Annotated in this window: 50 protein-coding genes and 1 riboswitch (2 of these 51 only partly in view); of the genes, 30 read left to right on the top strand and 20 right to left on the bottom strand. The window is 73.6% G+C overall.

Annotated elements, in window-relative coordinates; translation table 11 throughout:
- Both pta and AC3RJ8_RS13210 read right to left on the bottom strand, forming a co-directional pair.
- Positions 1-1,205, bottom strand: partial view of a phosphate acetyltransferase gene (pta, locus tag AC3RJ8_RS13215; RefSeq protein WP_489713065.1) — the 5' portion only. 919 nt of this gene lie to the left of the window's left edge; 1,205 of the gene's 2,124 nt are visible here — the first part of the coding sequence; it begins with the start codon at positions 1,203-1,205; the stop codon falls past the left edge of the window.
- 102 nt (positions 1,206-1,307) lie between these two features.
- A complete protein-coding gene (locus tag AC3RJ8_RS13210) occupies positions 1,308-3,803 on the bottom strand; it encodes a phosphoketolase family protein (protein ID WP_489713064.1) in 2,496 nt (831 codons plus the stop codon).
- Positions 3,804-3,961: 158 nt separating this feature from the next.
- On the opposite strand from AC3RJ8_RS13210, the gene AC3RJ8_RS13205 reads away from it, so the two are divergent.
- Complete coding sequence (locus AC3RJ8_RS13205) at positions 3,962-4,879, top strand: SURF1 family protein (protein ID WP_489713063.1); 918 nt, start codon at positions 3,962-3,964, stop codon at positions 4,877-4,879.
- 9 nt (positions 4,880-4,888) lie between these two features.
- Here the strand turns inward: AC3RJ8_RS13205 and AC3RJ8_RS13200 are convergent, their stop codons facing one another.
- Positions 4,889-5,464, bottom strand: a complete 576-nt coding sequence (locus tag AC3RJ8_RS13200) for a TetR/AcrR family transcriptional regulator (protein WP_489713062.1) — start codon at positions 5,462-5,464, stop codon at positions 4,889-4,891.
- Positions 5,465-5,552: 88 nt separating this feature from the next.
- Here AC3RJ8_RS13200 and AC3RJ8_RS13195 point away from each other — a divergent pair, with 88 nt between their 5' ends.
- Both AC3RJ8_RS13195 and AC3RJ8_RS13190 read left to right on the top strand, forming a co-directional pair.
- Positions 5,553-7,187 (top strand): glutaredoxin domain-containing protein, encoded by a 1,635-nt coding sequence (locus tag AC3RJ8_RS13195; protein ID WP_489713061.1) that lies wholly within the window; start codon positions 5,553-5,555, stop codon positions 7,185-7,187.
- Positions 7,188-7,192: 5 nt separating this feature from the next.
- Positions 7,193-7,666 (top strand): hypothetical protein, encoded by a 474-nt coding sequence (locus AC3RJ8_RS13190; RefSeq protein WP_489713060.1) that lies wholly within the window; start codon positions 7,193-7,195, stop codon positions 7,664-7,666.
- A gap of 88 nt (positions 7,667-7,754) precedes the next feature.
- Here AC3RJ8_RS13190 and AC3RJ8_RS13185 read toward each other — a convergent pair whose 3' ends face one another.
- Both AC3RJ8_RS13185 and AC3RJ8_RS13180 read right to left on the bottom strand, forming a co-directional pair.
- Positions 7,755-9,533 (bottom strand): ABC transporter ATP-binding protein, encoded by a 1,779-nt coding sequence (locus tag AC3RJ8_RS13185; protein WP_489713059.1) that lies wholly within the window; start codon positions 9,531-9,533, stop codon positions 7,755-7,757.
- Entirely contained in the window at positions 9,530-11,326 is a 1,797-nt protein-coding gene (locus AC3RJ8_RS13180) for an ABC transporter transmembrane domain-containing protein (RefSeq protein WP_489713058.1), read from the bottom strand. Before AC3RJ8_RS13180 ends, AC3RJ8_RS13185 begins: the two co-directional genes overlap by 4 nt.
- 66 nt (positions 11,327-11,392) lie before the next feature.
- On the opposite strand from AC3RJ8_RS13180, the gene AC3RJ8_RS13175 reads away from it, so the two are divergent.
- The gene (locus AC3RJ8_RS13175) at positions 11,393-11,788 is read left to right on the top strand and encodes a DUF3817 domain-containing protein (RefSeq protein ID WP_489713057.1); all 396 of its coding nucleotides are present in this window, start codon (positions 11,393-11,395) and stop codon (positions 11,786-11,788) included.
- Entirely contained in the window at positions 11,785-12,993 is a 1,209-nt protein-coding gene (gene moeB, locus AC3RJ8_RS13170) for a molybdopterin-synthase adenylyltransferase MoeB (protein ID WP_489713056.1), read from the top strand. Before AC3RJ8_RS13175 ends, moeB begins: the two co-directional genes overlap by 4 nt.
- 21 nt (positions 12,994-13,014) lie before the next feature.
- Here moeB and AC3RJ8_RS13165 read toward each other — a convergent pair whose 3' ends face one another.
- From AC3RJ8_RS13165 to thiO, 3 genes are all read right to left on the bottom strand, one after another.
- Positions 13,015-13,824, bottom strand: a complete 810-nt coding sequence (locus AC3RJ8_RS13165) for a thiazole synthase (RefSeq protein ID WP_489713055.1) — start codon at positions 13,822-13,824, stop codon at positions 13,015-13,017.
- An 8-nt stretch (positions 13,825-13,832) separates the two neighbouring features.
- On the bottom strand, positions 13,833-14,090 hold the full coding sequence (gene thiS / locus AC3RJ8_RS13160) for a sulfur carrier protein ThiS (protein ID WP_489713054.1): 258 nt from the start codon (positions 14,088-14,090) through the stop codon (positions 13,833-13,835).
- Positions 14,087-15,334 (bottom strand): glycine oxidase ThiO, encoded by a 1,248-nt coding sequence (gene thiO / locus AC3RJ8_RS13155; RefSeq protein WP_489713053.1) that lies wholly within the window; start codon positions 15,332-15,334, stop codon positions 14,087-14,089. The genes thiS and thiO overlap by 4 nt, the downstream gene beginning before the upstream one ends.
- A riboswitch (TPP riboswitch) is annotated at positions 15,326-15,430 on the bottom strand. Its footprint overlaps the gene before it by 9 nt.
- 42 nt (positions 15,431-15,472) lie before the next feature.
- On the opposite strand from thiO, the gene thiE reads away from it, so the two are divergent.
- The 5 genes from thiE (at position 15,473) to AC3RJ8_RS13130 (ending at position 19,822) form a co-directional block, all read left to right on the top strand.
- Entirely contained in the window at positions 15,473-16,120 is a 648-nt protein-coding gene (thiE, locus tag AC3RJ8_RS13150; protein WP_489713052.1) for a thiamine phosphate synthase, read from the top strand.
- Between the two features lie 78 nt (positions 16,121-16,198).
- Positions 16,199-16,837: a hypothetical protein gene (locus AC3RJ8_RS13145; RefSeq protein WP_489713051.1), complete on the top strand. Its 639-nt coding sequence runs from the start codon at positions 16,199-16,201 to the stop codon at positions 16,835-16,837.
- Positions 16,834-17,481, top strand: coding sequence for an OmpA family protein (locus tag AC3RJ8_RS13140; protein ID WP_489713050.1), 648 nt, complete (start codon positions 16,834-16,836; stop codon positions 17,479-17,481). The genes AC3RJ8_RS13145 and AC3RJ8_RS13140 overlap by 4 nt, the downstream gene beginning before the upstream one ends.
- Positions 17,482-17,530: 49 nt before the next feature.
- Positions 17,531-19,120, top strand: coding sequence for a glutamine-hydrolyzing GMP synthase (gene guaA / locus AC3RJ8_RS13135; RefSeq protein ID WP_489713049.1), 1,590 nt, complete (start codon positions 17,531-17,533; stop codon positions 19,118-19,120).
- A 108-nt stretch (positions 19,121-19,228) separates the two neighbouring features.
- Positions 19,229-19,822 (top strand): aromatic ring-opening dioxygenase LigA, encoded by a 594-nt coding sequence (locus AC3RJ8_RS13130; protein WP_489713048.1) that lies wholly within the window; start codon positions 19,229-19,231, stop codon positions 19,820-19,822.
- 87 nt (positions 19,823-19,909) lie between these two features.
- Here AC3RJ8_RS13130 and AC3RJ8_RS13125 read toward each other — a convergent pair whose 3' ends face one another.
- Together AC3RJ8_RS13125 and AC3RJ8_RS13120 are read right to left on the bottom strand one after the other, a co-directional pair.
- The gene (locus tag AC3RJ8_RS13125; RefSeq protein ID WP_489713047.1) at positions 19,910-20,407 is read right to left on the bottom strand and encodes a hypothetical protein; all 498 of its coding nucleotides are present in this window, start codon (positions 20,405-20,407) and stop codon (positions 19,910-19,912) included.
- Positions 20,404-22,002 carry a PspC domain-containing protein gene (locus AC3RJ8_RS13120; RefSeq protein ID WP_489713046.1) on the bottom strand — a complete coding sequence of 533 codons (1,599 nt, stop codon included), beginning with the start codon at positions 22,000-22,002 and terminating at the stop codon, positions 20,404-20,406. Before AC3RJ8_RS13120 ends, AC3RJ8_RS13125 begins: the two co-directional genes overlap by 4 nt.
- A 124-nt stretch (positions 22,003-22,126) precedes the next feature.
- Between AC3RJ8_RS13120 and AC3RJ8_RS13115 the strand changes: the two genes are divergently transcribed.
- Together AC3RJ8_RS13115 and AC3RJ8_RS13110 are read left to right on the top strand one after the other, a co-directional pair.
- Complete coding sequence (locus tag AC3RJ8_RS13115; RefSeq protein WP_489713045.1) at positions 22,127-23,500, top strand: ATP-binding protein; 1,374 nt, start codon at positions 22,127-22,129, stop codon at positions 23,498-23,500.
- Positions 23,497-24,156, top strand: a complete 660-nt coding sequence (locus AC3RJ8_RS13110; RefSeq protein WP_489713044.1) for a LuxR C-terminal-related transcriptional regulator — start codon at positions 23,497-23,499, stop codon at positions 24,154-24,156. Before AC3RJ8_RS13115 ends, AC3RJ8_RS13110 begins: the two co-directional genes overlap by 4 nt.
- A 49-nt stretch (positions 24,157-24,205) precedes the next feature.
- On the opposite strand, the gene AC3RJ8_RS13105 is transcribed toward AC3RJ8_RS13110, so the two are convergent.
- The 6 genes from AC3RJ8_RS13105 to AC3RJ8_RS13080 are packed head-to-tail and all read right to left on the bottom strand — an operon-like array spanning position 24,206 to position 29,501.
- Positions 24,206-24,595 (bottom strand): type II toxin-antitoxin system VapC family toxin, encoded by a 390-nt coding sequence (locus tag AC3RJ8_RS13105; protein ID WP_489713043.1) that lies wholly within the window; start codon positions 24,593-24,595, stop codon positions 24,206-24,208.
- Complete coding sequence (locus AC3RJ8_RS13100) at positions 24,592-24,816, bottom strand: type II toxin-antitoxin system Phd/YefM family antitoxin (protein ID WP_489713042.1); 225 nt, start codon at positions 24,814-24,816, stop codon at positions 24,592-24,594. The genes AC3RJ8_RS13105 and AC3RJ8_RS13100 overlap by 4 nt, the downstream gene beginning before the upstream one ends.
- A 51-nt stretch (positions 24,817-24,867) precedes the next feature.
- A complete protein-coding gene (locus AC3RJ8_RS13095; protein WP_489713041.1) occupies positions 24,868-25,581 on the bottom strand; it encodes a sirohydrochlorin chelatase in 714 nt (237 codons plus the stop codon).
- 56 nt (positions 25,582-25,637) lie between these two features.
- Entirely contained in the window at positions 25,638-26,879 is a 1,242-nt protein-coding gene (gene cobA, locus AC3RJ8_RS13090; protein WP_489715638.1) for a uroporphyrinogen-III C-methyltransferase, read from the bottom strand.
- A gap of 16 nt (positions 26,880-26,895) precedes the next feature.
- Positions 26,896-27,771, bottom strand: coding sequence for a phosphoadenylyl-sulfate reductase (locus AC3RJ8_RS13085; RefSeq protein WP_489713040.1), 876 nt, complete (start codon positions 27,769-27,771; stop codon positions 26,896-26,898).
- Positions 27,768-29,501, bottom strand: a complete 1,734-nt coding sequence (locus tag AC3RJ8_RS13080; protein WP_489713039.1) for a nitrite/sulfite reductase — start codon at positions 29,499-29,501, stop codon at positions 27,768-27,770. Before AC3RJ8_RS13080 ends, AC3RJ8_RS13085 begins: the two co-directional genes overlap by 4 nt.
- Before the next feature lie 352 nt (positions 29,502-29,853).
- Between AC3RJ8_RS13080 and AC3RJ8_RS13075 the strand changes: the two genes are divergently transcribed.
- The 3 genes from AC3RJ8_RS13075 to AC3RJ8_RS13065 all read left to right on the top strand — a co-directional run bounded on the left by AC3RJ8_RS13075 (position 29,854) and on the right by AC3RJ8_RS13065 (position 31,288).
- Entirely contained in the window at positions 29,854-30,225 is a 372-nt protein-coding gene (locus AC3RJ8_RS13075) for a hypothetical protein (protein ID WP_489713038.1), read from the top strand.
- A gap of 43 nt (positions 30,226-30,268) precedes the next feature.
- Positions 30,269-30,751: a DUF456 domain-containing protein gene (locus AC3RJ8_RS13070; RefSeq protein ID WP_489713037.1), complete on the top strand. Its 483-nt coding sequence runs from the start codon at positions 30,269-30,271 to the stop codon at positions 30,749-30,751.
- Between the two features lie 96 nt (positions 30,752-30,847).
- Positions 30,848-31,288: a GNAT family N-acetyltransferase gene (locus AC3RJ8_RS13065; protein ID WP_489713036.1), complete on the top strand. Its 441-nt coding sequence runs from the start codon at positions 30,848-30,850 to the stop codon at positions 31,286-31,288.
- 57 nt (positions 31,289-31,345) lie between these two features.
- Here the strand turns inward: AC3RJ8_RS13065 and AC3RJ8_RS13060 are convergent, their stop codons facing one another.
- Entirely contained in the window at positions 31,346-32,953 is a 1,608-nt protein-coding gene (locus tag AC3RJ8_RS13060; RefSeq protein WP_489713035.1) for a DUF389 domain-containing protein, read from the bottom strand.
- A gap of 94 nt (positions 32,954-33,047) precedes the next feature.
- Between AC3RJ8_RS13060 and AC3RJ8_RS13055 the strand changes: the two genes are divergently transcribed.
- The 7 genes from AC3RJ8_RS13055 (at position 33,048) to purN (ending at position 40,805) form a co-directional block, all read left to right on the top strand.
- Positions 33,048-35,738: a UvrD-helicase domain-containing protein gene (locus AC3RJ8_RS13055; protein ID WP_489713034.1), complete on the top strand. Its 2,691-nt coding sequence runs from the start codon at positions 33,048-33,050 to the stop codon at positions 35,736-35,738.
- A gap of 86 nt (positions 35,739-35,824) precedes the next feature.
- Positions 35,825-36,082, top strand: a complete 258-nt coding sequence (locus AC3RJ8_RS13050) for a type II toxin-antitoxin system Phd/YefM family antitoxin (protein WP_489713033.1) — start codon at positions 35,825-35,827, stop codon at positions 36,080-36,082.
- Positions 36,082-36,336 carry a Txe/YoeB family addiction module toxin gene (locus tag AC3RJ8_RS13045; RefSeq protein ID WP_489713032.1) on the top strand — a complete coding sequence of 85 codons (255 nt, stop codon included), beginning with the start codon at positions 36,082-36,084 and terminating at the stop codon, positions 36,334-36,336. The genes AC3RJ8_RS13050 and AC3RJ8_RS13045 overlap by 1 nt, the downstream gene beginning before the upstream one ends.
- 314 nt (positions 36,337-36,650) lie before the next feature.
- Entirely contained in the window at positions 36,651-37,820 is a 1,170-nt protein-coding gene (gene sucC, locus AC3RJ8_RS13040; RefSeq protein ID WP_489713031.1) for an ADP-forming succinate--CoA ligase subunit beta, read from the top strand.
- A 37-nt stretch (positions 37,821-37,857) separates the two neighbouring features.
- Complete coding sequence (gene sucD, locus AC3RJ8_RS13035) at positions 37,858-38,754, top strand: succinate--CoA ligase subunit alpha (protein ID WP_489713030.1); 897 nt, start codon at positions 37,858-37,860, stop codon at positions 38,752-38,754.
- A 133-nt stretch (positions 38,755-38,887) separates the two neighbouring features.
- Entirely contained in the window at positions 38,888-40,153 is a 1,266-nt protein-coding gene (locus tag AC3RJ8_RS13030) for a cell division protein PerM (RefSeq protein WP_489713029.1), read from the top strand.
- A 10-nt stretch (positions 40,154-40,163) separates the two neighbouring features.
- A complete protein-coding gene (gene purN / locus AC3RJ8_RS13025) occupies positions 40,164-40,805 on the top strand; it encodes a phosphoribosylglycinamide formyltransferase (protein WP_489713028.1) in 642 nt (213 codons plus the stop codon).
- Between the two features lie 20 nt (positions 40,806-40,825).
- Here the strand turns inward: purN and AC3RJ8_RS13020 are convergent, their stop codons facing one another.
- Entirely contained in the window at positions 40,826-41,224 is a 399-nt protein-coding gene (locus AC3RJ8_RS13020; protein WP_489713027.1) for a hypothetical protein, read from the bottom strand.
- Positions 41,225-41,577: 353 nt separating this feature from the next.
- On the opposite strand from AC3RJ8_RS13020, the gene AC3RJ8_RS13015 reads away from it, so the two are divergent.
- The 4 genes from AC3RJ8_RS13015 (at position 41,578) to purH (ending at position 46,623) form a co-directional block, all read left to right on the top strand.
- The gene (locus AC3RJ8_RS13015; protein WP_489713026.1) at positions 41,578-42,861 is read left to right on the top strand and encodes an extracellular solute-binding protein; all 1,284 of its coding nucleotides are present in this window, start codon (positions 41,578-41,580) and stop codon (positions 42,859-42,861) included.
- A 62-nt stretch (positions 42,862-42,923) separates the two neighbouring features.
- On the top strand, positions 42,924-43,880 hold the full coding sequence (locus AC3RJ8_RS13010) for a carbohydrate ABC transporter permease (protein ID WP_489713025.1): 957 nt from the start codon (positions 42,924-42,926) through the stop codon (positions 43,878-43,880).
- Positions 43,877-44,794, top strand: a complete 918-nt coding sequence (locus AC3RJ8_RS13005) for a carbohydrate ABC transporter permease (RefSeq protein ID WP_489713024.1) — start codon at positions 43,877-43,879, stop codon at positions 44,792-44,794. The genes AC3RJ8_RS13010 and AC3RJ8_RS13005 overlap by 4 nt, the downstream gene beginning before the upstream one ends.
- 185 nt (positions 44,795-44,979) lie before the next feature.
- Entirely contained in the window at positions 44,980-46,623 is a 1,644-nt protein-coding gene (gene purH, locus AC3RJ8_RS13000) for a bifunctional phosphoribosylaminoimidazolecarboxamide formyltransferase/IMP cyclohydrolase (RefSeq protein WP_489713023.1), read from the top strand.
- Between the two features lie 17 nt (positions 46,624-46,640).
- On the opposite strand, the gene AC3RJ8_RS12995 is transcribed toward purH, so the two are convergent.
- A complete protein-coding gene (locus tag AC3RJ8_RS12995; protein WP_489715637.1) occupies positions 46,641-47,957 on the bottom strand; it encodes an NAD(P)/FAD-dependent oxidoreductase in 1,317 nt (438 codons plus the stop codon).
- A 73-nt stretch (positions 47,958-48,030) separates the two neighbouring features.
- On the opposite strand from AC3RJ8_RS12995, the gene AC3RJ8_RS12990 reads away from it, so the two are divergent.
- Positions 48,031-48,363 (top strand): DUF3017 domain-containing protein, encoded by a 333-nt coding sequence (locus tag AC3RJ8_RS12990; protein WP_489713022.1) that lies wholly within the window; start codon positions 48,031-48,033, stop codon positions 48,361-48,363.
- 177 nt (positions 48,364-48,540) lie between these two features.
- On the opposite strand, the gene AC3RJ8_RS12985 is transcribed toward AC3RJ8_RS12990, so the two are convergent.
- Positions 48,541-49,647 (bottom strand): aquaporin, encoded by a 1,107-nt coding sequence (locus tag AC3RJ8_RS12985; RefSeq protein ID WP_489713021.1) that lies wholly within the window; start codon positions 49,645-49,647, stop codon positions 48,541-48,543.
- Positions 49,648-49,885: 238 nt separating this feature from the next.
- Between AC3RJ8_RS12985 and AC3RJ8_RS12980 the strand changes: the two genes are divergently transcribed.
- The 3 genes from AC3RJ8_RS12980 to pulA all read left to right on the top strand — a co-directional run.
- Positions 49,886-50,872, top strand: coding sequence for a malate dehydrogenase (locus tag AC3RJ8_RS12980; RefSeq protein WP_489713020.1), 987 nt, complete (start codon positions 49,886-49,888; stop codon positions 50,870-50,872).
- 72 nt (positions 50,873-50,944) lie between these two features.
- Positions 50,945-54,538 carry an ATP-binding cassette domain-containing protein gene (locus AC3RJ8_RS12975; RefSeq protein WP_489713019.1) on the top strand — a complete coding sequence of 1,198 codons (3,594 nt, stop codon included), beginning with the start codon at positions 50,945-50,947 and terminating at the stop codon, positions 54,536-54,538.
- Positions 54,539-54,630: 92 nt separating this feature from the next.
- Positions 54,631-57,127, top strand: partial view of a pullulanase-type alpha-1,6-glucosidase gene (gene pulA, locus AC3RJ8_RS12970; protein ID WP_489713018.1) — the 5' end (the start) only. Its footprint extends 3,338 nt past the window's final position; 2,497 of the gene's 5,835 nt are visible here — the first part of the coding sequence; its start codon is at positions 54,631-54,633; the stop codon falls past the right edge of the window.

Genomic DNA, 57,127 nt, shown 5'->3' with positions numbered 1-57,127 from the left:
ATGCGGTCGTCGTCGCCCTCGGGCAGCACTACGCGCCGCCGGTCGCCGCGGGCGCGTTCGACGAGCTCGTGCTCGAACATCAGCGGGGTCACCACGGGGGTGCGCTCGACGGCGAGCCGGGCCAGGAGTTCCGCGCCGTCGACCCGCTGCTCGAACATGGCCCGGGCGACGTCGTGCTTGCGCTGCGCCGTCGCCGTCATGGCGCCCCGCGTGCGCGCCGCGACGCCGGCCACCTCGTAGGTGTCCATGGTGGTGGCGATGATGGGCACGTGCGGCTCCAGGGCGGCCGCGAGCTGCCCGGACCGGCCCGACGGGCGGTACCCGCCGGTGAGCACGAGCCCGGCGAGCGACGGGAAACGCTGCGCGGCCTGCACCGACAGCAGCCCGAGCAGGACGTCCGTGCGGTCGCCCGGGGTGATGACGACGGTGCCGTCCGCGAGGTGTCCGAGCATGTGCTCGAACGTCATGGCACCCACGATCACGTCGAGCGCCTCGCGGGCGAGCAGGTCCCGGTCGCCGAGAAGGAGGGTGCCGTCGACGGCGTCGGCGAGCTGGGCGACGGTGGGCGCCCCGAGGAACGGCTCCTCCGGGATGACCCAGGTGGGCAGGTCCTCGCCGCTGATACCTGCCCGCACGGCCGCGGGTGCGTCCGTCACGGCGTCCTCGGCCCGGTTGACCACCACGGCGATCGGCTGCGCGTGGCCCGCACGCAGCTCCGCCACGCTGAGCCGGGTCAGGGTCGAGACGTCGTCGACCCCGCGTCCGCGCCCCGAGACGACGAGCAGCACGGGAGCGTCGAGGTTGGCGGCCACGCGCGCGTTGAACGCCAGCTCGGTCGCGCCCGACACGTCCGTGTAGTCGGTGCCGAGCACGACGACGGCGTCGCACCGGGCGGCGACGTCGTGGTAGCGCGACACGATCCTCGCCAGCGCGGCCTCCGGGTCGGCGTGGACGTCCTCGTAGGTGACGCCCACCGCGTCGGCGTACTCCAGGTCCACGCCGTCGTGCGCGAGCATCATCTCCAGGACGTGGTCCCGGACACCCGTACCGCCGTCGGCCGCGGGGCGCTCCGGGACCCGGGAGACCGCTCGGAAGACCCCGACCCGCTGGACCTGGCGGACCAGCAGGTCGAGGACCCCGAGCGCGACCGTGGACTTGCCGGTGTCCCCCTCGGGGGACGCGATGTAGATGCTGCGTGTGCTCACTGGCCGCCTGTTCGCTCGCGTCGGACGTCACGCCCATTCCATCGCATCGCGGCGGGCGGCGCACCGGATCACGGGGTCGGTTTGGTCACTCCCGGCGGCGGCTCACTCGTTGTCCCCGCCGGTGGCGGTGGCGGCGTCGTACATCGGGCCGGCCGCGTCGGTGGCCGTCTGGCCGGCGTCCGGCCACACCCAGTCGCGCACCTCGGGGATGTCCTCACCGTGCTCGCGGGTGTACTGGCGGGCCGCGAGGCGTGCGTCGACCATCCGCTGGCGCAGACCCGCCACCTTCGAGCCCAGGCCCGGCACCCGGTCGATGACGTCCAGCACCAGGTGGTACCGGTCGATGTCGTTGAGCATCGCCATGTCGAAGGGCGTCGTGGTGGTGCCCTCCTCCTTGTACCCGCGCACGTGGATGTTGGGGTGGTTGCGCCGGCGGTAGGTGAGCCGGTGGATCAGCCAGGGATAGCCGTGGTAGTTGAAGATCACCGGCCGGTCGGGGGTGAACAGCCCGTCGAAGTCCTTGTCCGACAACCCGTGCGGGTGCTCGCGCTCGTCCTGCAGGCGCATGAGGTCCACGACGTTGATGACTCGCACCTTGAGGTCGGGCAGCTCACGGCGCAGGATGTCCGCGGCCGCGAGGGTCTCGAGCGTCGGGACGTCGCCCGCGCAGCCCAGGACCACGTCCGGGTCCTCGCCGGAGACCTCGGTGCCGGCCCAGTCCCAGATGCCGAGTCCTCGCGTGCAGTGCGCGATCGCCGCGTCCATCGACAGGAACTGGGGCCCGGGCTGCTTGCCGGCCACCACCACGTTGACGTACTGGCGGCTGCGCAGGCAGTGGTCGTATGTGCTGAGGAGGGTGTTGGCGTCCGGCGGCAGGTAGACCCGGACGATCTCCGCCTTCTTGTTGACCACGTGGTCGATAAACCCCGGGTCCTGGTGGGAGAACCCGTTGTGGTCCTGGCGCCACACGTGGCTGGACAGCAGGTAGTTGAGCGACGCGATCGGCCGGCGCCAGGGGATGTGGTTGGTGACCTTGAGCCACTTGGCGTGCTGGTTGAACATCGAGTCGACGATGTGGATGAAGGCCTCGTAGCTGGTGAACAGCCCGTGCCGTCCGGTCAGCAGGTAGCCCTCGAGCCAGCCCTGGCACTGGTGCTCGCTGAGCATCTCCATGACGCGGCCCGCCCGCGCGAGGTGTTCGTCGACGTCGGGATCGAGATACTCCGCGTTCCACTGCTTGTCCGTGACGTCGTAGACGGCCTGCAGGCGGTTCGACGCCGTCTCGTCCGGGCCGAAGATCCGGAAGCTGTCCGGGTTGCGACGGATGACCTCGGTGAGCCAGGTCCCCAGCACCCGGGTGGACTCCGCCATCGCGCCGCCGGGCTGCGGCACGTCGACGGCGAAGTCGCGGAAGTCGGGCAGCCGCAGATCCTTGAGCAGCAGCCCGCCGTTGGCGTGCGGGTTGGCGCCCATGCGCAGCTCGCCCTCCGGGGCCAGCGCGGCGATCTCGTCGCGCAGCCGGCCGCCGTCGTCGAACAGCTCGTGCGGCCGGTACGACTGGAGCCAGCCGCGCAGGACGTCCAGGTGCTCGGGGGTGTCGCGGGCGCTCGCCAGCGGCACCTGGTGGGCGCGCCAGGAGCCCTCGGTCTTGTGGCCGTCGATCTCGGGCGGGCAGGTCCAGCCCTTGGGGGTGCGGAAGACGATCATCGGCCACGCCGGACGCACCTGGTCGTCCACCGTCGCGTCCTGGGCCTCGGCCTTGATCTGCGCGATGTGGTCCAGCACCTCGTCGAGCAGCTGTGCGAACCGGCGGTGCACGCTGGCGTGGTCCTCGCCGTCGAACCCGCCGGTGAAGAAGTACGGGGTGTGCCCGTAGCCGACCATGAGGTCGCGCAGCTCGTCGTCGCTGATGCGGGCGAGCACCGTGGGGTTGGCGATCTTGTACCCGTTCAGGTGCAGGATCGGTAGGACGACGCCGTCGGTGCGGGGGTTGACGAACTTGTTCGAGTGCCAGCTGGTGGCCAGCGGCCCGGTCTCGGCCTCGCCGTCGCCGACGACGGCCGCCACGAGCAGGTCCGGGTTGTCGAACGCGGCGCCGTAGGCGTGCGACAGCGCGTACCCGAGCTCGCCGCCCTCGTGGATCGACCCGGGTGTCTCCGGGGCCACGTGCGACGGGATGCCGCCCGGGAACGAGAACTGCTTGAACAGCCGTTGCAGCCCCTCGTCGTCCTGGGTGATGTCGGTGTAGATCTCGGAGTACGTGCCCTCGAGGTAGGTGTTCGCCACGAGACCGGGACCGCCGTGTCCCGGACCGGCGACGTAGACCGTCGACTGCCGGCGCTCGCGGATCACCCGGTTGAGGTGTGCGTAGAGGAAGTTGAGGCCCGGCGTCGTCCCCCAGTGGCCGAGCAGCCGCGGCTTGACGTCGTCGCGCTCCAGCGTGCGGCGCAGCATCGGGTTGTCGAGCAGGTAGATCTGGCCGATCGAGAGGTAGTTGGCGGCGCGCCACCACTGGTCGATCCGGTCGACGTCGGTGTCGGTCAGGTCGGTGACGCCGGTGGCGGGCCAGGTCGGGGAGTCGGGGGCCGAGTTGCTCATCTGACGCTCCTGCGGGAGAGGGGACGATGGTGCTCGCTGATCATTCCACCGCACGGGCGTTCCCGGCGCAGCGTGGGAGCGGGGGCGGGTGGCCGGTCGACGAGTGAGGTTGCCCACGGGATTCCTGGCGGTGGACGGTGCGCCGCTACCGTGGTCCCGTGCCCGACGCCTCGCCTGTCCGCCGCCCGTTCTGGGCGGTCGCCCGCCAGCCCCGCATGGTCGCGGTCCTGCTGGTCCTCCTCGCGGCGGCGGCGGTGTGCGGACGGCTCGGGGTGTGGCAGATCGACCGGGCCTACGAGCGCGCCAATCTCGCGTCCGAGCAGGCGGCGGCCGAGGCGGTGGCCGCCGCCCCGGTGGCGATCGGTGAGCTCCTGGCGCCCCAGTCCTCGTTCCCCGGCGAGCTCGTCGGCCGCGAGGTCGCCGTCACCGGGACCTACGAGCCGGACGGGCAGCTGCTCGTGGCCGGACGCTCCCTCGACGGTGTCGACGGCTACCTGGTGCTCACCCCCCTGCGGGTGTCCGACGACGGCACGGGCGGGGAGAGCTGGGCGTCGCTGTCCGGCGCGCCCGTCCTCCCCGTGGTGCGCGGATGGGTCGACTCGCCGACGCCGGATGCCGCCGCCCTGGAGGTGCCCGTGGGGGAGGTGTCGCTGCACGGCTGGCTGCAGGCCTCCGAGTCCACGGCGCGCACCGGTACCGTCCCGGACAACCCAGGCGGTCCTGCGCTGACCCGGGACATCGCGTCCAGCGCGCTGGCCAACACGTGGTCGGGCCCGATCTACACCGCCTACGCGGTCCTCACCGACTCGACGCCCCCGCAGGCCTCCGCCGCCGAGGGCGGCCCTGCGCTCCTGCCGCGACCGGAGCTGGAGGGTGGTTCCGACGTCGACCTGCAGAACTTCTTCTACGCCCTGCAGTGGTGGGTGTTCGGGCTGTTCGCGGTCGCTCTGTGGGTCCGCCTGGTGCGTGACGAGATGGCCGGTGGCGTGCGGGAGCGGCGGACCCGCCGCGGTCGTGGGGACCGCGACGGCCGCGACGACCCGGTCGGCCGGGGCATCGCCGGGCTGCCCTCCTGACCTGCCCGGTCAGGTGTGCCGGGCGAGGAAGGCGTCGATCGTGCGCTCGGCGAACTCCGGGTCGATCTCCCGTCCGAGGATCACGCGCTCGAACAGCAGCGGGCCGAGCAAGGTGGAGGTCGCCTCGTCGATGTCGAGCGGCGGGAGCTCGCCGGCGGCGACGGCATCGGTCAGCACCGTGACCAGCGGTGCCTGCTGCGTGCGCACGAAGTCCTCGTGCAGGCCGGCCAGCTCGGGGTCGCGGGCCGCCTCACCGAGCAGGCTCGAGACGAGCGGGACGTAGCGGGCGCCGTTCATCTCCGCGACGCGGGGTGACATGACGGCGCGGAGGCGTGCGGCGAGCGCCCCGTCCGCGGGCGGAGGGGTCGCCGGGGGCAGCAGGTGGGCGAACGCCGCCGCGACGACGTCGGAGCGGGTCGGCCAGTGCCGGTAGATGGTCGAACGGGCGACGCCGGAGCGCGCCACCACCGCCTCGATGGTCACGGCCCGCACGCCGCCCGTCAGCAGCAGCTCGGCGGCGGTGGCGGTCACCGCCGTCCTGGTGCGTTCGATGCGAGGGTCCGGTCGCCGTCCGTCGTGTGCCACGCGTCCATTGTCCTCTCTTGACTCTGAAACAGAACAGTACTGTACTGAAGAGGCAGGGTTCGCTGCACCACCGACGTCAGGAGAGACCATGACCGACCCGACCGTGCACCTCTTCAGCAAGCCCGACTGCGTCTACTGCCGCACGACCAAGCGCGCCCTCGACCAGGCAGGGATCCCCTACGACCAGCACGACGTCACCGCGGCCGCACGCACCGCCGACACCGCCGCCTACCACTCCGGGCAGCACACCGTGCCGCAGGTGTTCGTCGGCAGCACCTGGATCGACGCCCCCGGCGACGTCACGGCGCTCGCCGACGCCGGGCGCCTCACCGCGCTGGTCGACGCCGTGACCACCCCCGTCCCGTGGGACGGGCTGCCGCACGACGACGCCACCGCCGACCGGCTCGCCCGGGGCGCCGAGGACGTCCCGCTGCACGCGAGCATCGAGCCCAGCGACGGAACCCACGACGGGGACCCGGAGTCGTGGCCGATCCTGCGCTTCTACCGCGAGTTCTTCGGGTTCTGGCCGAACACGTTCGCCTACCTGCACCGCTGGCCCACCGCCTACAAGCTGTTCGTCTACTGCCAGAACCTCGCCTCCGTCCGCGGTGCCGTCGACGTCGTCGGTCACGGCGGCATGGCCGCCATCGGCTACGCCACCTCGGCCGCCCAGGGCTGCACCTACTGCATGACACACGCCGTCGCCTACGCCGGTACCGACCTCGACGTCCCGGCCGCGCTGTCCGACGCCCGCCGCCACGGCGGCGCCGACGGAGCGCCCATCGGACCGTTCGAGGCCGCGCTCGCGGACCTCGCGGCCCGCGCCACCCGCCACGCGGTCACGACCTCGAGCCTCGACGCCGTGCGGAGGACGGCACCGCAGACACGCGTCGGCGCCGTCGACCCCGACGCCGCGATCGAGGCCGCCACGCAGATCGCCGCCTCCTTCGGGTTCCTCAACGTCTTCAACGATCTCGGCGGGCTGGAGATCGAGGGCGACTGGGCCGGCACCGCGGCCGCCCGCGGCGTCGACGCCGGCCGCCACGGCGTCGAGTCCGCCAACCCGGACAACCTGTCGCACGACCTGCCGCAGGGCGGGCCGGGACTGGAGGACATGCTCGCCGACTACGCCGCACGGGTCGGCGGTCCCGAGGACTACGCCCGGCGGCACCTCGGCCTGACCCCGGCGTGGGTCCGGCGCTGGCCCGAGGCCTCCCGGCGTCACCACGTGTACCTGTACACCCAGCTGATGGGCGACGGCGACGGTTCCCGCGTCCCCGCCGAGCTCAAGCACCTCATGGCTCGGGTCTCGGCGGTCACCCGCGACCACGCGTACCTCGCGGCCGTCGAGGGCTACCTCGCCACCCGCGCGCCTGGTGCGACGGACAGCTCGGTCGAGAGGGTCCGGCGGGCGTACGACGCGGCTCTCGGCCGGGACGACGGCGGGACGTTCGACGATGCCGAGCGAGCGGCGCTGCGCCTGGCCTGGCTGTCGGCCCGGACGCCGCTGACGACGCCGCGCCGGTTCGTCGAGGCGGTGACCGAGCGCTTCGACCAGGACCAGGTGGTCGAGCTCATGGTCGCCTGTGCGGTCGCTTCCCTGGTGCAGCGGTTCGTCGCCGTCGTGGGGCCGACCACGGAACCCGAGGTGGCGACGTTCCTCGGCGAGCACGCCCTGGCGGCGGAACCGCTCGACGTCCGCCATCCCGTGGCCGGCGAGTGAGCGTCGTGGAACCTCTCGTCACCGCCGCCGCCACGGCGTGCTTCGCCCTGGCGACAGGCATCTTCACGGTCCTGGCGTTCCTGGAGCGACCGGTGCGGGCCACGATGCGTCGCGCGACCCGGGCCTCGGTGCCCGACGCCGACATCCGGGAGGTGCACGCCGTGCTGCGCCGCCTCATCCACCAGCTGCCGCCGACCATGATGTCGGTCATGGGCGGCGGCACCCTCCTCGTCGTCGCCCAGGCGTGGCAGCGCGGGTTCGACGCCACGTCGACGGCCGTGCTCGTCGGCCTGGTGGTCGGGCTGGGCTATCTGCTCTCGCAGCTGCGGGAGCGGGTGGCCGCGGTCGCGCTGACCCCGTCCGACGGCCCGCTCGACGACGTGCGCACCGGCCTGGGACGGCTGGTGGCTCTGCACCACGTCGGGCTCGCGACGGCCGTGGTGCTCACGGCCCTCCAGCTCGTGGTCGCGGCACGGTAGGGCGCCGCCCGCCCTCGCTGTGGGTGCACGACACGCCGCCAGGCGGAGCCGACCAACGGCGTGTCGTGCACCCACAGCGTTGGGATGGCTACTCGTGCTGCCAGGACCGCCACAGGCGCGCGTACTCGCCGTCGGCCGCCACGAGGTCGGCGTGCGGTCCGATCTCGGTGATCCGCCCGCCGTCCACGACGGCGACCCGGTCGGCGTCGTGGGCGGTGTGCAGCCGGTGCGCGATCGCCACGACCGTGCGACCGGTGAGCACCGCGTTGAGCGAGCGCTCCAGGTGCCGGGCCGCCCGCGGGTCGAGCAGGGAGGTCGCCTCGTCCAGCACCAGGGTGTGCGGGTCGAGCAGCACCAGCCGGGCGAGCGCCACCTGCTGGGCCTGGGCGGGGGTCAGCGCGTGGCCGCCCGATCCCACCTCGGTGGCCAGGCCGGACGGCAGCGACGTCGCCCATCCTCGGGCGTCCACGGCCTCCAGCGCCTGCCACAGGTCCTCGTCGGTGGCCGAGGTGTCCGCCAGCATCAGGTTCTCCGCCAGCGTCCCGACGAACACGTGGTGCTCCTGGGTCACCAGCGCCACCTGCCCGCGCAGGTCCTCCAGGGGCAGGTCCACCAGCGGGACCCCGCCCACGGTCACCGACCCGCCCGTGGGCGGGTGGATCCCGGCCAGCATCCGGCCGAGCGTCGACTTGCCCGCTCCGGACGGCCCGACGACGGCGAGCCGCTCACCGGGCCGCAGGTCCACCGACACGCCGTGCAGCACGTCGTGACCCTCGCGGTAGGCGTACCGGACCTCGTGGGCACGGACGTCGTCCGACGCCGGCACCTCGCCGGAGGCCGTCCGGTCCGGCCCGACGAGGCCCACGCCGACCACGCGCGCGAGGGCGACCGCGGCGACCTGCAGCTCGTCGAGCCAGAACACCAGGTCGAACACCGGTCCGCCCATCTGGTAGGCGTAGAGCGCGATCGTCGCGACGGCGCCCACGGTCGTGAGGTCCTGCGAGACCAGCCACGCGCCCCAGGCGATCACCGCGACCGGCGCGATCGCCACGGCGGTGTCGAGCGCCGGGATGAGCCGCAGCCGCAGCCCGAGTGTGTACCGCTCGGCGGCGAACGCCTCGGCCAGGTCTCCGCGCAGGCGGCGTCGCAGCCGCGGCCCGAGCCACAGCGCGTCGGTGGTGCGCGCACCCTCGACGGACTCCGTGATGGTCCCGTTGATCGTCGCGTACGCCGCCGACTCGCGCAGATACCCGGGCGTGGCCCGCCGCAGGTACCAGCGTGTGGCGACGACGATGATCGGCACGCCGACGAGCAGGCCCACCGCGACCAGCGGGTCGGCGAGGAACGAGGCGACCAACGTCAGGCCGATCGTGACGACGCACACCAGCACCCGGGGCACGCCGAACCGCACGGCGTGCTGCAGCTTGTTGACGTCGTTGGTGGTCCGGGCGACCAGGTCGCCGGTGCCGGCCTTCTCGACCGTGGACAGCGGGAGCCGGGTGGCGGTGCCCATGAACTCCTCGCGCAGCTCGGCGAAGACCTGCTCGCCGAACACCATGGACAGCCGCTGGGCGTACCGCGTCACCACGGCCTGCACGACGACGGCGGCCACCAGCACCAGCGCGAGCTGGTTCACCCGGGTCAGCGTGGTCCCGGCCGACACCTCGTCGATGAACCGGCCCAGCAGGAACGGCCCGGCAAGCCCGGCGACCGCTGCGAGCGCGTGCAGCACCGCGACGCCCCCGAGGCGGGCCCGGTGGCGGCGGAACAGACGGCCGACGGTGCGCCGGACCTCGTGCCGGTCGGCGATCGGCAGCTGGTTCGGCTGCGCCGCCGCCGGTGACGGCGGGGCGGTGGCGGCGCTCATCGGACGGATCCTTCCAGGGACAGGTCGCCCGACGTCGCCGCGCCCGGCGCGGCCATGCTGCGGCCCACGACCGCGCGGTAGCGGGCGCCGGCGTCGTCGGTCCGGGCGAGCAGCTCGCCGTGTCTGCCGCGGGGCCCCACACGCCCGTCGGGGCTCAGCAGCTGCACCTCGTCGACGTGGTCGAGCACCAGCGGGCTGGCGGTGACGACCAGCGTGGTCCGCCCGGCGCGGACCTCGGCCACCCGCTCGGCGATGCGCGCCTCGGTGTGGGCGTCCACGGCGCTGGTCGGTTCGACCAGCACGAGGATCTCGGGGTCGGTGAGCAGCGCCCGGGCCAGGGCGACACGCTGCCGCTGCCCGCCGGAGAGCGACCGGCCCTTCTCGGGCAGCTCGCCGGTCAGGCCGCCGGGCAGGGAGTCGAGCACGTCGCGGGCGTCGGCCGCGAGGATCGCCGCGGTCAGGTCGGTCTCGGTGGCGCGCCCCCGGGCGTCCAGCTCCTCGCCCAGGACGCCGGAGAACAGGTGCGGTGTCGCCTCGGAGACCACGACGCGGTGCCGCAGCGCCTCCTTGTCCAGGTCGGCGAGGCGCACCCCGCCGAGCGTCACGGGGGTGGCGGCCTCGGCGTCGTCGTCGAATCGACCGAGCCGGGTCGCCACGGCGGCCGACACGTCCGGGTCGGCGCACACGAGGGCCACGACGCGTCCCGGGTGCAGCACCAGCCCGGAGGCGTGGTCGACGAGGTCGCTGCCGGCCGGTGGGGCGTCGGCGGGCGCGGCGGCCGGGGGCGTCGCCTCGTCCACCCGCAGCACCCCGAGGATCTTGCGTGCCGACACGTGGGCGTTGGTGGTCATCTGCAGCATCTGGGTGGCCATCTGCACGGGCCACGACAGGAAGGCGGCGTAGCCGTAGAACGTCACCAGCTCGCCGGGCGTGAGATCACCGCGCACCACGGCCCGCGCCCCCAGCCAGAGCACGAGGGCCACGAGGAGCCCGGGCAGCAGCACCTGCAGACCGTCGAGCACGGACTGCACGCCGGCCACCCGCACACCGCGCCGGCGCACCTCCTGCGACTGGCGGGCGTAGCGGGCCGCGAACACGTCCTCGCCGCCGATGCCGCGCAGGATCCGCAGCCCGGCCACCGTGTCGGAACCCAGGGCGGTCAGCCGCCCGACCGACTCGCGGTGCGTGCGCTGGCGGCGCTGCAACGGTTGCACGAGCAGGGCCAGCACGGCCGCCACCACGGGCACGCCGAGCGCGACGACCAGCCCCAGCACCACGTCCTGGGACAGCAGGTAGCCGGCGGCGACGACATAGGCGAGCACGCCACCGATGAACCGCCCGGACATGGCGAACATGTCCCCGGCGCGCAGGGCGTCGTTGGCCACCGCGGCGACGACCTCGCCCGTGGGCAGCTTCTTCGTCACGGCGTGACCGGCACGGGTGGCCTTGTCCCCGACGAGCTCCGTGAACGAGAACGAGGCCCGCAGCCAGTTCTCGACGTCGTAGGTGTGGCTGAGCACCCCCGAGACGACGATCGCCGCCGCGGCGACCAGCATCGCGGTGCACCAGAGCAGCAGCTCGCCGCCCGGGCCCGACCCGGACGTGCTGCCGAGACCCGAGTCGACCGCGCCGCCGAGCAGCAGGGGAGCGGCCGAGGCAGCCAGCAGGGAGACGCTGCCCGCGACCGCGGCCTTGAGCATCACGTCGCGCTGGCGCCACGCCTGCCAGGTGAGCAGGCGGGCCGCCGACGTCAGCGGAGGGGTGCCCGGGTCGGGCAGTGGGAGGGGGCGCACGGTCGTCCAGCGTAGGCGGCCCCACCCACGTCCGGCACCGCATTTTCCCGGCCTATCCTGGGTGGCGTGAGCACCGAGCAGAACACCTCCGCCGTCAGCACCGAGCAGGCCGCGACCGCCATCCGCAAGGCCCGCGCGGCCCTGACCCGTTACCGGGTGATGGCACTGATCACCGGCGCGATGCTGCTCGTGCTGTGCGTCGAGATGTTCTTCAAGTACGTCGTGCCGGTCGACGCGGTCATCGACTACATGGGCTGGGTGCCGTTCGCGCACGGCTGGATCTACGTGGTCTACCTCGTCACCGTGCTGGACCTGTGGGCCAAGATGCGCTGGGGCTACGGGCGCCTCGCCACGATGGTGTTCGCCGGCGTCGTCCCGGTGATGTCCTTCATCCTCGAGAAGCGGGTGCACGCCGACGCCGACGCCAAGCTCGTGGCGCTCGCGGAACGGTACGGGGCATGACGCTCCGCGACGGCGTCGCGGGCGGCGGGCGGTACCGGCTCGCGCCGCTGGTCGCTCCTGGCCGTGATCTGACCGACGCCGAGCTCGACCGGTACGCGCGGCACCTGGCGCTGCCCGGCGTCGGCCTCGAGGGCCAGCGCCGCCTGGCGGCGGCCCGCGTGCTCGTCGTCGGGGCCGGTGGTCTCGGCAGCCCCGTCCTGCTCTACCTCGCCGCGGCCGGCGTCGGGACGCTGGGCGTGGTGGACGACGACGCCGTGGACGTGACCAACCTGCAGCGTCAGGTGCTGCACGGGCAGTCGGACCTCGGCCGGGCCAAGGTCGCCTCGGCGCGAGACGCGGTGGCGGAGGTCAACCCGCACGTCGAGGTGGTGGAGCACCCCGTGCGGCTCGACCCCGACAACGTCCTGGAGGTGCTCGCCGGCTACGACCTGGTGGTCGACGGGGCCGACAACTTCCCGACGCGGTACCTCGTCTCCGACGCCGCCGAGATCCTCGGGCTGCCCGTCGTGTGGGGGTCCATCGACCGGTTCGACGGACAGGTCAGCGTCTTCTGGGGGGCCCCGGCGGGCGCGGAGCGCGGCCCCACCTACCGCGACGTCTTCCCTGTCCCGCCCCCACCGGGCACCGTGCCGGACTGCGCCACCGGCGGCGTGCTCGGCGTGCTGTGCGGCGCGGTCGGCTCGGCGATGGCCACCGAGGCGGTCAAGCTGGTCGCCGGGCTCGGCACCTCGTTGCTGGGCCGGCTCGCGGTGTACGACGCCCTCGCGCTCGACTGGCGTGAGCTCACGGTGCGCCCCGACCCGACCCGTGAACCGGTGACGGCCCTGCTGGCCGGCGACGACGCCTACGCCGCGTTCTGCGGGCTCGCGCCGCTGCCGGGCGGACCGGAGATTGCTGCGGCCGACGCCCGGGAGCTGCTCACGGCCGACCCTCCCGCGGTGCTCGTCGACGTGCGCGAGGAGTGGGAGGCGTCGGTGCGGCCGGTCGAGGGCGCCCGGCTGGTGCCGAGCGGCCGGTTCCTGGGCAGCGCCGGTGCCGGACCGGACCACGTGGCCCGCGAGGCGCTGGCCACGCTGCCCACCGACCGGCCGGTGCTGCTCGTGTGCGCGGCCGGGCCCCGGTCGACGGCGGTGGCACAGGTCGCGCGGGCCGAGGGGCTCGACGCGCGCTCCGTCGTCGGCGGCGTGCCCGCCCTGCTCGGCTGACGCCGCGCCGAGCAGGAGCGGTCAGAGGGACAGGTCGAGCCGACCCTCCGGGGTCGAGCTCGCCAGCGCCCGCTCGCGGCGGGGGATGCGCCCGGCCCCCGCGGCGAGCCGGCCCGACTCGACGGCGAGCCGCATCGCGTGGGCCATCCGTACCGGGTCCTCGGCGCGGGTGACGGCCGTCGCGAGGAGCACGCCGTCGCAGCCGAGCTCCATCGCCAGCGCGGCGTCGGAGGCCGTGCCGATGCCGGCGTCCAGGATCACCGGGACCCGGGCGGCGTCCGCGATCGCCTCGATGTTGCGGGGGTTGAGGATACCCAGCCCGGAACCGATCGGTGCGCCCAGCGGCATCACCGCCGCGCAGCCGACGTCCTCGAGGCGCCGGGCCAGGATCGGGTCGTCGTTGGTGTAGGGCAGCACGACGAACCCGTCGCGCACCAGCTCCTCGGCCGCCTCCACCAGACCCACCGGGTCCGGGAGCAGGGTGACGTCGTCGGCGATGACCTCGAGCTTGACCCAGCTCGTGCCGCAGGCCTCGCGGGCGAGCCGGGCGGTCAGCAGCGCCTCGCGCACGGAGAAGCACCCCGCGGTGTTGGGCAGCGCGCGGATCCCGAGCCGCTCCAGCAGCCCCCAGATCCCCGCGTCGCGGGACGCCTCGCCGCCGGCGCGCGGGGCGACGCGGCGCATCGCGACGGTGGTCAGCCCCGTCCCGGAGGCCACCAGGGCCTCCTCGAGGGTGAGCAGGTTGGCCGCGCCACCCGTGCCCATCACCAGGGGCGAACCCACGGCGGTGCCCGCGATGACCAGGGGGTGCTGCACGTCGGTGCGTGTCATGTTCCTCCTCAGCCGCCCTGGACGGCGGTGACGATCTCGACGCGGTCCCCGGCCCGGACCACGGTGGACTCCCAGGTACCGCGGGGGACGACGACGTCGTCGATCGCGACGGCGAGGCCGCGGGGCGCGCCGTCGGCGACGTGACCGGGCATGAGCTCTGCCACCAGCTCGGTGACGGGGACCGCGCCGGTCGGGCCGAGGTCGTGCTCCGCGCCGTTGACCCGGGCGGTCGCCGGGGCGGCGGTGCGCTGGTCGTGTCTCGTCACGGTGCTCCTTGGGTCGGGGGATTGGTGGGGGAGAAGCGCCGCGGGTCGGTCGCGCGCAGGGCCGCGAGCATGGCCGACGGGTCGGCGCTCCGGACGTCGACGTCGAACCACGAGCCCGTCAGCCCCGCCACGACGACGTCGGCGGTCAGCGGCGCCAGCAGGATGCCGTTGCGGTGGTGCCCGGTGGCGAGGTGGAGACCGGGCACGTGCGTCGGGCCGAGGAGCGGCATGTTGTCGGGGGTGGAGGGGCGGGCGCGGGGTGTCGCCTCGACGAGGGCCGCCTCGTCGACCGCGGGCAGCAGCACCCGGGCGTCGCGCAGCAGGGCGAACACACCGCCCGCCGTGGCACGGCGGTCGTCCGGGTTCTCCTCGGTGGTCGCCCCGATGACGAGCTCACAGTGCCCCTTCCACGGGCCCTCGGTGGCCGGGGCACGGGAGACCACGTACACGGGGCGGCCCTGGACGAGGCCGCGGACCACGTGCCGGGGCGCGAGCTCCGGGTCGGCCTGCAGCCGCAGGGTCTGCCCCTTGACCGGGCGGACGGGGACCGCGACACCGGGAAGGTCCGTGAGCAGCGACGCGGACGCCCAGCCCGCCGCCACGACGGTCGCGCCGGCGCGGTGCAGGTGCCGGGTCTCGTCCACCGCGCCGACGACCCGGTCGTCCTCCATCTCGAGCCGGACGACCGCCCGGGCGGCCACGGTGCCGCGCGGGTGGGCGTCGACCGCCCGCCACAGCGCGGTGTGGGTGGCACGCGGGTCGACGGCGTGGTCGCCGGGAACCCAGGCCGCCTCGGTGAGGCGCTGGCCCAGCAAGGGCTCGCGCCGCCGGGCCTCGGAGATCGCCAGCCGCTCCGAGGCGACGGCGTGGCGGGTGTGCAGCGCCAGGATCCGGCGCAGCAGTGCGGCGTCGGTGTCGTCGTAGGCGAGGGTCAGCGTGCCGGACTCCCGCAGCCCGACCCCGAGGCCGGACGCGGACTCCAGGTCGGCGGCGAACGACAGCCAGCGGGAGGCGCCGGTCAGGTGCAGGTGCAGCGCCGTGTCCTCGGTGAACTCCGCCTCGGTGGCGGGGGCGATCATCCCGGCGGCGGCGCGGGTGGAGCCGTCGCCGGGGTCGGGGTCCAGGACGGTCACGCTGAGGCCCGCCTCGAGGGCGCGCCACGCCACGGCGAGGCCGATGATGCCGGCGCCGACCACGACGAGGTCGCGCGTGCCGGCGGGCGGTGCGGGCAGACGTCGGTCCAACTCGGTGCTCCCTTCGCTGGCATGATCCAGATCAGGTGGGACGGTCGGCGCCGCTGCGCCCTCTCAGCCCCGACCGGGGCTCCCGTGCTCACCGCAGCCTACCCGGGCACGCCGGTGGCGGCTCCTAGACTGCGTTGCGTGACATCCGACACCGTCCGTGGCCGGCTCGCCGACGCCCGCCTGTACCTGTGCACCGACGCCCGCGAGGACCGCGGCGACCTGGAACGGTTCCTGCACGCGGCGCTCGCCGGCGGCGTCGACGTCGTCCAGCTGCGGGACAAGACGATCGACGCGGCGCGCGAGCTGGAGCTGCAGTCGCTCGTCGCCCGCGTCGCGGCCGAGCACGGGGCCCTGTGGGCGGTGAACGACCGGGCAGATGTCGCGTCGCTCACCGGAGCGCCGGTGGTGCACATGGGGCAGGGCGACCTGCCGGTGCCCGCGGTCCGCTCGTTGCTCGGCCCGGGACCCGTGCTGGGCCGGTCCACGCACTCGGCCGCGCAGGCGGCCGCGGCGGAGGCCGACGCGGACGTCGACTACTTCTGCGTCGGCCCGATCTGGTCGACGCCCACCAAGCCGGGCCGCGCCGCCGTGGGGCTGGACCTCCTGCGCGAGGTCGCCGCCACGATCCCGACGACGCCGTGGTTCGCCATCGGGGGGATCGACGCCGAGCGGTTGGACGACGTGCTCGACGTCGGCGCCCGGCGGGTCGTCGTCGTCCGAGCGATCACCGAGGCGCCGGACCCGGAGCGGGCGGCGCGCGAGCTGCGCGAGCGGCTCGCCGGATAGCCCCCCGAGACCTGTCTCCCGGTCAGGAGACGTGGCACCATCACACCGCTACACCCGCCGACGCTGTTGGAGTCACCCATGAACGTCCGTCCTCGCCTTGTGGCCGCGCTGGCCGCGGCCCTCTTGCTGACCGGATGTACCGGGAGCGGCGACGAGGATTCCTCGGCCGACGCCACCTCGACCGCGGACGAGCCGGCGCCGGGCGCTTCCGGGAGCGCGGACGCGGCCGTCGGCACCGCCGAGGCGCCGGGGCCCGACGTGGTGATGGCCGAGCAGACGATCGACACCCCGGGCGAAGCGGGCGGCACGATCACCGTCACGCTGCGGACGCTCGAGGTACGGGACGACGTCACGACCGTGCGGTACGCGCTCCGTTGGGAGAACGACGGCGCGGCCGACGACGAGACGGCCAGCCACAGCGACCTCGGTGTCGACTGGATCCCCACCGTCACGGACACCGCCGCGCTGGTCCAGTACCGGCCCTTCTGCACGAGGGGATCGTGGCAGGAGGGCGCCATCTCTCAGCAGCAGTGCGGGTACAGCGCCACTGCCTCGCCCAAGTACCCGTTCGACGGGTTCGTCAACCACGCGACGAACGAGGGCTGGGCCATGCTGCCGGCGCCGGACGGCGAGCCCGGGACGCTCGACGTCGCGCTCGGCCAGGGGCTGCCCGTGTTCACCGGTGCCACCGTGACCTCCGCGGGCGATCCGGCATGAGGACCTGGTCGGCCGTCGCGCGAGGAGCGGGAGGCGTCGTGGTGCTGTCCGCGACGACGCTCGCCGGGCCGGCGCACGCGACGTCGTCCCCGAGCCCCCACCCGCACGGCGCGGCCGTGGCCGAGGTGGCCGAGGAGCTGGCGGCCGAGCGTGCCGAGCTCGAGTCCGTGGAGATCACGGCCGAGATGGCCGCGGACGCGACGCTTGCCCTCGATCCCGCCGACCCGACGTTCGCCCTCGACCCGGCGGACGCCACCACGACCCTCGAGCGCACCGTCGAGGAGGCGGACGACACCGTCGTGACGTTGACCTCGGACCTCCTGTTCGACTTCGGATCGGCCGACCTCACCGACCGGGCTGCCGAAGCGGTCGCGGAGCTGGCCGAGCGGATCCCGCAGGACGCCGCCGTGCGGGTGGACGGGCACACGGACGCGGTGGGTTCCGCGGCCGACAACCAGGCCCTGTCCGAGGAACGGGCGCAGGCGGTCGCCGACGTCCTCGGGGAAGCGCGCGGCGACCTGGACCTGCAGGTCAGCGGGCACGGTGAGAGCGAACCTGTCGCGGACAACACGACGGGTGGGGAGGACAACCCGGCCGGCCGGGCGCTGAACCGCCGTGTCGAGGTGACCTACCCGACGTCCTGAGTGCTGGTCCGGCGCCCGCCGGCCTCCACCGGACCTCTATCCTGGCCCCGTGACGTCTCCCGCCACCGCCCCTGCCCCCACCCCGCGCCCCGTCCTCGTGGTCGACTTCGGCGCCCAGTACGCCCAGCTCATCGCGCGACGCGTGCGCGAGGCCAGGGTCTACTCCGAGATCGTGCCCCACACGTGGACACCGGAGCAGATGCTCGCCAAGAACCCGGCGGCGATCATCCTCTCGGGCGGCCCGTCGTCGGTGTACGCCACCGGTGCGCCGTTCGTCGACGCCGCGCTGTTCGAGGCGGGCGTGCCCGTCCTCGGCATCTGCTACGGCTTCCAGGCGATGGCGCAGGCGCTCGGCGGGAAGGTCGCCCAGACGGGCACCCGCGAGTACGGCGGCACGGAGGTCGAGGTCTGCTCCGCCGGCGTGCTCCTCGCGGACACCCCGGCGACGCAGACCACCTGGATGAGCCACGGCGACTCGGTGCACGCCGCCCCCGAGGGCTTCGACGTCCTGGCGACGTCGTCCGGCTCGCCGGTCGCCGCGTTCGAGGACCCCGCACGCCGCCTCTACGGCGTGCAGTGGCACCCGGAGGTCAAGCACTCCGCGCACGGGCAGCAGGTCCTCGAGCACTTCCTGTACTCCGGCGCCGGGCTGCGGCCCGACTGGACGCCGGACAACGTCATTGCCGACCAGGTCGCGGCCATCCGCGCCCAGGTGGGCGACGCCCGGGTGATCTGCGGGCTGTCCGGCGGCGTGGACTCCTCCGTCGCCGCGGCGCTCGTGCAGCGCGCCGTGGGGGACCAGCTCACGTGCGTGTTCGTCGACCACGGGCTCCTGCGCGAGGGAGAGGTCGAGCAGGTCGAGCGCGACTTCGTCGCCGCCACCGGCGTGAACCTCGTGGTGCGCGACGAGCGCAAGCGGTTCCTCGACGCCCTCGAGGGGCACAGCGACCCGGAGACCAAGCGCAAGATCATCGGCCGCGAGTTCATCCGCGTCTTCGAGGACGCGGCGCGCGACATCGTCGCCGACGCCGGTGAGCACGGGGAGCAGGTCGAGTACCTGGTGCAGGGCACCCTGTACCCCGACGTCGTGGAGTCCGGCGGCGGCGAGGGCGCGGCCAACATCAAGAGCCACCACAACGTGGGCGGGCTCCCCGACGACCTGCAGTTCGACCTCGTCGAACCGTTGCGGACGCTGTTCAAGGACGAGGTGCGTGCGGTGGGTCGCGAGCTCGGCGTCCCCGAGCCGATCGTCGCCCGTCAGCCCTTCCCGGGACCCGGTCTGGGCATCCGCATCATCGGCGAGGTCACCGCGGAGCGCCTCGAGATCCTGCGCCGGGCGGACGCGATCGCCCGCGAGGAGCTGACCGGCGCCGGCCTCGACGGCGAGATCTGGCAGTGCCCGGTCGTGCTCCTCGCCGACGTGCGGTCGGTGGGCGTGCAGGGCGACGGGCGCACCTACGGTCACCCGATCGTTCTTCGCCCCGTCTCCAGCGAGGACGCCATGACGGCGGACTGGACGCGGATGCCGTACGACGTGCTGTCGGTGATCTCGACCCGCATCACCAACGAGGTGCCCGAGGTCAACCGGGTGGTCCTCGACGTGACGAGCAAGCCGCCGGGGACCATCGAGTGGGAGTGACCCGGGGCCGACGGCGGCGGTGACCTGAGCCTTCGCCGTGCTGTCCGGTGCCGACGGCGCTACTTTGGCGGTGTCCTCACACGAGCGTCACCGTCGGAAGGCACCGTCATGTCGAGCACCGTCACCGTCCGGCCCGCCAGGGGAGTTCGCGGGATCGGGATGCTGTCCATCATCGCCGGCATCATCCTCGTCCTGGCCGGCGTCGCCGTCTGGATCGTGGTCTCGATGACCCTCTCCGACGAGAAGATCATCGTCTCCGAGGATGCCAACATGTTCGCCGGGCAGCAGGTCGCCGGACCGTTCACCGCTTACGCGCAGGCCGAGGTGATCGACAAGCATGCGCTCGAGGCGTCCGGCGGCGCGACCTACGCCGAGCTCGAGCAGGACGACCCGACCCGGGACACCGTCATGAACGCCTCGTTCCTGCGGGCGTCGCTGTTCACCTCGGTCGTGGCGTTCGGCGTCTGCGCCCTCGTCATCGGGCTCGGGCTGATGTTCATCCTGATCGGCGCCGCGCTGCGGCGCCTCGCCGGGGGACCGGCGGTCGCCGTGGAGACGCCGGGGACCACGTCGCAGGGCGACCTGTCCGCGGCACCCCGGCACAGCGCGTCACCCCCGCCCGACGCCGCCGCTCCGCCGGCGCGTCCGTCGACCCGACCGGCCGACCCGCCGTCGGGACGGTCCGACACGCCACCGGCCTGACGGGCCGGACGGCCCCGAGCGCGACCGTGGCCCCCACCGGCAGGGTGGGGGCCACGGTCGTCTCGGGTGCAGCGTGTGCAGCGCTGGTCAGCTGGCGGAGGCCCGCCGACGGCGGCGCATCGATCCCGCCACGGAGCCGACGACCAGCAGGAGCCCGGCGACACCGAGCAGCAGGATCGCGGCGAGCTCGAGGTCGATCGTCGCGCCCGCGGTGGTCGCCAGCAGGCCGATCCCGATCGCGACGACGATCAGGCCCCAGACGATCGTCGTGGTGCGGGGGCCCGACCGGACCAACGGTGCGGCCGGTGCGGCGGTGCCGGAGGCAGACGGCTCGGGCCGGGCCGCGGTGGCCGGCTCGGGTGCGGAACCGGCGGACCGGACGGGCTCGTCGAAGACGGCGAGCGGATCCGTGGACCGTGGGTCCGTGGACCCGGCGGCCTGCAGGCCCGGGGAGGTCGGCAGGGCGGCCGTGGCAGGTACCTCGCCCGAGGGGAGCTGCTGGGTGGGCGGCACGGCAGGGCTGTCCGCCGTGGACTGCCCGGCGGTCTCCGGCGCGTCAGGGCGCTCCGGGTGGTCGTTGTTCATCGTTCCTCCTGGATGACGATCTCTCCGGCACGGGCGTCGATGTCGAGCTCGAGCACGGCACCGCCGAGCTCGGCGACCTCGTCGGTCTGATACGTGGACGGGCCGCCGGTGAAGCCGGACGCGACCGACCGCTCGTCGTCGATGTCGACGACGAGGTTGCCCGCGTTCACCTCCGCGGAGATCTCCACGGCGGTGTCCTCCGGGATCTCCACGACCGTGCGCCCCGCGGTCATCTCGATCGGCACCCGGACCGGTTCGCCGGGAGTCACGTCGGACAGGTCGAGCTCGGTGAGGTCCACCGTGGCGTCGCCGAACTGGACGCGGACCCCGTCCTCGGCCGCCTCGATCGACCGCGGTGCGACGGTGCCCTCGCTGATCACGGTGCCGGACATCGTGGTGACCTGCGGCCCCTCGTCCCAGGGCCACGGGTCGTCCTGCGTGGCGTACGGCCAGGCCATCGCCGCCGTGAGGATGCCGCCCCAGGCGAACGCGGTGAGCCAGCCGCCGCGCAGGCCGCGCAGGCCGCCGACGACGATGCCGACGCCGATCACGACGACCGCGGTGCCCACCCACGCGGGCCAGACCGGCACGCTGGTGCCCAGGACGATGTCCGCGGCGAGCAGGGCGGCGCCGGCGAGCAGCGCGAGCCCGACGACGACGCCGACGGTGCTTCCTCCGACCCTGCGGCGAGGCGCCGGCGTCGGCGGCACCGGCGGGACGGGCGGTCCCGGCGGAGGGCCGTACCCGCCGCCGGACGGGGGCGTGGGCGGTGCCGGCACGGCACCGGCAGGCGCCGGGCCGGTGGTCGCCGGGCCGACGGGCGCCGCGCTGGTGGTGGCGTAGCCCGTGGGTCCGGAGCCGGCAGGGGCCGCCGAGGCCACGTACGGGGCGGGCGGCGCCGGGGTGAACGACGAGTCGGGTCGCGGCTCGGACGGGTGCACGGGGGCCTCGCTGCGATAGGGGGTCGGGTACGTCGGGTCGGACGCGGGGTGCTGCGGGTACGTCCCGGGCGTCGGGCCCCCGCCCGGGGCGTACGGCGTGCCGTACGGCGGGGCTGCCGTCGTGCCCTCGGGGCGCCGGCGGGAACGGACGAGCTTGACGATCAGCCACACGACGGCGACCCAGAACGCGACCCACAGCAGGGCGGCGACCCACTCGGCAGGTCCGATCCACCACGGCCAGAACCCGCCGCCCCAGATCAGGCCCAGCAGCACGGCGAGGCCGGCACCGAGCATGGCGACGTCGAAGGTGCCCCGGATCGCCTCCTGCAGGTGGATCCGACCGTCGGACCGCTCGGGCAGGAGCGCCCAGGCGATGCCGTACAGCACGAGACCCGCACCCGCGACGAAGAAGCTGAGGATCAGCAGCCCGCGCACGAGGAGCGGGTCGACGCGGAACCGGTCGGCGAGCCCGGCGGCGACGCCACCGACCCACCGGTCGTCGGACCGGGTGATGCCGATGCGGCGCACCGAGTCGAAGAAGCCCTCGCCGGCCGGGCGACGAGGAGGGGGAGGCGGCGCGGAGCCGCCGTCGGTGCCACCGGCTCCGGCGGCACCACCGGGGGTGTCCGGCGCAGGGGTGTCGTTCGTGGTCATGACTCCATGCTGGTCCCTGCCGGGTCGACGAACCATCGGTTGATCCCCTGAACCGACCCTGATCCCCTCGCCAGGAACCCCGGATTCCGCACCGGCGGGCCCCCTGACGTGCCACGATCAGAGGGTGACGACGATCGAGGCCCCCGCGCGCCTGCCGCTGCGCCGCCCCCGGCAGGGGCGGTGGCTCGGTGGCGTGTGCGCGGGTGTCGCGGTGCACCTCGGTGCGTCGGTGCGGCTCGTCCGCCTAGTGATGGTCGTGCTCGCCATGATCGGTGGCATCGGCCTGGCGCTCTACGTCTTCTGGTGGCTCACCGTGCCCGCGGGCGATCCGCACGACGCCGCGCAGGAGACCCGCCCCGCGACGCTGGCCCGCCTCGCCCCGAGGCTCCGTCGCAGCGGACCGGTCGCCGGGCTGTCGCGGCGCGACGTCGGGATCGGCGTCACGCTGCTGGTGGTCGCCGCGCTCCTGGTCGCGTTGCGCTCCGGGTGGGACCTGCCCACCATGTGGCTGCCGCTGCTCGTCGTCGCGGGCGGCGCGGGCCTGGCCTGGAGCCAGCTCGACGCGGTGCAGCGGTCCCGGGAGACCGGTGCGGCGCCGTCGCGCTCCAGCACCCTGCTGCGGCTGATCGGCGGGCTGGTGCTCGTCACGGCGGGCGTGCTGCTGCTGTTCGTGCGGGGCACGCCGGCCACCGAGCTGCTGACCGTCACGCTGGCGTCGCTCGCCGTGCTGGTGGGTGTCGCGCTGGTGCTGGCACCCTGGTGGCTGCGGCTCGTGCGTGAGCTGGGCGACGAGCGTGCGGCCCGCGAGCGCGAGGCCGAGCGGGCGGACATCGCCGCCCACCTGCACGACTCGGTGCTGCAGACGCTGGCGCTGATCCGGGCCCGCGCCCACGACGCCGACGAGGTCGCCCGCATGGCTCGCGCCCAGGAGCGTGAGCTGCGGGAGTGGCTCTACGACGACCGGCAGGAGCCCGGGACATCGTTGTCCACCGAGCTGCGCGACCTGGTCGGTGAGGTGGAGGACGGCCGGTCGGCCGAGATCGAGCTCGTCGCCGTCGGGGACTGCCCGCCCACGTCGACGACCACCGCCCTGCTGCAGGCCACCCGCGAGGCGCTGGTCAACGCCGTCGTGCACGGGGCGCCCCCCGTGACCGTCTACCTGGAGGTCAGGGACGGCGCCGCCGAGGTGTTCGTCCGTGACCGCGGCGACGGCTTCGACCTGGACGACATCGCCTCGGACCGGTTCGGGGTGCGCGAGTCCATCCTCGGCCGGGTCCGACGGCGTGGCGGTACCGCCGAGGTGGTCAGCCGGCCCGGCTGGGGGACCGAGGTGCGGCTGTCCGTGCCGCGCGACGCCGACCAGGAGAACGGCGCTGCCTCGCCGTCGAGCCCGCCTGAGCCGGCCGAGCGACCTGAGCCACCGGAGCCGGCCGGGCCGTCTGGGCCGGCCGCTCTCACCGACCCGCCGCCCACCCGCGACGAAGGAGCCCACCCGTGAGCGCGTCCCCCGTCCCCGTCGTCCTCGTGGACGACCACCACATGTTCCGCACCGGCGTGCGGGCCAGCCTCGACGGGCGGGTCCGCGTCGTCGGGGAGGCGGCCGACGTCGACGAGGCGGTCGCCGTCGTCCACGCCGAGAAGCCGCCCGTCGTCCTGCTCGACGTCCACCTGCCCGGCGGCAACGGCGGGGGAGGTGCCGAGGTGGTGCGCCGGTGCGCCGACCTGCTGGGCGGGACGCGGTTCCTCGCGCTGTCGGTCTCCGACGCCGCCGAGGACGTCGTCTCGGTCATCCGCGCGGGGGCGCGGGGCTACGTCACGAAGAACATCTCGGCCGCGGACCTCTCGGGCGCCGTGGTACGGGTGGCGGGCGGCGACGCGGTCTTCTCGCCCCGGCTGGCGGGCTTCGTGCTGGACGCGTTCGGCACGGCCGCCGGCGACGTCGCGGTCGCCGACGACGAGCTCGACCGGCTCTCCAAGCGGGAGCAGGAGGTCATGCGGCTCATCGCCCGCGGGTACACCTACCGGGAGGTCGCCGGGGACCTGTTCATCTCGGTCAAGACCGTCGAGACCCACGTGTCCGCGGTGCTGCGCAAGCTGCAGCTGTCCAACCGCAACGAGCTCACCCGCTGGGCGGCGGCACGCCGGCTGCTCTGAACGGACCCACCAGGCCCGGCCGGCGGCCCGACGGGCGAGCGACTGCCCCCTACCAGACGGTCCGCAAGGCCCTGAGGTTTCGGAAGGCCGGGTCAGCCGTGACCAGCGTGATGTTCTCGACCATGGCCTGAGCGGCCAGGAGCCGGTCGAAGGGGTCACGGTGAGGCCAGGCCATGGAGCCTGCGTAGAGCGCGTGCGCCGTGGTCAGGTCCAGCGGATCGGCGTCGATATCGTCCACCCGGCGATCCCACGCGCCGACCAGCGACGCCGCCTCGTCGAACTTTCCGAGCCGGACCTTCGTGGCGACCTCCATCGCGGAGACCGACGAGACCAGGAGTCTGTTCGAGGTCGAGGTGAGATTCTTCAGGACGGCATCGGACAGCCGTGCGGGTGTGCCGAGGAGCCAGACGAACGCGTGGGTGTCGAGCAGGTACGTCACTCCCACGCGGCCAGCTCCTCGTCGTCGATCGGCGCGAAGAAGAAGTCGTCGGGCAGCGAGATCGGGACGGTGCCGAACTGGCGGGCCGCAACCGGTTCCACGGCGGTGAGACGGACAGCGGGTCTGCCCGAGCGTGCGACGACGATCTCTTCCCCGTGCTGCGCACGCGCGATCAGCCGGGAGAGGTGTGTCTTCGCTTCCTGGACGTTCACGACGGTCATGTGATTCATGATCCGCGCCGGACCTGGTCTGGTCAAGATGACCAGACCAGGCTAGCCACGGCAGGCCGTGCGGTAGCGGTCGAGGACGATGTCGACCAGCTCGCCGGGCGCCTCGGCGTCCGGCAGCAGCAGGGGACCGGTGGTCACGTCGCCGCCGGCCTTCTCGGCCAGTGTCTGGAAGTAGCCGGGGGCGATGAGGTAGCTGGCGGTGACCACGCGCGCACCCGGGTGCTCCGCCCGCACCGACGTGACGACGTCGGGCACCCGAGGGGTGGCGTTGGCGATGTAGCCGACGCTCACCGGGTGTCCGGTGCGATCGGCGAGCAGCGTGCCGGTGCGTTCGCAGTCGGCCACGGCGCGAGGGTCGGACGACCCGGCGGCGGCGAGCACGACGACGTCACCGGCGGCCAGGCCGGCCTCGGTCAGGCGACGTTCCAGCAGGTCGACGAGGCGCGTGTCCGGGCCGAGGGCACCGGCGAGCCGCACGTCGATGCCCGCGGCGACGGCGTCGTCGATCTCGTGGCGCAGGTCGACGTGCACGTGGAAGCCCGCCGAGAGCAGCAGCGGGACGATCACCGAACGGGTCTCGCGGAGCCCGTCCAGGCACGTCGCGACGTCGGGCTGCTGCACGTCCACGAACCCGGCGTGCACGGGCACCTCGTCCGCGAGCCGGGCCGCCACGGCGTCGACCAGCGTGGCGACGGCCCCGGCCCCGACGGGTGACGAGGTGCCGTGCGAGATCGCGAGGAGGGTCGGTGCGGTCATGCCCGCCACGCTACGCGCCGGATCGAACGCGGGGGTGACGTCCGCATGACCGTGTGTCACGGCGCGCTCACAGCCGGGTCCGGGGCGACGTGAGGGCCCCAGTCGGGGCAGAGCCGCACGACGTCGCCCACGACCGTCACGGCCGGTGGGCGCACACTGGCGGCCGCGGCACGCTCGGCGATGTCAGCGAGCGTGCCGAGGGTCGCGCGCTGGCGGGGGCCGTACCCGTCCTCGACCACCGCCACCGGGGTGTCGGCCGGACGCCCGGCCGCGACGAGGGCCTCGGCCGTCCGTGCGAGCCGCGTGACACCCATGAGCAGCACGAGCGTGTGGTCCGTGCCGCGCGGGACGTCGCCGACCGCCTCGTGGGCGGTCAGCACGCTGAACCCGGCGGCCACACCGCGGTGCGTCACGGGGATGCCGACGGCGGCGGGCACCGAGACGGCCGACGTCACGCCCGGCACCACCTCCACGTCGATCCCGGCGGCCCGGCAGGCCGCCAGCTCCTCACCGCCGCGACCGAACACGTACGGGTCGCCGCCCTTGAGTCGCACGACGTCGCGCCCGGCCCGGGCGTGCTCCACGAGCAGCTCGTTGATGCGCTCCTGCGGGACGGGGTGGTTGCCTGCGGTCTTGCCGACGTCGATCACCTCGACGTCGTCCGCCAGGGTCGGGAGCAACGACCGGGGGCCGAGACGGTCCACGACGACGACGTCGGCGCTCGCCAGGAGTCGCCGACCGCGGCCGGTGACCAGGCCCGGTGCGCCGGGCCCCCCGCCGACCAGGGAGACGCGACCCGCCCCGTCGGCCTCGGCCGGCGGGCGCACCCGGCGCAGCGGCAGCTCGCCGGCCTCCAGGGCCGCGGCGACGCCGTCGCGGAGCCGTACGGCGCGACGCGGGTCGCGGCCCGCGTGGACCGCGACGGTGACGTCGTCCGACCGGGTGACGGCGGGGACCCAGGCCGAGGCCCGGTCGGCGTCCGAGGCCACGACGCAGAAGGTGCGGGAGACCTCCGCGTCGTCGGCCACGCCGGAGTCCACGGCCGGGACGCCGGTCGCCGTGTGCACGAGCCAGGCGCCGTCGAGGTCGCCGGGCGCGTACTCGCGCGCACGATGTTCGACGGCGCCGTCCGCCACGAGCGCGGCGAGATCCGTGCCCAGCGCCGGGGCCACGACGCGCACCCGGGCCCCGGCCGCGACCAGGCCGCGCACCCGGCGCGCGGCGACCGGCCCGCCGCCGACGACGACGACGAGCCGGCCGCGCACGCGCAGGCCCAGGGGGTAGAGATCGTTCACGATGCTGATCCTCGCAGGCTCAGATGTGCAGGCCGCACTCGGACTTGTCGACGCCGGACCACCGTCCGGCGCGCGCGTCCTCGCCCGGTGCGACGCGACGGGTGCAGGGCTCGCACCCGATCGACGGGTAGCCGTCGTTGAGCAAAGGGTTGACGGTGAGCCCGTTGGCGAGCGCATAGCCGACGAGCTCGTCGTCGGACCAGGCGGCGATGGGGTTGATCTTCACCAGGTTGTTCGACGCGTCCCAGGAGACGAGCTCGGCGGAGGCGCGGGAGCCGGAGTCCGCACGTCGGACGCCGGTGGCCCAGGCCTCGTAGCCGGCGAGCAGGTCTCGCATGGGCTCGACCTTGCGCATGCGGCAGCAGGCCTCGGGGTCCCGGGCGAACAGGTCCGGCCCGTACGCCTCGTCCTGCTGCGCGACGCTCAGCCGGGGCCGCACGTCGACGACGGTGACGTCGAGCGAGTGCGCGACGGCGTCCCGGGTGCCCAGCGTCTCGGCGAAGTGGTAGCCGGTCTCGCCGAACAGCACGTCGACCCACGGGAGCTGCTCGCTGACCAGGGCGGCCAGCACCGAGTCCGTCATCGAGGACGCGACCGCGAGGGAGTCGCCGAACTGCTCCACCGCCCACGCGATGACCTCGTGCGCCGAGGCCTCGTCCGCCGAGCCGATCCCGGACCCGCCCAGCTCGCGCCGCCCACGGGCGGCGATCTGCGACAGCTCGGCGTCCGAGCGCCGGCGCCGCTCGCGCCCGTCGACGCGGGCCCGGTGTCGGGCCCGCGACTGCTCGCGCTCGGCGGCGCGGCGCCTGGCCGCCGCCGCGGCACCGGCCAGGGAGGAGGCGGGAGCGCTCGACGCGTTGGGGCCCACGCCGAGGCTGACGGAGACGGCCGTCACTGGAGGGCCTCCTCGTCGGCCCGGTGCGCCCACTGGGCGAACGTCTCCGTGCCGTCGCGGTCGGCCTCGTAGCGGCGCACGACGCGCTCCACGTAGTCGGCCACGTCGGTCGCCGGCACCTTCAGCCCGCGCACCGTGCGGCCGAGCTCGCCCGCGTCGCGGCCCTGGTCGACGAGCCCGCCGCCCAGGTGCACCTGGAAGCCGGGGACCTGCTCGCCGTCGACGGTGATGATCTGGCCCTTGAGACCGACGTCCGCGGTCTGGATGCGGGCGCAGGAGTTGGGGCAGCCGTTGACGTTGAGCTCGATGGGCTTGCCGAGGCGCTCCTCGATGTCGCCGAGCCGCTCCTCCAGCTCACCGATGACGCGCGCGGCGGTGTCCTTGGTGTCGACGATCGCCAGCTTGCAGTACTCGATGCCGGTGCAGGCGATGGTCGAGCGGCGGAACAGGCTGGGCCGCGCCGTCAGGCCGAGCGGCTCCAGGCCCGCGACCAGATCGTCCACCCGGTCCGCGGGCACACCGAGGACGACGACCTTCTGGTGGGCGGTGAGCCGGGCGGACTCGGCGCCCACCGACTCGATGAGGTCGGCGAGCCCGGTGAGGGTCCCGCCGCCCACGCGCCCGACGACCGGCGCCGCGCCGACGTAGAACCGGCCGTCCTTCTGCTCGTGCACGCCCACGTGGTCGCCGGGCCGCGTCGCCGGGGCGGGCGGCGGGCCGTCGGGGAGCGCGTAGCCGAGGTACTCGTCCTCGAGGACGTCGCGGAACTTCTGGGTGCCCCAGTCCTTGAGGAGGAACTTCAGGCGGGCCTTGTTCCGCAGACGGCGGTAGCCGTAGTCCCGGAAGATGCGGATGACGCCGTGCCAGACGTCGGGAGCCTGCTCGGCGGTGACGAACACCCCGAGGCGCTCGCCGAGGCGCGGGTTGGTGGACAGCCCGCCGCCGACCCACAGGTCGTAGCCGGCACCGAGCTCGGGGTGGCGCACGCCGACGAGCGAGATGTCGTTGATCTCGTGGACGACGTCGAGGCTCGGGTGGCCGGTGATCGCGGTCTTGAACTTGCGGGGGAGGTTCGCCAGTTCCGGATCGCCGATGTAGCGCGTCTTGATCTCGTGGATCACCGGGGTGGGGTCGATGATCTCGTCCGCGGCGACACCGGCGACCGGGCTGCCGAGGAACGCGCGGGGCGAGTCGCCGCACGCCGTCGTCGTCTCCAGGCCCACCGTGTCGAGCCGGCGCCAGATGTCCGGCATGCTCTCGACCTCGATCCAGTGGTACTGGATGTTCTGCCGGTCGGTGATGTCGGCGCTGCCGCGGCCGTAGTCGGCCGAGATGCCGCCCAGCACGCGCAGCGCGGCGGGGTCGAGGGCCTGGCCGTCGGTGCGCACGCGGAGCATGAAGTAGCGGTCCTCGAGCTCGTGCGGCTCGAGCGTGGCGGTGCGGCCGCCGTCGATCCCGGGCTTGCGCTGGGTGTACAGGCCCCACCAGCGGAAACGGCCGTGCAGGTCGTCGTCGGCGATGGAGTCGAAGCCTTCGCGCGAGTAGATGTTCTCGATCCGCTCGCGCACACCCAGGGGGGCGGCCTCCTGCTTGAACTCCTCGTTGTGGTTCAGCGGCGTCGTGCCGTCGATCTTCCACTGGCCGTTCGGGCGCGGAGCCCGGGCGGGGCGGGCGGGGGGTGCCGGGGCGTCGGCGGGGTTCTGCGAGGCGGGGGTGGTCTGCGTCGTCATCCTGGGGGGGGTCCTCGGGTCCTCGGGGGGCGGGACGCGCGACGACGACGGCTCAGCAGGGGTGGGCCGAGACCGACGGCGCGCGCCGATGCTCAGGTCCGCAGGTGCGGTGGGGGCTGAGGTGGGGCGCGATCAGCGACAGCAGCACTGACAGCTGCACATGCGCGTACGCAGGCAGGGGCGCGCCGACATCTCACGACGGGTGGTCGTGAGCAGGCGGGGCGCGGCCGTGGTCATGCCGAGGAATCTAACCCGGGATGCCCACCTCGCGAAACCCCGGGTCCGCATGCTGGGACGTGGGTCACCAGGTGAGACGGTGCTGGTGCCGTCCGCCCGCCGATAGGCTGTCGCCATGGAGTTCCTCTACAACGTCTTCACCGTGCTGCACTTCGTCGGCTGGGCCATCGTGCTGGGTGGGTACCTCGCCTCGCTGCGCAGCCCGGGCCTGTACCGCGGGGTGTTCCACGGCGCGCTCACCGCGCTGGTCGCCGGCGTCCTCATGGTCGGGGTCGCGGAGATGGGTGACCTGTGGACGGACGGCGGGCCTTCCATGGCGAAGATCGGCGTCAAGCTGTCCGTCGCCCTCGTCATCGCGGTCCTCGCCTTCGTCGCCAAGCGGCAGGGCAGCAAGGCGGACAACGGCACGGGCGCCGTCGCCCCGGCCCTCAAGCACACGATCGGCGCGCTCGTCCTGGTCAACATCGTCGTCGCCGTCTTCTGGTGACCTGCGGCACGACGCCGTCGCCCGCCGGTCGTGAGCGTCGGCGATGAGCGTCCTCGGCGAGGTCCTCGTCGGCGTGGCGATCGCCGTCGGGCTGGTCGGCATCATCGTCCAGGTTCTGCCCGGCAACGCCCTCGTGCTCGGCTCCGTGCTCGTGTGGGCGTGGGTCACGGGCGGCCCGGCGGCCTGGGTCTGCTTCGTGCTCGCCGCGCTGGTGATCGCGGCGGCGGAGACGTGCCAGTGGCTCCTGGCCGGCCTGCACATGCGCCGCGCCGAGGTGCCCTGGTCGACCCTCGCCGTCGCCGGCGTGGCCGCGGTGGTGGGGTTCTTCGTGGTCCCCGTGGTCGGGCTGTTCCTGTTCTTCACCGTCGCCGTGCTGGTGATGGAATACCTGCGTCGCCGCGACGCCCGGGCTGCCTGGCGCGCCACCGTCGCCGCGCTGCAGGCGACCGCCATCACCATCGGCATCCAGCTCCTCGGCGGGCTGACGGCGACCGTCATCTGGGTGGTCGGGCTGCTCCTGACGTGAGCGGGACGGCAACGTGCGCCGGCGGTACTCGATCCGTCGCGCCGACCTCGCCCGCGCCGTGCGCGAGCCGCTGAGCGCGGGTGCGACCATGGGGCCGTGCAGATCCTCACCCGCCCCGTCGAGGCACTCGACCCCCGCACCGCGTTCGGCATCTGGCGACTGCGCCAGGACGTGTTCGTCGTCGAGCAGGAGTGCGCCTACCCGGACCTCGACGACCGTGACCTCGAACCCGCCACCCGGCACGTGGTCCTGCTGGACGACGACCGCGTGGTCGGCACCGCCCGGGTCCTCGACGACGGTGACGTCCAGCGGATCGGTCGCGTCGTCTGCCACCCGGACGTGCGGGGGACCGGGGCGTCCGGCGAGCTGATGCGCGCGGCGCTCGCCGCGGCGTCGGCGGCGGCGCCGGAAGCCGACGTGGTGCTCGGGGCACAGGCCCCGCTCGCGGGGTGGTACGGCGGGTTCGGCTTCACGGTCGACGGCCCGGAGTACCTCGAGGACGACATCCCGCACCTGCCGATGCGCCTGCGGCGCTGACCGGCGACCCGGACGTCGGCCGCGACGTCGTCGTACCGCTGCGACCGCAGGTCGGGCTCAGCCGGCGGCCGGGAGACGCTGCGTCACCACCGGTGTCACGGCCACCTCGAGCGCGTAGGACCCGTCGAGGGCGTCGTCGAGCGCGGACTGCAGGGCGTCCAGCGGTGGCAGCTCCTCCGACGGGCCGACGAGCTCGACCGTCACCATGGTGTCGCCGACACTGACGTCCGTGAGGCCGAGAGGCGGGTCGTGGTCGTCGATCCAGTCGTTCACCGCGGACTGGGCCGCGCGATCGTCCGCGGACGAGGTGAGCAGACCGTCCGTGGTCAGCAGCAGCGGGACGAGGATCACCAGCGCCGCGGCGACGAACGGGGTGAGGGTGAGCAGCACCCGTCGTCCGCGCCGGCGCAGTCCCTCCGGGTTCGCGAGCCCAGCCAGGACGAAGACCACCGACGCCGACAGCACGATCGAGACGAAGTTGGTCGAGAACAGCAGCATGGCGCCCGCGGCGTCCCCCGGCCGTGACGCGGCGAGCGTCACCCCGACCACGGACAGCGGCGGCACCAGCGCGACGGCGATCGCCACCCCGGCGATCGACGGCGCCACCCGGCGGTCGACCGTGGCGAACGCCCCGGCGGCGCCGGCCGCCACCGCCACGAGCATGTCGAGGAGCGTGGGGTCCACCCGGGAGCTGATCTGGCTGTTGGTGTCGAACGGGACCACGGCGGGCACCCACGAGGCGATCGCGATCGCGATGACGACGGCGACGGCGGCTCCTGCGACGATGAGCGCCAGCGACCCGAGCGCGCGGCGGGCCCAGCCGCTCACCACCGCGGCCGACAGGCCGAGGATCGGCGTCATGAGCGGGGCGACGAGCATCGCCCCGATCACCACGGCGGTCGAGTCCTGCAGCACCGCGAGGGTGGAGATGCAGACGCTGAGGACGAGCATGGTCCACCAGGCCACGTGCTTCGCCGCCCGCTCGGGACGCTCGAGGTAGAGCTGCTCGGCCAGGAGGGTGCGACGGCGGGTGCCCACGTCGACGTGCTCGACCCACCACCACAGGATCTCGGTGAGCGACGGGGAGGCGCCCTCGGGGGGCGCGATGATGCCCGTCGCCACCCGGTAGCCGTAGGTGAGGGTGACGGCCCCGCCGCAGAGGGCGGCCAGGCCGAGGGCGACGGTGAACCAGTCGACCACGATCTCCGGTGCGGCGATCACCAGCAGCCCGAGGACCAGCCCGACCGCGCCGCTCGCGGCGCGCGGGGTGCGTCGGTCGTGATCGCGGCTGAAGGCGGCGAGCACGAGGTTCACCGCGCTGCGGAACAACAGGTACGCGCCGCCGAGCAGGAGGGTGGCGTCCAGGGCGTCCCGGAACGACAGCAGGAACACTCCGGCCAGGGCGACGGAGGCCAGGCCGCGCAGGAGCGCGGCGGCGCGGGCCGTGGCGCGGGCGTCGTGCCGCCGGGTGGCGGTCCACAGGTCGTTGCCCCCGGAGAAGAGCAGCCCGAGGCCGACGACGGTCTCGGCCAGGTCGACGGAGATGGCCGGGACGAGGACGAGCACCAGGCCCATGGCGACGGCGACCAGGCCACCGACCGTGGACGGGTTGACGAACCGTCCGGGGCTTCGCAGCAGGTCGGGACCTCGGACCTCAGGATCCATGACGCGACGGTAGCGGAGCACCGGCGGGACGGCACGCGGGGCCCGGTACGCGCGGTCCGGTGGTGTCGGCGCCGGCGCCTAGGCTTGGTCCACGATGACCTCCCTCTTCGACAGCCTCTCGCTGCCCGGCCTCGACGCATCGCCGTCCGACGACACCGCCCGCCTGCCCCGGACCGCACCGCGGTGGGACGACGACGCTGCCCCGGACTGGGCGCGGCCCGCCGCGGGGGAGCGGCGCGAGCCCGAGGCGGACGAGGCGGCCGAGGCGTTGCTGGACGGCCTCAACCCGAACCAGCGGGCCGCCGTCGTGCACGCCGGGTCCCCGCTGCTCATCGTCGCGGGCGCAGGCTCCGGCAAGACCCGCGTGCTCACGCACCGCATCGCGCACCTGCTGGCCACCCGGCGCGCGCACCCGGGCCAGATCCTGGCGATCACCTTCACGAACAAGGCGGCCGCGGAGATGCGCGAGCGCGTCGCCCAGCTGGTCGGCCCGGCGGCGAGCCGGATGTGGGTCTCCACCTTCCACTCCGCGTGCGTGCGGATCCTGCGCCGGGAGGCGAAGACCCTCGGTCTGCGGTCCAGCTTCTCGATCTACGATGCCGCGGACTCCCAGCGGCTGATCACGCTGGTGTGCCGCGAGCTCGACCTGGACACCAAGAAGTACCCGGCGCGCTCGCTCGCGAACAAGATCAGCGACCTCAAGAACGAGCTGATCGATCCCGAGGCGTACGCCGAGCAGGCGGGCGGCGACGCGACACCGGACGGCTGGCGCGAGCGTGCGCTGGCCGGCGGCGGGCTCGCCGACGCGGGTGCCGCGCAGTTCGACGCGGTGCTCGCCGACGTCTACCGCCGCTACCAGGCGCGCCTGGCCCAGGCGAACGCCCTGGACTTCGACGACATCATCATGACCACCGTCAACCTGCTGCAGGCGTTCCCCGCCGTGGCCGAGCACTACCGCCGACGCTTCCGGCACATCATGGTCGACGAGTACCAGGACACGAACCACGCGCAGTACGTCCTGGTCCGCGAGCTGACCGGCGTCCCCGCGAGGAGTGAGCCGGCGAGCCCCGCAGGCGGGGCGCCCGACGAGCCCGGCGTCCCCGCGAGGAGTGAGCTGGCGAGCCCCGCAGGCGGGGCGGTGGCGGAGCAGGGCCTCGACCCGGCGGAACTGACGGTCGTCGGCGATGCGGACCAGTCGATCTACGCGTTCCGGGGCGCCACGATCCGCAACATCGTGGAGTTCGAGGAGGACTACCCCGACGCCACGACCATCCTGCTGGAGCAGAACTACCGCTCGACGCAGAACATCCTGTCGGCGGCGAACGAGGTGATCTCGCGCAACCCCGGCCGCAAGCCGAAGCGACTGTGGACGGACGCCGGGTCGGGGGCGAAGATCGTCGGCTACGTCGCCGACGACGAGCACCACGAGGCGCGGTTCGTCGCGCAGGAGATCGACCGGCTCGGCGACGACGAGGGTGTCAGGCCTGGCGACGTCGCGATCTTCTACCGGACCAACGCCCAGTCGAGGGCGCTCGAGGAGGTGCTGATCCGCGTCGGACTGCCCTACAAGGTGGTCGGCGGCACCCGCTTCTACGAGCGCAAGGAGGTCAAGGACGCCGTCGCCTACCTGCGTGCGCTGGCGAACCCGGACGACGACGTGAGCCTGCGCCGGGTCCTGAACGTGCCCAAGCGCGGGCTGGGGGACCGGGCGGAGTCGCTCGTCGCGGGTTTCGCGGCCGCCGAGCGCATCCCGTTCGGCGCGGCCCTGGAGCGTGTCGACGAGATCCCCGGCATGACGACACGCTCGCTCAAGCCGCTGCGCGTGTTCGCCGCGATGATGGGCGAGCTGCGCGCCCTGGTGGACGACGGCGCCGCTCCGGCCGAGGTGCTCGGTGCGGTGCTGGACCGCACCGGCTACCTCGCTGAGCTGCGCGCGAGCGACGACCCGCAGGACGCCACGCGGGTGGAGAACCTGGCCGAGCTGCACGCGGTGGCCGCGGAGTTCACGGAGATGGACCCGGAGGGCGACCTGGCGGACTTCCTCGAGCGGGTGTCCCTGGTGGCGGACGCCGACCAGATCCCCGACGAGGACGTCGCCGACGGTGCGGCGGAGCACGAGCACGACGAGGAGCCGCAGGAGGACCCCGGCGTCGTCACCCTGATGACGCTGCACACCGCCAAGGGTCTGGAGTTCCCGGTGGTCTTCCTCACCGGTCTGGAGGACGGCACGTTCCCGCACATGCGCTCCCTGCACGACGACGCCGAGCTCTCCGAGGAGCGCCGCCTCGCCTACGTGGGGATCACCCGCGCCCGCGAGCGGCTCTACATCTCGCGCGCGGGCACCCGCTCGGCCTGGGGCATGGCGAACGAGTTCCCGCCGAGCCGGTTCCTCGACGAGATCCCCGACGAGCTGTGGGACTGGCGACGGGCCGAGTCCGCCACCCAGACGCTGCGCCGTGGGGGGTCCGCGTGGGGCGGTGGCTACGGCGGGCCGCGGGCCGGCCGCGTGACCACCTCGTCGGGCGAGCGCCGGGCGTCCGCGACGCGAACCGCACGGGCGGCTGCGCCGTCGTCGGGCGGGGCGACCTTCGGGTCGGCGACGCCGCGCCAGGACACCGACATCCCGTCCCTCGCCCTGGGGGACCGGGTGACTCACGACGCCTACGGCGTCGGGACCGTCGTGTCCCTGGAGGGTGCCGGTCACAACGCGGTGGCGAAGATCGACTTCGGCGCGGACGGCACCAAGCGGCTGCTGCTGCGCTTCTCCCCGGTGACCAAGCTCTGATCGTCCGGCCGAGCGGCCGAGCGGCCAAGCAGGTACCGGAAGACGTACCGGTCGGGTACAGTGAGAGGTACCTGAGGGAGGGTTGCATGTCGGAGACCATCAGCGCTGCGGAAGCGCGCCGAACCCTGTACCCGTTGATCGCGCAGGTGAACGCGGATCACGCGCCGGTACGTGTCCACCACAAGGACGGGAACGCCGTGATCATGTCAGAGAGTGACTACGAGGCGTTGCAGACCAGCCTGTACCTGCGGTCGACGGCGGCCAACTCCCGGCGCCTCGACGAGTCGCTGGCTCAGTTGCGTGCCGGTGAGGTGTCCCAGCACGACCTGCTCGACACCGAGTGATGCGGTTGGCATTCACTCCTCACGGCTGGGAGGACTACGTCTCCTGGCAGACGACCGACCGCAAGGTGCTGAAGCGGCTGAACGCTCTGATCGCCGAGTGCCTGCGCACGCCGACCGAGGGGACGGGCAAGCCGGAGCTATTGAGGCACGAGGGCGCGGGGGTGTGGTCCCGCCGGATCACCCAGGAGCACCGGCTGGTCTACCACGTGGGCGACGGCACGATCACGGTGGTGCAGGCGCGGTTCCACTACTGACCGACAGGCCTCGGGCGGCCGTCGCTGCTCGACGGCGGACCGCGCTTCCTTGCTGACCCCTCGAACGTCTCTACCTCCGGTGCTTCGTGTTGACCGCCCGCTTGCTGACACCGAGCCGGTCGGCGAGCTCCTGGAGCGACCGGACGGCCCGCGGGGCCCTGTGGAATGGGTCACGGTCCGTGCGCGAATCCCCGACGGGCGTACCGTCGTAGAGGTCCGGCGGGCTACTCTGGACAGGATGTCTTGACGTCGAGACATCGCTCAGGCCGGCCTCTGCCGACCCAGGGGCTCAACCGATGGAAGGACGCAGCAGGGTGGACCTGTTCGAATACCAGGCGCGCGACATCTTCGAGAAGCACGGCGTCCCCGTGCTGGGCGGCGTCGTCGCGACGACGCCCGACGAGGCCCGCGAGGGCGCAGAGAAGCTCGGCGGCGGGACCGTGGTCGTCAAGGCCCAGGTCAAGACCGGGGGCCGTGGCAAGGCCGGCGGCGTCAAGCTGGCGCACTCGCCCGACGAGGCGGCGCAGAAGGCCGAGGAGATCCTCGGCATGGACATCAAGGGCCACACCGTCCACCGTGTGATGGTGGCGGCCGGCGCGAAGATCGCCGAGGAGTTCTACTTCTCGGTGCTCCTGGACCGCTCGAACCGCAACTACCTGGCGATGTGCTCCGTCGAGGGCGGCGTGGAGATCGAGCAGCTCGCCGTCGAGCGTCCCGAGGCGCTCGCCAAGGTCGCCGTCGACCCGATCGTGGGCATCGACGAGGCCAAGGCCGCCGAGATCGTGGACGCCGCCGGGTTCGCCGAGGACCTCAAGGCACCCGTCGCGGACGCCATCCGCAAGCTGTGGACCGTCTTCACGGCCGAGGACGCCACCCTGGTCGAGGTCAACCCGCTGGTCCGCACCGAGGACGGCGAGATCATCGCCCTCGACGGCAAGGTCACCCTGGACGAGAACGCCTCCGAGGTGCGCCACCCGGACCACGAGGCGCTCGAGGACAAGGACGCGACTGACCCGCTCGAGGCCAAGGCCAAGGCGAACGGCCTCAACTACGTCAAGCTCGACGGCGAGGTCGGCATCATCGGCAACGGCGCGGGTCTGGTCATGAGCACGCTCGACGTCGTCGCCTACGCCGGCGACGCGCACGGCGGCGTCAAGCCCGCGAACTTCCTCGACATCGGGGGCGGCGCGAACTCGAAGGTCATGGCCAACGGGCTGGACGTCATCCTGCACGACCCGCAGGTCAAGTCCGTGTTCGTGAACGTCTTCGGCGGCATCACCGCCTGCGACGAGGTCGCCAAGGGCATCGTCGGCGCGCTGGAGATCCTCGGTGACGAGGCGACCAAGCCGCTCGTGGTCCGCCTCGACGGCAACAACGTCGCCCTCGGACGCCAGATCCTCGCCGACGCGAACCACCCGCTCGTCACCCTCGCCGAGACCATGGACGGCGGCGCCGAGAAGGCCGCCGAGCTGGCCAACGCCTGACCGCCGCCGGACCTGAGAGAGCAGAGACAAGAACACCATGTCGATCTACCTGAACTCCGACTCCAAGATCATCGTCCAGGGCATCACCGGCGGGATGGGTGCCAAGCACACCGCCCTGATGCTCGACTCGGGCGCGCAGATCGTGGGCGGCGTCAACGCCCGCAAGGCCGGGACCACCGTCGAGCACGTTGACCAGCACGGGCACGAGGTCGTGTTGCCCGTGTTCGGCACGGTCAAGGAGGCCATGGCCGAGACCGGGGCGAACGTCTCCGTGCTGTTCGTGCCGCCGGCCTTCACCAAGGACGCGGCGATCGAGGCCGTCGACGCCGAGATGCCGCTCATCGTGGTCATCACGGAGGGCGTGCCGGTCCAGGACACCGCCGAGGTGTGGGCCTACCTGCAGGGCAAGAAGACCCGCATGATCGGGCCGAACTGCCCCGGCATCATTACCCCGGGCGAGTCGCTCGCGGGCATCACCCCGCACACCATCACGGGCAAGGGTCCGGTCGGCCTCGTCTCGAAGTCGGGCACGCTGACCTACCAGATGATGTACGAGCTCAAGGACTTCGGCTTCTCCACCGCCATCGGCATCGGCGGCGACCCGATCGTCGGCACCACCCACATCGACGCGCTCGAGGCCTTCGAGAACGACCCGGAGACCCAGGCGATCGTCATGATCGGCGAGATCGGCGGCGACGCCGAGGAGCGCGCGGCGGCGTACATCAAGGAGCACGTCACCAAGCCGGTCGTCGGCTACGTCGCGGGCTTCACCGCCCCCGAGGGCAAGACGATGGGACACGCCGGTGCGATCGTCTCCGGCTCGGCCGGTACCGCGCAGGCCAAGAAGGAGGCCCTCGAGGCCGTCGGCGTCAAGGTCGGCAAGACGCCGTCCGAGACGGCCGAGCTCATGCGGGAGATCCTGCAGAACGCCTGAGCCCGCACCGCACGACCACGCCCGCCCCGTCCGGACCTCCGGACCGGGCGGGCGTCGTCGTCCCCGGCGCGTCCCCGGCCTGCCCACGGCGTGGGACGACGGCGAGGCACCTCTCCCGGGGGACCATGGGGCCGTGAACGCAGCACCCCGGACAGGTACCGCCCGTGTCGTCGAGCCGCGGCCGTCCGGGCACGGGCGACTGCGGGAGCGTCTCGCCCTCGGTTCCAGCGGGGTGTGGGCGGCGGTGCAGTCGGTCGGCCTGTCGTACACGGTGGTCGCCCTGCTCGCGGTGGTCGCTGTCCTGGACGCCCCCTCGGCCTCGGGGGCCGACGGCGGGCTCGGCGCGGGGGTCGCCGTCGCCACGGGGATGTGGTTGCTCGGGCACGGGGTGCCGCTGTCAGCCGCCGGGACGACCGTGACGATCGTGCCGCTCGGTATCACCGCGCTGGTGCTCTTCACCCTGCACGTGGCGGCCAAGCGGTCCGCCGTACCGACCCTCGCGGCGTGGGTCGCGGGGACCCTCACCTACGCCACGGTCACCACGGCGCTGGCCCTCGCCCTCGACGTCGTCGGGGGCACGGCGGCCGCCCGAGGTGCCGGGGACGTGCTGGTCCAGGTAGGTGCCGCCGTCGTGGGGGGAGTGGTCGTCGGGGGCGGAGGCCTGGCGCTCGGCATGTTCTCCGCGCCGGACGGTCCCCTCCTGGCCGGCCTGGCACCGCGGATGAACCCCTACCTGCCCGACACGATGCGTCTGGGGATGCGGAGCGCTGTCGTGGGCGTGAGCGTCCTGCTCGGGCTGGGTGCCCTGCTCGCCGGGACGTGGGCGGTGCTCGGGCGGGAGACAGCTTCGGCTCTGGCGGCCGGTCTCGGTCCGAGCTGGCTCGGGTCGGTGCTGCTCGGCCTGGCGCAGGCCGCACTCGCACCCAACCTCGTGGTCTGGGCGACGGCGTGGCTCGCGGGCCCCGGCTTCGCCGTGGGGCAGGGGAGCACGTTCTCCCCGGCGCTGACCGAGTCGGGGCCGCTGCCCGCCGTGCCGCTCCTGGGCCTGCTGCCGGGCGAGTCGTGGTCGACGCCCGTCGCCGCGTGGGCGCCGGTGCTCGTCGTGGCGTGCGGCGCCGTCGGCGGCTGGTTCGCCTGGGGTCGGCTGGAACCGAGCCTGGTGCGCCCCCGCGACGTGGCATGGATCCTGGGGGGCGTGGTGCTCGCCGCGGGTGCGATCACGGCGACCCTGCAGTGGGTGGCCGGCGGGAGTGCGGGCGCCGGGGTGCTCGCGCTCGTGGGCGCCGACGTGTGGGTGACCGCGGGCCTGGTCGCGGCGGAGATCGGTGCTGGTGCCGCTGTCGTGCTGGCCGGCTGCCTGCTGGTGGCCCGTCGTCGCGCCGGTGCGCCCGCGACGTAGGGTGGGGGCCGTGCAGACCCCTTCCGGCCACCTCGTCGAACCGGCGCCCGGTGCGCGTCTCGTCGTCCTCGTCTCGGGCGGGGGCTCCAACCTGGCCGCGCTGCTCGCGGCCCACGAGGACCCGGCCTACGGCGCCCGCGTCGTCGGCGTCGTCTCGGACAAGCCGGGTGCCGGCGCCCTCGACCTGGCGCGCCAGGCAGGGGTCCCGTCCGTCGTGGTCGCCCCGTCCGACTTCGCCGACCGGGGCGCGTGGAACGACGGGGTGCGGGACGCCGTCGAGGTCTTCCGGCCCGACTGGGTGGTGCTCGCCGGGTTCATGCGCATCCTCGCGCCGTCGTTCCTCGACCGGTTCAGGGGCCGGGTGGTCAACACGCATCCTGCCCTGCTCCCCTCGTTCCCGGGGGCGCACGGGGTGCGCGACGCCCTGGCCTACGGGGTCCGGGTGACCGGCTGCACCGTGCACGTCGTGGACGACGGCGTCGACACCGGCCCGATCGTCGCCCAGACCGCGGTGCCCGTGCTGGACGACGACGACGACGGGACGCTGCACGAGCGGATCAAGGTGGCCGAGCGGTCACTGCTCGTCGAGACCGTCGGGCGCGTCGCGCGCGAGGGACTGCGCGTCGAGGGGCGACGCGCCACCTTCGGCTGAGCGGCCGCGCACCGCCCGGATCAGGCGTGGCTGGGGCGCGCGTTCTTTGCAGGGTCGGCCGGGCCGAGCGGGACGAGCAGCTGGTAGATCTCCCTGACCTCGTAGGGGTCCTTGCGGGCGGTGGCCAGCGCCTCGTCGCTCCACCGGGTCTGCAGCTCGACGAACTCCTTGGCGAACTGCTCGGCCTCGTCCGGTGACAGCGGGACGGTGTTCACCACGAGAGCGCGGTGCCGTCCGTCCTCGTCGCGCCGCGCGCCGGAGGACGCCGCGTCCACGAGACCCTGGAGCCAGGCGGTCGGCGGACGCATCGCCTGCCGGGTCGCCCCTGGGGCGTCGTTGTCGATCCGATAGGAGTTTGCGACGTTGCGCCAGACTCGGTCGCGCTTGTCGCGGGCCAGCTCGGGCGCCTCCACCACCATCCCGGCCGTGGCCAGGGTGCGCGGGTGGAAGTGTTGCGCCCCGGGTTCAGTGGCTCTGGGTGGAGCTGGTGGCCGCGGCGCTGACGCGGCGTCCGGCCGACGATCGCGAGGGCTATGCCGTCCGGGCCTGGCGACTGCTCGGCTTCAAGGTCACCCCCGCGCCCCGCTGACGACCGGCGCCGCGCACCGGAGGCGAGCGGGGCCGGCCTGCGGCGACGCACCACGATCGACGTCTCGGTCCGGTTAGGTTAGTAAGTTCTCCTTTCAATGTGTCACAGTGGGGCTGCACCCGGCACCGCCGCCGGGTTACGGCGTCCACGAGGGACGTCCGAGCGTGTTCGAAGGAGATCTACGTGAAGCTGACCCGCACCGTCCGCGCGGCCGCCGCGACCGCCGCCGCGGCGCTCGCTCTCACCGCCTGTGCCGGGACCGACGACAAAGGCGCCGCCGAATCCGAGGCCTCGACCGGAGACCTGACCGCCTGGTTCATGGACGGTTCCGTCCCGGACGACGCCCAGGCCTGGCTCGTCGAGGAGTTCGAGGCGCAGAACCCGGGCTCCACCCTCACGATCGAGATCCAGCAGTGGGACGGGATCGTCGAGAAGATCCAGACGGCGATGGCCTCCGAGTCCCAGACCCCCGACGTCGTCGAGGTGGGCAACACTCAGTCACCGACCTACACCGCGGTCGGGGCCTTCAGCGACGTCACCGACCAGGTCGACGCATGGGGTGGAGACGACCTCATCCAGTCGTTCATCGAGATCGGCTCCGTCGACGACACCGTCTACACCGTGCCGTTCTACGCGGGTTCGCGGATCTTCTACTACAACACCGAGCTCTTCGAGAAGGCCGGCGTCGAGCCGCCCACCTCCCTCGACGAGTTCACCGCGGTCGTCGCCACCCTGACCGAGACCAACCCGGAGGGCACCGACGACTTCCAGGGGGCCTACATCGCCGGCGTCGACCAGCACACCCTCGAGGCCTGGCTGTACACCCACGGCGGGCAATACGCGGTGCAGGACGGCGAGGACTGGGTCGGCAACCTGTCCAGCCCGGAGTCGATGGCCGCGATCGAGCAGGTCGCCGACCTGTACGAGGCCGGCATCCTCGGGGCGCAGGACTCGGTCGACGCCGCCCAGGAGCCGTGGAACGACTTCAACGAGGGACGTGTCGCGATGTTCTCCGGGCTGACCTGGTCGTACCCGAACATCTCCGAGGAGCTGCGCGAGAATGACCAGGTCGGCGTCTTCGCCGTGCCCGGGCTCGAGTCCGGCACCCTCGGCAAGACGTTCGCCGGCGGGTCCAACCTGGGCATCGCGGCCAAGAGTCAGCATCAGGGTCTCGCCGCCGAGGTGATGGAGCTCATCTACTCGGACGAGTTCCAGATCATGATGGCCCAGAACGGCTGGGTCCCCGGCAACACCACCTTCGCCGACGCGCAGGGCACCGCCGACAACGCGGCGCTGCTCGCCGAGGTGGCGGCCAACTCCCAGCTCACCCCACCCGCCCAGTACTGGGCGCTCGTCGAGGGCGAGAACCTCGACAAGGACTTCTGGAAGGCGATCGCCTCCGGTGAGGACCCGGCCGCCGTCGCGGCCGAGACCGACGCGCGGATGGTCGAGCTGCTCAACAAGTGACGTCCCCGGCCGGGCGGGAGCCTCGCGCTCCCGCCCGGCCCCCGCCTTCCCGGGAGGTTTCTGTGGCCACACCTGCCACGTCCTCGCGAGGACGCGCCGCCGCCCCGGCCATCCGCCGGGCCGGACGCCGCTCCTCCTTGCCCTACCTGCTGCTCCTCGGCGCCGCCGTCGCCGTGCTCCTCGCCCTCGGCTACCCGCTCGTGCGTCAGGTCGTCCTCGCGTTCCAGGACTACGGGCTGGAGCAGCAGTTCGGCGCCCCGGCCGAGTTCGTCGGGTTCGCCAACTTCGTCGAGGTGCTCTCCGACCCGTACACCTGGGCGGTCTTCGTCCGATCCATCCTGTTCTGCCTGTTCACCGCAGCGGTGACCATGGTCGTCGGGGTGTCCTTCGCCGTCGTCATGATGCGCATGTCCACGTGGGCGCGGATCCTGATCCAGACGGTCCTGCTGCTGGTCTGGTCCATCCCCATCGTGTCGTCCCTGACCGTCTGGCAGCTGCTCTTCGACACCCGGTTCGGGGTCGTCAACTGGACCCTCGAACGCGTCGTGCCGTGGTGGCCGGACGACTACAACTGGCTCGGTCAGGCGACGGGGATGCTGACGATCGCCTCGCTCATCATCATCTGGATGTCCGTCCCGCTGGTGGCCTTCATGGCCTACTCCGGTCTCAGCCAGGTGCCCGCCGAGGTCCAGGAGGCCGCGGAGATCGACGGCGCCGGGGTCTGGGCACGCTTCTTCCGGGTCACGGTCCCCGTGATCGCACCGGTCCTGCTGCTCATCGGGCTGCTGCAGATCATCTGGGACCTGCGCGTCTTCACGCAGATCAAGATCCTGCAGGACGCCGGGGCGCCCCTGGACGAGACGGACGTGCTCGGAACGTACATCTTCCGGCTTGGCATCGGGCAGGGCGAGTTCGGCATGGCCTCGGCCACGGCGATGATCGTGCTGCTGCTGACCGTGGTGGTCACGCTGCCCTACGTGCACCAGCTGTTCAAGAACGACAAGGAGCTCTCGGGATGACCGCCACGACGCAGACGCCGGCGAGCCTTCCGGCCGCAGAGGCCGCGCCCCCGCACGACAGCGGCAGGGCAACGCGGCGGAGGCCGTCCCGTGGGCGCCGGGTCCGGCGCGCGGCCAACGCGTTCGCCGTGGTCATCGCCCTGGTCTGGTTCTTCCCGATCTACTGGATGGCGAGCTCGGCGCTGCTGCCGAACGCCGAGTTCCGCTCCTCGACGCCCACGTTCGTCAACACCGACCCGACGTTCGAGCACTTCACCGGGGTGCTCGGCGACGAACGGTTCTGGTCGGCGATGACGGTGAGCATGCAGGTCACGGTGATCGCCGTCGTGGTGGCGGTCTCGCTCGCCTTCCTGTCCGCGGTGGCGATCTCGCGGTTCCGGTTCCGAGGCCGCAAGGCCGTGATCGGTTGCATCCTCGTCGTGCAGATGATCCCGGCCGAGGCGCTCTTCATCTCCCAGTACAAAATGCTCGACGGCTGGGGCCTGCTGAACAGCGTGGTCGGCCTGTCCTTGCTCTACGTCGGGATCATCATCCCGTTCAACATCTGGATCCTCAAGGGGTTCGTGGACGGGGTGCCCCAGGAACTGGAGCAGGCGGCGATGATCGACGGCTGCACCCGGGTGCAGGCCTTCTTCCGCATCACCCTGCCGCTGCTCGGTCCCGGCCTGGTGACCGGCGCGATCTTCGCCACGATCCTGGCGTGGAACGAGTACACGCTGGCCCTGGTGGTCATGAGCGACGGCAACCAGACGCTGCCGCTGTGGCTGCAGTACTTCAGTGGCGCCAACCAGGCGACCAACTGGGGCGGCATCATGGCGGGGTCGCTGCTCATCGCGTTGCCCGTGATCGCGCTGTTCATGGCGGTGCAGACGCGGATGGCCGCCGGTCTGACCGCGGGGGCGGTGAAGGGCTGACGGTGCCGCCCGGCACCGAACGGTAGGATCGGGTCCGGTCGCGACTGGCGAGGGTGGACAACCACCGGGGAGCGGCCGATCCGGTCACGGCCCGCGCCGCGGTTCCGCCCGACCGGACCACCGTGCGCACCGCCCGCCTGGGTGCCAGGGTTTCCACGAGAGCCACCACCCGAGGAGACCACACGATGTCCGGCGCCCCCGCAGTCCCCACGTCCCCCGACGTCCAGCTCGCCGACGACGCGCGCCGCCCGGTGCGGCGCGCCCTGCTGAGCGTCTACGACAAGACGGGCCTGGTCGAGCTCGCCACCGCCCTGCACGCCGCGGGCGTCGAGCTGGTCTCCACCGGCTCCACCGCGACCCGGATCGCCGACGCCGGGGTGCCCGTCACCCGCGTCGAGGACCTCACCGGCTTCCCCGAGTGCCTCGAGGGTCGCGTCAAGACGCTGCACCCCCGGGTGCACGCGGGCATCCTGGCGGACACGCGCAAGGAGGACCACCTGCGTCAGCTCGCGGACCTCGGGATCGACGCCTTCGAGCTCGTCGTGGTCAACCTCTACCCGTTCGCGGAGACGGTCGCGTCCGGCGCCGCACCGGACGCCGTGGTCGAGCAGATCGACATCGGCGGGCCGTCCATGGTCCGGGCCGCCGCGAAGAACCACCCGAGCGTCGCCGTCGTCGTCGACCCCGCGCGGTACGACGACGTCGCCGCGGCCGTCCGGGACGGCGGCTTCACCTTCGACCGGCGCAAGCGCCTCGCCGCCGCGGCGTTCGCGCACACCGCCGCCTACGACGTCGCCGTGTCCGCCTGGTTCGCCTCGTCGTACGCACCGGACGAGACCGCGGCCGAGTCCGGGATGCCCGACGTCACCGGGGCCACCTGGGAGCGCAGCGACGTGCTGCGCTACGGCGAGAACCCGCACCAGGAAGCGGCGCTGTACGCCCGCACGGACGGTGCGAGCGGGCTGGCCCAGGCCACCCAGCTGCACGGCAAGGCGATGAGCTACAACAACTACGTGGACGCCGACGCCGCCTGGCGGGCCGCGCACGACCACCCCGAGCCGGCGGTGGCGATCATCAAGCACGCCAACCCGTGCGGCATCGCCGTGGGCGCCGACATCGCCCAGGCGCACGCCCGCGCCCACGCGACCGACCCCGTCTCCGCCTACGGCGGCGTCATCGCCGCGAACCGGGTGGTCACCCGGGCTGCGGCCGAGCAGATCGCCCCGGTGTTCACGGAGGTCGTCGTCGCCCCGGGCTTCGAGCCCGAGGCGCTCGAGGTGCTGCAGGCCAAGAAGAACATCCGTCTGCTCACCGTGGCCGGAGCGCCGTCGGCGCCGGTCGAGACGCGCCCGATCTCCGGTGGCCTGCTCGTGCAGTCCGTCGACCGCTTCCAGGCCGACGGCGACGACCCGGCGTCCTGGACCCTCGCCGCCGGCGCCCCGGCCGACGAGGCCACGCTCGCGGACCTCGCCTTCGCCTGGCGGGCCGTGCGGGCGGCCAAGTCGAACGCCATCCTGCTCGCGGACGGCGGCGCCGCCGTCGGCATCGGCATGGGACAGGTCAACCGCGTGGACTCCTGCCGGCTGTCGGTCGAGCGGGCGAACACGCTGGCCGACGGCGGGTCAGGGTCGGTCGAGCGGGCCCGCGGCGCGGTCGTCGCGTCCGACGCCTTCTTCCCGTTCGCCGACGGGCTGCAGGTGCTCCTCGACGCCGGGGTCCGCGCCGTCGTCCAGCCCGGCGGGTCGATCCGGGACGAGGAGGTCGTCGCGGCGGCCGCGGCGGCCGGCGTGACGATGTACCTCACCGGGACCCGGCACTTCGCCCACTGAGGCCGCCGGCGCCGGGGTCAGGCGCGCAGGGCGTCGCGCAGCCTGATCGTGGGGTCGGCAGCCGCCGCGAGGTCGAGGTGCGCCGGGCCGGGCCCGTTGAAGGCCCGGCGCACCGCGCCGACGTCGCGGGGGGAGTCGACCAGCAGCACGGCCCGCACGACGGCGGAGCCCGCCGCGCCGTCGGGCGCCCCGGCGTGCTCGGTCCCGCCCACCTCGCCGCCAGCCGGCGACCCTGTCCAGAACGCCGCCCACGGGCCGTCACCGGGGGTCCCGCGCCACACCGACGGCGCTCCCGCCGGCAGGCCGAACAGCGCCAGGTCATGGCCGAGCTGGCGGGAGAACACGTACGGGGCGTGCGCGGCCGCGGGCTCGACGCCCAGCACGGCCCGGGCCACGAGGTCCGGGTCGTGCAGCGCGGCCGACCAGTGGCCGCCCGGGACCCGGCCGAGCTGCGGGTGCGGGCGCGAGGCGACGTCCCCGACGGCCCGCACCCCCGGCACGCCGGGCACCGCACCGCCCGCGTCGACCAGCAGCGCGCCCACCGGGTCGAACACCTCCGGCGGCAGGCTCTCGCGCAACCATCCCGTGGCCGGCCGGGCACCGACCGCCGCCAGCACGACGTCGGCCGGCAGGTGCTCGCCCGAGGCGAGCGTGACGCCGTCCCGTCGTACCGCTGCCGCGGCGGACCCCAGCCGCAGGCGGGCGCCGGCCGCCGCGTACCAGGGGGCGAGGTGCGCGCCGACCTCGACGCCGAGCTGGCGGGCCAGCGGTGCGGCGTCGGCCTCCAGCACGGTGACGTCCGCACCGGCCCCCGCGGCCACGCCGGCGATCTCGGCGCCGATCCACCCGGCGCCGACCACCACCCACCGGCCACCGGGGCGCAGGCCGGTGCGCAGCCGCTCGGCGTCGGCGGCCGTGTGCAGCACGTCCGCCTCCCAGCCGACCGGCAGGACCGGCCGCGACCCGCAGGCCAGCACGACCACGTCGGCGGTGATCGAGCGCCCGGAGCGGGTGGCCACCACGGGCCCGGGGTGCAGCGCGGTGGCCGGGTCGGCGAGGTGGACCTCGTCGGCGAGGGCGTCCAGGTCGACGCCGAGATCATCGTGCAGCCACAGCGGCTCCGGGCGCGTCAGGAGCTCCTTGGACAGCGGGGGACGGTCGTAGGGCGGCAGGCCCTCCTCGCCGAGCACCGTCAGGTGGCCGTCGAACCCGTGGGCGCGGAGCGCGGCGACGGTCTGCGCGCCGGCCAGGCCCGCCCCCACCACGACGACGGAACGTGGTGCGCCACCAGGAGCGGCGGGGATGGAGGGCGGCGTGGGGCGGGAGTCGTTCATGGCGGGCACGTGCCCAACCTACGACGTGCCCGGCCGACGACGTGCGCCGCACCGGCCGGGTAGGCTCGTCGATGTGGTTCCTGAAGCCGACGCGCACGCGCAGCCGCACTGGCACGCCGTCGACGCCGTCACGCCCGACCGGGTGCGCACACCGCGCAGCGCCGTGCCGGCGATCCTCGTCGTCCTGTCCGGCATCCTGCTCGCGGTGCTGCTGGCCCTCGTGGTCGGCGCGCGGCTCGGCTCCCTGACGATCGCCGCGACGCTCGCCGTCGCCGGTGCCTGGCGTGCGACGTCGTCCTCGGGACCTGTCGGCCTGGCCATCCGCAGCCGGGGGTTCGACGTGTTCCTGTGCTGGTCGGTGGCGAGCGTGATCGGGGTGCTGGCGCTCACGGCGCCTGGGGTGTGATCTTCTTCGGACGTCGACCGAAGGCCGGGGGCGACCCCTGGCGCACGGTCGCGTTCACGGGCGCTGCGCGCCCTGCACTTCGCGTCTGACGACCATGCGCCAGGGGTCGTCCCCGGCCTCTCGTGCGGTCCCTCCCGCGAACGGCCCGGCGGGGTCCGCCGCGGGAGGGACGGGCGGTCAGGGGCGGGCCGGGGGAGTCGGCTCGTCCGTGTCCGTGTCCGTGTCCCTGGCGTCGGACGCGGTCTTCTCGGTGACCTCGGCGGCCTCCACGACCTCGGGTTCGGAGGCCGTGGGCTCCGCGGCGGGCTCGGTGGCGGTGTCCGCCACGACTGTCGTCTCCTCGACGACCTCGGTCTCCTCGACCTCCGTCGGCGCGGCGGCCTCGTCGGCGACGGCCTTGGCGGCCGCCGTCTCGGCGACCGTCTCCAGGGTGCCCTCGGCCGGGTAGGTGGCCGTGCCCGGCTGCTCCTCCCAGCCCTCGTCCAGCGTGACCTGCGGCACCGGGGCGAACGCCCGGGCGAAGAGCGCGGCCAGTGCCGCACCGGCGAGCGGGGCGACGAAGAACAACCAGAGCTGGCGACCCGCCCCACCGTCGGCCCAGGCGTCGGGGGAGACCACCGAGGCGAGCGAGCGGGCCGGGTTGAACGACGTGTTCGTGACGGGCCACGAGATGATGTGCAGCGCCGCGAGCGTGAGGCCGATGACCACCGGGGCGTAGGCGACCTTGGCGCGCTTGTTCGTCACGGCGAGGATGACGCCGACGAACACCGTGGCGATGAGCACCTCGACGATCGCGGCCGTCGCGAGGTCGAACGTGGCCTGGCCCTGCGTGAGGGTGTTCAGCGGTGAGTGGTCGCCGTAGCCGTTGGCCGTGGCGGCGAGCACGTCGCCGGCGGAGGCGGAACCTACCAGCGGCGGGAACGAGTCCGGGATGATCAGCAGCAGCAGCGCACCGCAGGCGGCAGCACCCACGAGCTGAGCGACCCAGTAGGGCAGCAGATCCACCCAGCTGGACCGCCCGGCGAGCGTCAGCCCGAAGGTCACCGCCGGGTTGAAGTGGCCGCCCGATAGGTGGCCGAGGCCGGCGATCACGGCGATGAGCGCGATGCCCCCGGCCAGTGCCACCGTGATGATCTGCCCGCCGTTGAGCGCGTTGAACGTCGCGGTGCCGACGATGCCGAGCACCAGTACGAAGGTGCCGAACGCCTCCACGCACATGCGTGTGAAGAGCCGTGGCACGGGCGCGGCCTCGAGGTCGGTCTGTGTCGCGGTTGCCTGGGACATGGAGGTCCTTTGCTGGTCGTCGGGTGAAGGTCTCGTCGCGCTCTGGGGACGCGGCGGCGATGCTGGCACCGGTTCCTGTGAGCTCCCTGAGCCTTCCGACTCCCCGAGTCCCAGGTCACAGCGCGGTCCCTCCGGGCACGCTACCGGCTCGCGCCGTCCGCGGCAGCCCACCGCGCCGCTGGGTGACGGCGCGGGCCCCGGGGGTGACGGCGCGGGCCGCGTGCGCGAGAGTAGGGCCATGACGACACCTGTGAACGTGACCGTGACCGGGGCCGCCGGTCAGATCGGCTACGCGCTGCTGTTCCGGATCGCCTCCGGCGCGATGCTCGGCCCGGACACCCCCGTGCGCCTGCGGCTGCTGGAGATCCCGCAGGCCGTGCGCGCCGCGGAGGGCACGGCGATGGAGCTCGACGACTGCGCGTTCCCGCTGCTGGACGGCATCGACATCCACGACGACCCGGCCGCGGGCTTCGCCGGCACCAACATCGCCCTGCTGGTCGGTGCTCGCCCCCGGGGCCCCGGGATGGAGCGCGCGGACCTGCTGGAGGCCAACGGCGGCATCTTCGGCCCGCAGGGCAAGGCCATCAACGACGGCGCGGCCGACGACGTCCGCGTCCTGGTGGTCGGCAACCCCGCGAACACCAACGCGCTCATCGCCGCCGCGCACGCCCCGGACGTGCCCGCGGAGCGGTTCACCGCGATGACCCGGCTGGACCACAACCGCGCCCTGTCCCAGGTGGCGCACAAGGCCGCCGTGCCGGTCGCGGACGTCCGGCGCCTGACCATCTGGGGCAACCACTCCGCCACGCAGTACCCCGACCTGTTCCACGCGGACGTCGCGGGAACCCCCGGCGGCACCCTGACGGCCGACACGGCCTGGCTGACCGACGACTTCATCCCGACGGTGGCCAAGCGCGGCGCGGCGATCATCGACGCCCGCGGGGCGTCGTCGGCGGCCTCGGCCGCGAACGCCGCCATCGAGCACACGCGGGACTGGGTGCTCGGGACGCCCGACGGCGACTGGACGAGTGCCGGCGTCGTGTCGAAGGGTGAGTACGGCGTGCCCGACGGTCTCGTGTGCTCGTTCCCCGTGACGTCGTCGGGCGGAGACTGGCAGGTCGTGGAAGGGCTGGAGATCGACGACTTCTCGCGCGAGCGCATCGACGCGAGCGTCGCCGAACTGACGGCGGAGCGCGACGCGGTGCGGAGCCTCGGGCTGGTCTGAGCCGGGCCAGCCCGCACCTGTCCGGGGGAAAACACGTCGAGATCTGTCCCACCCGCGACCTAGTCTCGGGAGGTGATCGACGCCCCCACGACAGCACCTCCGACGCCGCACGCCCCGGCCCTCACCGACCCCTCGCGCCGACTCGACTGGCGACGGTTGCGCGGCCCGGTCTCCACGGTGGCGGTCGCCGCCCTCACGGTGGGCGCGGTCGGCACCGCCGTCGGGACGGTGGTGGCCGGCGGGCTGGCCGCCTCGCCGGACCTGACCGGCGTGCTGCTGCTCGCCCTGTGCCTGGTGGGTGGCGCGCTGCTGGACGCCGCGGGCCAGGTCGCGTGGGCCGGCGTCGTCGACCGGGCCGAGGGTCGCCTGCGCGGCGACCTGCTCAGCGCGGCGCTGCACCAGCCGATCGGCGTGCTCGGCGAGCAGGCGGTGGGCGAGGTCCTCGACCGGGTCGACGATGACACGCACGCCGTCGGCTCGCTCGCCCGGCGCCAGCTGTGGAGCATGGGCCGGACGGTGGTGGGAGTCGCACCCATCTGGGTGGTGGCCGGCGTCACGTGGTGGCCGGCCTGGTTCCTCTTCCCGCTGCTCGGCGTGGGCACGTGGTGGACGGTGCGGTCGCTGCTCGGCGAGATCGCCCGCCGCAAGGTCGTCGAGGAGCGGGCCTGGACGGACAACGCCGCGGTGCTGGAGGAGGGCGTCGCGGCGCGCGACGACCTGCGCACGGCGGGCGGCCAGGCCTTCGCGCTGCGCCGGCTCGCCGAGATGTCCGCGGCCGTGCACCGCGCCCTGCTGAACGTCGTGCTGGTGGAGACGCGGATGATGGCCCGGGTCGGGGTCCTGCTGCACGCGCTGCTCGCGGGCGTCGTCGTGGCCGGGGTGGCGCTCGCGACGACGGGCGGCATGTCCGTCGACCGCCTCGTCACCCTGTTCCTGGTGACCTCCCTGTTCGTCGGGCAGATCGACCGGCTCGCCCAGCACCTGCCCGACCTGCAGGAGGGACTCGGTGCCGTCGTCCGCATCCGCCAGCTCCTCGACTCCGAGCCGGAGCCGGTCGGCGGGGTCGACCTGCCGGAGCGCCCGCTGGAGATCGAGGTGCGGGACCTGCACTTCGCCTACACCGAGGGCACCTTCACGCTCCAGGACGTCTCGCTGTCGGTGCCGGCCGGGCAGACCGTGGCGTTCGTCGGTCGCACCGGGTCGGGCAAGACGACGCTCGCCTCGCTGCTGTCCCGTGCCGTCGAGCCGCCGCGTGGCGCGGTCTTCCTCGGGGGCGTGGACCTGCGCGACGCCGACCTGCAGGCCCTGCGGGCCGGCGTCGGGGTGGTCACGCAGCGCACCGAGATCGTCGCCGGGACGCTCGCGGAGAACATCGCGCTCTTCGCCAACGTGCCGCGCGGCGACGTCGAGGAGGCGGTCACCGAGCTCGGGCTGACCGACTGGGTCGCCGGCCTGCCCGACGGCCTCGACACGCTCCTCGGGCCCGGCGGGACCTCGCTGTCCGCCGGGGAGGAGCAGCTGGTCGCGTTCGCGCGGCTGCTTGTGCGCGACGTCCGCGTCGTCGTTCTCGACGAGGCCACCGCGCGCATGGACCCGCACACCGAGGCCCGGGTGGTGGCGGCCGCCGACCGCCTGCTGACCGGGCGGACCGGCGTCGTCGTCGCGCACCGGCTCGGCACGGTGGAGCGCGCGCACCGGGTCGTGGTGCTGGACCACGGTCGCGTCGTCCAGCAGGGACCGCGCGCGGAGCTGGCCCGCGTCGACGGACCGTTCCGTGACCTGCTGCTCGCCAGCCGTACCGAGGGCGGTGGCGCGCTCGACCGGCCCGCCGTCGCGCCGGACGCCGCAGGCCTCGCCGCCAACGCCGGCCCGGCCGACGACGGCCCCGCCGACGACGGCGACCCGGCCGGCGCGCTCCCCACGTCGATCGGCGCTCGCCGTCGGACCGGGGAGCCGCCCGTGCTGGACGACCCCGGGCACGGGCCCAGCCTGACCCGCAGCGTCCTGCACGCCCTGGTGACCAAGCCTCGCTGGGGCGCGGCGGGCGCGGGACTGTTCCTGCTGACCAGCCTCTTCGCCGCCCAGGGGGCGTTCGCCGGGTTCCTGTGGGGTCGCGCCGTCGAGACGCTGGCGGACGGCGGTGAGCCGTGGGTGCTGACGGGTGTCCTTGCGGTGATGCTGATCGTGGCACCGCTGTGCCTGGCGCTCGCGGTGCGGCTGTACCCGTCGTGGTGGATCGAGCTGCTCCTGCGGGTCCGGGTGGCCGTGCTGGAGGGCCAGACCCGGCAGCACCGCCTGCGGCGCGCTCCCGCCGGGGAGGTCGTGGCGCGCTCGCTCGACGCGGACCGGTTCGTGCTGTACGTGGACCGGTGGGTGGACCTGCTCAACGGGCTGGTCGTGGTGCTGGCCACCTGGGCGATCAGCGGTGAGCCCCTGGCCGGGCTGGTCCTGCTGGCGGTCATGGGCGTGACCGCGGTCTCCGCGCTGGCGGGTCGCCCGATCGCCGGTCGGACCGCGACGCGATCGGCCGAGGCGAGGGCGGGTTTCGGCCGTGCCCTCGTCTCGGCGCTGGACGCGGCGCGCACCGTCAAGCTGGCGGCCCGGACCCCCGACGTGCACCGGCACCTGCGGACGGTCGACGCCGGCCGGGTCGGGGCGGCGATCCGGGAGCACCGGGTGCAGGCGGTGCTGGACGGCATCCCGACCGTCATGGTGCAGGCGGGCGTGGTCGCGGCGTGGGCGCTGCTGCTCGTCGGGACCTGGGACCTGGCGACGACGTTGCTCGTCACCGCCGCCGTGGGCGGGTTCGCCTACTTCGGCGTCGTCGCGGGCGCGGTCATCACCGAGGCGCCCGGCACGCGGAACTGGCTGCGCGCGACGTCGTCGTTCGCCGCCGGGGCCGACCTGACGCGACTGCCCGAGGGGGTCGACCTGACCGCCGGCACCGCGCCGGCGCCGCCGGACGTGCCGGTTCCCGCCCCGCCGTTCGAGCACCTCGACCTGCGAGGCGTGGAAGCGGTGCACGACGACGGCACGATCGGCGTGACCGGCGTCGACCTGCGCATCGAGCGGGGCGAGCTGGTGCTGCTCCTCGGGCAGGTGGGCGCGGGCAAGTCGAGCCTGCTGTCCGCGCTGGCCGGCCTCATGGCGCACCGCGGGCAGGTGCTCTGGAACGGGACGCCTGTCCAGGACGCCGAGGCGTTCCTGCGCCCGGCCCGGGTGGCGCACGTGGCCCAGGTGCCCCGGGTGCTGTCGGGGACGTTCACCGAGAACATCACGCTGGACCACGACCGGGCGGTCTCCGGACCGGTGGACGTGGCGCGGCTCGGCCGGGACGTGGCCGACGCCGGAGGCGCGGACGCGCTGGTCGGTCACCGGGGAGTGCGGCTCTCGGGGGGCCAGGTGCAGCGGCTCGCTCTCGCCCGGGCGCTGGCCACGGGGTCGGAGGTGCTGCTGGCCGACGACGTCTCCAGCGCCCTGGACGCCACGACCGAGGTCGAGCTGTGGACCGCGTTGCGGGAGCAGGGCCTGACCGTCGTCGGGTCGACGTCCAAGCGGGCGGCGCTGGAGCGCGCGGACCGCGTCGTGGTGCTGGACGAGGGCCGGGTGGCCGCCGTCGGGCCGTGGCGCGAGCTGGACGGGCGGTGGTCGCACCTGGCGGGATGAGCGGGCTCGACTGACCGTTGCTGCAAACTTGCAGCAACGGTACAGTCGCGTCAGGTCGCGATCCGCGCGCCCGGTCGACGAAGGAGTCCGCCATGGTCCGTGCCTACCCACGTCTCAGACGCCGCACCGCCTCGCTGGCGGCCTTAGCGGTCGCGCTGCCCGTCGCCGCCGGCGGTGTCGCGCTCACGGCGCTGCCCTCGGCCGGTGCGGCGGCCGGCCGCACGGTGACCCTCGTCGGTGACCTGCAGACCGCGCTCGGCTGCCCCGAGGACTGGGACCCGACGTGCGCGGACAGCACCCTGGAACCCGTCGGCGACGGCACCTACACCGCCGAGCTCGAGGTGCCGGCCGGCAGCTACGAGTACAAGGTCGCGCTCGACGGCGCCTGGGACGAGGCGTACGGGCGCGAGGGCACCGACGAGAACGCCCCGCTCGTCCTCGGCGGTGACGCCCGCCTCCGCGTCACCTACGACGACGAGACCCACCGCACCACGCTCACCCCGCTGACGCTCGCGGGGGAGTACGACGACGCCGCGGACGCCGCGCTGGTCGTCCCGCCCGTGCGACAGCCCGGGTCGAACGAGCGGTTCTACTTCGTCATGACGGACCGGTTCGCCAACGGCGACCCGTCGAACGACACCGGTGGCCTCGACGGCGACGCGCTCGACCACGGCTTCGACCCGACGGACAAGGGGTTCTACCAGGGCGGCGACCTGGCCGGTCTGCACGAGAACCTGGACTACATCGAGGGCCTCGGCACCACGGCGATCTGGCTGACGCCGTCGTTCATGAACCGCCCGGTGCAGGGCACCGGCGACGACGTCAGCGCCGGGTACCACGGGTACTGGATCACCGACTTCACGCGCATCGACCCGCACCTGGGCACGAACGCCGAGCTCGAGGCGCTCATCGACGACGCGCACGCCCGCGGCATCAAGGTGTACTTCGACATCATCACCAACCACACGGCCGACGTCATCGACTACGCCGAGGGGGAGTACTCCTACGTTGAGCAGGCCGACGCGCCGTACACGGATGCCGACGGGAACGTCTTCGACCCCGCCGACCACGCCGGGACGGACGGCTTCCCGGAGCTCGACCCCGCGACGTCGTTCCCGTACACGCCGGTGGTCGCGGACGAGGACGCCGACGTCAAGGTGCCGGCCTGGCTCAACGACCCCACGCTGTACCACAACCGCGGCAACTCGACGTGGACGGGGGAGTCCGTCACCTACGGGGACTTCGACGGTCTGGACGACCTCATGACCGAGCACCCGACGGTCGTCGACGGGTTCGTCGAGGTGTACCAGGACTGGGTCGACCTCGGCATCGACGGCTTCCGCATCGACACGGTCAAGCACGTGAACCGCGAGTTCTGGGACACCTGGACCACCGAGGTGCTCGACTACGCCCGCGCGCAGGGCAAGGACGAATTCTTCATGTTCGGCGAGGTGTACGACGCTGACGCCCGCAAGCTGTCGCCGTACGTGCGCGAGACGGACATGAGCTCCGTGCTCGACTTCGCCTTCCAGGCGTCGGCGACCAGCTTCGCGAGCGGCAACAGCGCCCAGGGGCTGGCGAACCTCTTCACGAGCGACGACCGGTACACGACTCCGGACACGTCGGCGTCCGCGCTGCCGACGTTCCTCGGCAACCACGACATGGGCCGCGTCGGGTTCATGCTGGCGAGCACCGACGACCCCCTCGCCCGCGACGAGCTCGCGCACGAGCTGATGTACCTGACCCGCGGCCAGCCCGTCGTGTACTACGGCGACGAGCAGGGCTTCGCCGGCACGGGCGGGGACAAGGACGCCCGGCAGACGCTGTTCGCCTCGCAGGTGGACTCCTACACGGACCAGCCGCTGGTGACCGGTGAGACCGCCGGCAGCGTGGACCGGTACGGCACCGACGCGCCGCTGTACACGCACGTCGCCGACCTCGCCGCGCTGCGCGAGGCGCACCCCGCGCTGGCCACCGGGGCACAGGTGGAGCGGCACGTCTCCGACGGTGCCGGGATCTACGCCTTCAGCCGCGTCGACCGCGACGAGAAGGTCGAGCACCTCGTCGCGCTCAACAACGCGTCCGAGGAGCGCGAGGCGACGTTCACGACCCTCACCCCGGGCGCCACCTACTCCACGTTGTACGGGTCCGACAGCGGTACCCCGGTCACCGCGGACGCCTCCGGCCAGGTGACGCTCGCCGTCGGCGCGACCGACGCCGTCGTGCTGGTCGCCGACCGGACGGTGGGCGCCGGGACCGACGGCAGCATCGCCGTCGAGGTGCCCGGCGCCGGCGCCGCCGTGAGCGGCTCGGCGCCCGTGCGCGCGGCGATCGACGACGCCTGGGCCGAGACCTCCTTCGCCTGGCGCGAGGTCGGCACGGTGGACTGGCAGCCGCTCGGCACCGCGGAGGACACCACGCCGCGGGTCTTCCACGACGTCGAGGGCCTGCCGGAAGGCACCCTCGTCGAGTACCGCGCCGTGACCGTGGACGCGGACGGCGACCGTGCGGCGGCCTCCACGTACGCCTCCGTGGGCGTGGACGTCAGCGGTGTGGTCGGGGACGCGGAGCCGGAGCCGGAGATCGACA

The sequence above is a fragment of the Isoptericola sp. MSGPD8_1_ISO-PGPR-S23-394 genome (assembly GCF_058072785.1).
Note: the sequence above shows the minus strand (reverse complement) of the source record. Positions and strands in the feature narration are given on the sequence as shown.

What these genes read in the sequence shown, in the direction of transcription:
- AC3RJ8_RS13210 (WP_489713064.1), bottom strand. Translation starts at nt 3,803, where the DNA reads ATGAGCAACTCGGCCCCCGACTCCCCGACCTGGCCCGCCACCGGCGTC.
- AC3RJ8_RS13195 (WP_489713061.1), top strand. Translation starts at nt 5,553, where the DNA reads ATGACCGACCCGACCGTGCACCTCTTCAGCAAGCCCGACTGCGTCTAC.
- AC3RJ8_RS13185 (WP_489713059.1), bottom strand. Translation starts at nt 9,533, where the DNA reads ATGAGCGCCGCCACCGCCCCGCCGTCACCGGCGGCGGCGCAGCCGAAC.
- moeB (WP_489713056.1), top strand. Translation starts at nt 11,785, where the DNA reads ATGACGCTCCGCGACGGCGTCGCGGGCGGCGGGCGGTACCGGCTCGCG.
- AC3RJ8_RS13165 (WP_489713055.1), bottom strand. Translation starts at nt 13,824, where the DNA reads ATGACACGCACCGACGTGCAGCACCCCCTGGTCATCGCGGGCACCGCC.
- AC3RJ8_RS13145 (WP_489713051.1), top strand. Translation starts at nt 16,199, where the DNA reads ATGAACGTCCGTCCTCGCCTTGTGGCCGCGCTGGCCGCGGCCCTCTTG.
- AC3RJ8_RS13140 (WP_489713050.1), top strand. Translation starts at nt 16,834, where the DNA reads ATGAGGACCTGGTCGGCCGTCGCGCGAGGAGCGGGAGGCGTCGTGGTG.
- AC3RJ8_RS13130 (WP_489713048.1), top strand. Translation starts at nt 19,229, where the DNA reads ATGTCGAGCACCGTCACCGTCCGGCCCGCCAGGGGAGTTCGCGGGATC.
- AC3RJ8_RS13125 (WP_489713047.1), bottom strand. Translation starts at nt 20,407, where the DNA reads ATGAACAACGACCACCCGGAGCGCCCTGACGCGCCGGAGACCGCCGGG.
- AC3RJ8_RS13120 (WP_489713046.1), bottom strand. Translation starts at nt 22,002, where the DNA reads ATGACCACGAACGACACCCCTGCGCCGGACACCCCCGGTGGTGCCGCC.
- AC3RJ8_RS13100 (WP_489713042.1), bottom strand. Translation starts at nt 24,816, where the DNA reads ATGACCGTCGTGAACGTCCAGGAAGCGAAGACACACCTCTCCCGGCTG.
- AC3RJ8_RS13095 (WP_489713041.1), bottom strand. Translation starts at nt 25,581, where the DNA reads ATGACCGCACCGACCCTCCTCGCGATCTCGCACGGCACCTCGTCACCC.
- AC3RJ8_RS13080 (WP_489713039.1), bottom strand. Translation starts at nt 29,501, where the DNA reads ATGACGACGCAGACCACCCCCGCCTCGCAGAACCCCGCCGACGCCCCG.
- AC3RJ8_RS13075 (WP_489713038.1), top strand. Translation starts at nt 29,854, where the DNA reads ATGGAGTTCCTCTACAACGTCTTCACCGTGCTGCACTTCGTCGGCTGG.
- AC3RJ8_RS13070 (WP_489713037.1), top strand. Translation starts at nt 30,269, where the DNA reads ATGAGCGTCCTCGGCGAGGTCCTCGTCGGCGTGGCGATCGCCGTCGGG.
- AC3RJ8_RS13060 (WP_489713035.1), bottom strand. Translation starts at nt 32,953, where the DNA reads ATGGATCCTGAGGTCCGAGGTCCCGACCTGCTGCGAAGCCCCGGACGG.
- AC3RJ8_RS13055 (WP_489713034.1), top strand. Translation starts at nt 33,048, where the DNA reads ATGACCTCCCTCTTCGACAGCCTCTCGCTGCCCGGCCTCGACGCATCG.
- AC3RJ8_RS13050 (WP_489713033.1), top strand. Translation starts at nt 35,825, where the DNA reads ATGTCGGAGACCATCAGCGCTGCGGAAGCGCGCCGAACCCTGTACCCG.
- AC3RJ8_RS13045 (WP_489713032.1), top strand. Translation starts at nt 36,082, where the DNA reads ATGCGGTTGGCATTCACTCCTCACGGCTGGGAGGACTACGTCTCCTGG.
- sucD (WP_489713030.1), top strand. Translation starts at nt 37,858, where the DNA reads ATGTCGATCTACCTGAACTCCGACTCCAAGATCATCGTCCAGGGCATC.
- AC3RJ8_RS13020 (WP_489713027.1), bottom strand. Translation starts at nt 41,224, where the DNA reads ATGGTGGTGGAGGCGCCCGAGCTGGCCCGCGACAAGCGCGACCGAGTC.
- AC3RJ8_RS13005 (WP_489713024.1), top strand. Translation starts at nt 43,877, where the DNA reads ATGACCGCCACGACGCAGACGCCGGCGAGCCTTCCGGCCGCAGAGGCC.
- purH (WP_489713023.1), top strand. Translation starts at nt 44,980, where the DNA reads ATGTCCGGCGCCCCCGCAGTCCCCACGTCCCCCGACGTCCAGCTCGCC.
- AC3RJ8_RS12995 (WP_489715637.1), bottom strand. Translation starts at nt 47,957, where the DNA reads ATGAACGACTCCCGCCCCACGCCGCCCTCCATCCCCGCCGCTCCTGGT.
- AC3RJ8_RS12985 (WP_489713021.1), bottom strand. Translation starts at nt 49,647, where the DNA reads ATGTCCCAGGCAACCGCGACACAGACCGACCTCGAGGCCGCGCCCGTG.
- AC3RJ8_RS12980 (WP_489713020.1), top strand. Translation starts at nt 49,886, where the DNA reads ATGACGACACCTGTGAACGTGACCGTGACCGGGGCCGCCGGTCAGATC.